Below are 55,138 nucleotides of genomic sequence, written 5' to 3'. Positions count from 1 at the left end.
CGTGTGTTCGTCCATACTCCTCGTTCGTGACCTGCATGGGTCAATCCACCGGTCCTCAGAGGTCCTTCCCACACTCGGGACAGACGCTATCCGAGGCCGCCGTCGAGTGGTGACAGCGGGGGCAGACGACGGCGTCTCCCGCCCCCGGGTCGTGATACTCGCCGGTGTTCCGGAGCGCGTAGACGACGATGGCGGCGAGGAGCAACGCTAGAAGGACACCGACGACCGGTAGCGCCCCACCCATCTGAAACGGGGTCGCGAGGGACGGCATACGTCGCCACTCGCGTTCCACGCTGTTAGTCGTTTGCCCGCCGCCACAGTTCCGTACGACATTTATACCACACCGTCGTCAGAACGTGATGCGAGCAACGCGTGCGAGGGTAGCCAAGCCAGGAAACGGCGGCGGACTCAAGATCCGCTCCCGTAGGGGTCCAAGGGTTCAAATCCCTTCCCTCGCACTGTTGGACCGATACGGTCCCTCGCACACAGTGCCGGAAGACTCGCACGGAGCGGTCTTCCCTCGCAAACTCTCTGAACCACACCCACCAGCGGCGGCGCTGGACACCGGCCGCGCCGCGACGGCTCCACCGGCCTGGTCCCGACGTATAGATTGCTCCGTGGTCGGTGCCGACGACGTGGCATTCGGTCGTCTCTACGGAAGATACTCCGTGTGTTCGTCTCTCACTAATATGGATGTGTCAGCCGATCTCTCACATATGAGTAGTTTTATACGGGGACGTGAGTTAACAACTCGCATGGCAACCGACCACTCCGACGGTTCGGGTATCCGAGTGCCACCGCTGGAGAACACGGCGTTTTTCTCCATCGAAGCGGACGACGACTACGTCCGCATCGAGCAGTCGCTCGGGAACCAGGTACTGTACACGCCCGAGGAGGCCCGGGACATCGCACAGTCCATCTTGGACGCCGTCGACGAGGCCAGCCACGAGTAGTCTCTCTTTTCCTGAAACCGAGGTGGTAAGTCCCCAGCCCTGCCAGCCCCGGGCATGCCAGATGCACATCACCGAGCGGCGCTCGCCGAACGTGCTGCCCGGGCCGGGGGCGTCGTCGCGCGGCAGGCGTTCCGTGGCGACCTCGCCGTCGAGACGAAGGCCAACAAGAACGACCTCGTGACAGAGGCCGACCGGGACGCGCAGGGACAGGTCGTCGCGACGGTCCGTGAGGAGTTCCCCAACGACGCGTTCGTTCTGGAAGAGGACGTGGTCACGTTGAGCGGGCCCGAGACCGGCGAGACCGACCCGTCCGTCCTCGACGAGGTCCCGGCGACCGGACCGGTGTGGGTCGTCGACCCGATAGACGGGACCGCGAACTTCGTCCGCGGGAACCGGACGTGGGCGACGAGCGTCACCGCAGTCGAGGACGGCGAACCGGTCGGGTCGGCCACCTACCTCCCGTCCGAGGGCGACCTCTTTGCCGCCGGACCGGAGAGCGCGACGCGGGACGGCGCGACCCTCTCCGTGAGCGAGCGCAGCGACCCCGAGACGTTCGCCGTCGCGCCGGTCGGCTGGTGGGACCGTGACGACCGAACCGAGTTCGCCGACCTGTGTGGCGCCGTCGTCGGCCGGTTCGGCGACATGCGGCGCATCGGGAGCTTTCAGGCCACGCTCGCGTACGTCGCCGACGGGGCGCTGGACGGGGCCGTCTGCACGAACCCGAACCACCCGTGGGACACGCTGGCCGGTGTCCACATGGTCCGACAGGCCGGCGGGACGGTGACCGATGCCGACGGCGAGCGCTGGCGCCACGACAGCGACAGCCTCGTCGCCTCGAACGGCGAAGCACACGCGGAACTGGTCGCGGCGGCGACGGACGCGCTGGCCTGAGTCGTTCCCGTCGGTCCGCCGTGTCGGTGTCGCAGCACCCACGCACGCGACCGGAAACCTGAAACCGACGCACGCCGGTGACTCGGCCATGAACACGTTCGAGCAGGTCGTCGACGAGTACGGGGCCGGGCGCCTCTGGGTCGCCTCGTTCGTCGCCATCCTCGTAGCCGGTTTGGGTGCGGTCCTCGCGTTCCCGCGTGCCGTCTGGGACCGGTTCCTCTGGCACTACTTCTGGGGACCAGTGTACGCCGACGCCGAAGCCGCGAGCTGTGCCGTGATGACCGACAGCGGCCCGGAACCGCTGTACGAGGGCTGTACCGCCGCGGTCCAGCAGGGCCGTATCGTGGCCGAACCCGGCTACACCGTCGTCTCCGAAATCGGGTACATGCTGATTCTGGTGTACATGCTCGTCGGCGTCTATCTCCTGTTGGATCGACTGGAGATCGCCGAGGACCCGAAACTGTACTTCGCGTTCGTACCGTTCATGCTGCTGGGCGGGGCGCTCCGAACGGTCGAAGACGCGACCGACCGAGCGATCGAAGCCGGGTTCGCACCCATCGTCGACTATCCGCTCAGTTCGCTCATCATCAGCCCGGTCATCTACGGCACGTTGTTCGTCGTGACGCTGGCGACGCTGATTCTCTGTCTCAGACTCGACCGGGAGGGGTACGTCGATAGTTACTACCGGTCGACTGCGGCGGTCGGCGGCGTCCTCGTCGCCGTGACGGTTCTCTATCTGACTGGCGTGGCGACGACCACGGAGTACTCGACGCTGTACCCGTCGGTCCTGCTCACGACCGTCGGGTTGGCGACAGTGCTGTCCTACGGCCTGTATCGCGCCTTCGAGTCGTTCGCCCCCGAGGTCAACGACGGCACCGGCTACATCGGATTGGTCGTCATCTGGGGCCACGCCATCGACGGCGTCGCGAACGTCGTGTTGGCCGACTGGCTGGACGTGCTGAACGTCCCGCTGACCTACTACCCGAAACACCCGGCCAACGCGTTCATCATCGCGACGACCGAGGCGCTCCAGCCCGCCGGCCTGACCGCCGCCATCGGTACCTCGTGGCCGTTCCTCGTCGTGAAACTCGTGGTCGCGTCGCTCGTCGTCTGGCTGTTCAACGACGAGTTCATAGACGAGAGCCCGCGCTACGCGTTGCTGTTGCTCGTCGCCGTCACCGCGGTCGGTCTCGGACCGGGGACGCGGGACATGCTGCGGGCCACGTTCGCCATCTGATTCAGAACTCTCGCAGCGCCGACTCGGGGTAGTGTCGCACCCCGCAGTTCGGACATTCCGCGACCGCCACCGGCGACCCGTCGGTCGCCGTGGTCTCTACGCGCACGAGGTCGTGTCCGCAATCGCTACACGGGAGGTCGAACTCTGTCACCATGTGTGTCCATGCGCTGTGATACCGCCTATCACACGACGGTAACTGACGACGCGGCTCGTATTAAACTAACCGGTAATCGAGTCAGGGGAACGGATGGTGGTCTCGGCCCAGTCGTGGCTCGAAGCCGAGGGCCGTCGGCACCGTCTCCGTGCGGTCGCCGAAGTAGCTCTCGTCGAAGAACAGCGGTTGGGCGGTCGGACAGAACGCCCGGACCGCCTCGAACCCCATCAGTTCGAGGTCCGGCGTCGTGAGTCGGCTTGCGAACGGGGACAGACCAGCATCCACCACCCGGTCGACGAGTTCGTCGAGTTCGGCCCCACCGGTCGGCACGGAGTCGGGACCGACGCTCGATATGGGCACGGCCGTCGCCGTCTCGGTCAGCGACGCGGCCGCTTCCGGTCGGTCCGCGTACCATCCGATTGCCCCGTCGGCGTCCGCGGCGTCCTCCGGCCCCATCCCGCGGAGTTCCATCCAGTTCTGGAGCGCTTCTTCGAGCGCCCCGACGGCCGCCTCGGCCGGGTCGAGGCGGGCCGACGACCCCAGCGCGAACTTCGGCCACGTCTCGCGTTCGAGGGCGACGGCGACGACGGGCACGTCGACGTCCTGCGTGAGCAACAGCGCCGTCACGTCGAGGTCCTCCGAGCGGGCACGTCGCCGGAGCGCGTCGAACGTCTCGTTGCCCTCGACGACGACTTCCAGCGGGTCGTAGGTGGCGTACCACGAGAGCATCGCCGCGTCGCGTTCGACCACTTCGTAGAGGCCCGAGAGGAGCGCGTCGGTCTCCGAACTTCCCAGTCCGAGTCCCGTCGTCGTCGCCGGGCGGACGGCGTGGGATGGCGGCGGGTAGACGACTACTTCTGCCGGAGCGAGGCGCTGTGTACCCGTGCCGAGGTTCTCTGCAGGGACCCACGGTACGGCCTCACCCCCGCCCCACGCGCCGCCGTCGGGGGCGACGAACTCTGCTGGGTCGAGGCGCTCTGCCACCGCCTCGCCGGTCCCCGAGACCATCTCCGCCGCTCGGTAGACGCCGGCGGCGTACCGTTCGTAGCTCTCGCCGAGCGCCTTCATGAACGCCGAGTCCCAGTCCGTCGCGACGCCGGCGGCCTGCTGTGGGGCCGTCACGTCGCTGAACCGGGCGGTGTCCGTGAGCTCCGCGAGGTAGTACGGCGCCGGGAACGACTCGGCCTCGCCCACGTTCCGGACGATACCGACTCGCTCGTCGAGGCCGGCCTCCGCGCGGGACAACGCCTCTCGGTCGTGGTCACGGTCCCCAGCGTGAGTGAGCGTCCACCGTTCCGCGTCTCGACACGCACACCCCGGGACTGGGAGGAACTGTCGCTCGGTGTGGGGCAGTTCGAGCACCGTCCCGACGACGACGCCCTCCCCGGCGAGCGCCTGTTCGATTCGTCGTCCCGCGACGGCACCGGCGAACCGTTGCGTACTGGCGGCGGGGGCCCCTGCGGGGTCGGATTGCTGGTCGGCGTTCGAGCGCACGCGTTCGGTCAGACAGTCGTAACAGCCGGTTTGTGGGCCGAATCCGGCGATTGCGGCGTCGGTGACGGGGACGCCACCGATGCCGCCGAGTTCGACGGCTACCCACGGCGTCCCGGTCGCTCTCGCACGCTCGTTCGCAGTGCCGAACAGGTCGGCCGTGACCTGCCCGACGACGACGCTCAGGTCGGCGTCGCCGGTGAGCGGGTCCTCCCGCCGAACTACCTCAGACGGCGTCTCCGCCAGCGCCGCGACCAACGACTCGACGGCGGGACCGCTCCCGACGACTTCGACAGTACTCATGTCCGGGAAAACACAGAGGGGGCGGAAAAACCTATGCGGCCAGCAGGCTCTGTGCGACCGTCGCCAGTTCGTCGGCGTCGGCGCTTTCGAGGCGCTCGTCTCCGAGCATCAGGCGGAGGCGCGGACGCCCGACGTCGATGGGGACTTTCTCTGTGTCGATGAGCCCCATGTCTTCGAGTTTGGTCTTCGTCCGGGAGAACGTCGCTTTGCTCGCCAGCCCGACGTCCTCGCCCCACTTGCTGATGTCGTACAGCAGTTCGCCGTTCCGGGCGGCCACCAGCAGACTGATCGTCACTTCGTCGAGGCCGTCGCCGTCGCCGCGCGCGGTCGTGAGCGACCCGAGGACGCTGTCGAAGTCCGCCGCGGTCGCTTCGCCGATCTCGCTCTCTAGCGTGCTACGGACGGTAGTGATTGGTGGTGTTCGGAGGGAGTACGCTTCAGCCCCCTCCCACGTGGTCTCGTAGTACTCGTATGCCCCGTCTACGAACTCGCTGTCGTCGGTCCCCAGACCGCCGACAGCGTCGCCGATGGTCACGAGCGCGAAGACGCTGTCGGCCGTGACTGCGACCGAGTGGGTCGGCACGTGCGCCAACAGTCGCATCGTCAGGTCGCCGCTCTCGACGAGGTCGGCGGCCGTACTCGCCACCAGAAAGTCGTCCATGACGTCTTTCAGGGCTCGTTCGTCCGCAAGCAGCCGCACTTCCGGAGGCTCTGTCTGTTCGTCTAACGTCGTCACGAGTGCCGAGATGGTGTCTCGGTCCGGGTTCACGACGTATATCGGGTCGTCGGCGTCGTCGAACACCGACGACAGCATCGCACCGACGTCGTCGTTCAATAGGGTTGCACTCATTGTCCCAATGTATGTATTGTGGCTTGTAACATTTAATTTCATCGGCCGATTCGAGTTGAATTCTTGAACACACCAGCCACAGGCACCTTTACGACGACTTAAATATATGTTCCGGCCCAGCTATCACAAACGAAACTCGATGGCGCTACTGGGTGTGTTCTGTGGTCGCTATCGGCGGACTAGTGACCCTCTGTGATAATCGCTGGGATATTATGCCGACGCGCGCAGCCGAGTCGCGAGGGTACGGGACCAGTGGAACCCCCCGTCGAAGATGACGGGAACCGAGACCGATTCGAGCGTGTCGACGAGCGTCTCCTCGGTGACCGTCTTCTCGGTTCGTCGTCCGTTCAGCGCGACTTCGCCGTCGAACGGGAGCGCGTACCCGTCGCCGGCGCGCGGGGTCACCACCTCACAGACGAGGTCGTACCCGTCTGCCGTCTCCTGCACCCAGACGACGACCGGGTCGGTCGGGCTCGGCAAGAGTGCGTACGTGCCGTCACCGACGACGGCGTAGTCGTGACCCATCATGATACGCCGCCGAGCCAACTGGAGGGCCCGCTGTATGCTGAACCCGTTGCTCAACAGGCGAGCGAACGCGGTGCCGACCATCGCCGCGTGTCGGTCGAGGACGTCGTTGAACGTCACCGCACCGGCTACCGCCCCGCGCTCGACGAGGTCCAGCCCCTCCTCGTAGGAGCCACAGGCGTTGAGGAAGAACGTCGGAGTCCGTGCGTGCGATAGCTCGGCTGCCGAGAGGTTGCCGTCGGGACACCGCAGTCCGTCGTCGTCGCAGTGACCGATGAAGTGAACGAAGTCGTTCTCCGCCTCGAAGACGTCGGCGAGTTCGACCGTCGTCAACGACTCACTGACCGTGACGTCCATCGGGAGATCCGCTGCGCGATAGATCTCCGTGACCGTCCCCTGCTCGTCGCTCATCTGAGTGTCGTTCAGTACGACCGAGACCTGCATACGGTCGTTGTCGCGGTCCCGGAACCGATACCGGTTCTCGTAGGCCGTCGTCGTCGTCTTGAACGCGTCGATGGGCGTTCCCGGCGCGAGCCACGCCTGCACCCGACTGTTTCCCCCGCGCGGGTCGAGGACAGACGATTGTCGAGCGCTCCCGCGGGTCGGATACGCGTCCGAGAGCGTTCGGTCGAGGAGATCGTTCCGGTCCAGTTCCGACCCCTCCGAGAGGTAGACGAGGCTCAGTTTGTCGAGCAGGAAGGGGAGACAGCGCGCCCTGTCGTGTGAGGGCCGTGCGTGCGTCGAGAGGTGCCACTCGGGGGCGGCAGCTCGGACCGTCTCCGTCGGGGTCGAGAGATACCGCTCCAGTCTGCCCGCGGGCGACAGTGTCCGCACCGACTGCCGGTCGAGCGAACACGCCTCGAGGAGTTCCGGAGCCGATTCGGGACTCATCCGACGGACGAGACAGTCGAGGTAGAACACCTGTTGTAGCAACGACGCGACTTCTTTCTGGAACGTCGGAAGCGGACTGAACTCGTGTCTGACGTCGGTTCCTGTAGCGGTCAGTATGGGCCGTTCACGGTCGTCGACGCACACCTCCGCACCGAGGTAGTACGCGAGCGGCGCCGCGACGAACAGTGACTCGACGGTCGACGGCAGACACAGTTCGATACCCGTCGTCGGCCGTTGTTCCGCGATACTGTCGGGAATCGACACTGTCTCGCCGGTCGTCAGGAGTGGCGGGTGGTCCCGCTGGTTCGGATGCGAACGCGAGGGGCTGGTGGTGTGGTGGGCCGCGCTCAGATAGGAGATGCCCGTCGCGAGGCCAGCGGCCGTTTCGGGGACCTGCACGCGGGGGAGGCCGATGGTCGTCTCTCTGGACCCGACGGTGACGGATTTCGACTCCCACAGCGAGAGGACGGTCCCGTCACAGGTCGGGCGAAGCGATGCAGGACCGTCGAACCGCACGTACAGGCGGAGGGCGTTGCTGGCCAGTGGGTCGCCCGAAGCAGCGTCCGGGGTCGTCTCGGTCGTCCCGCTCAGGAGGAACGACCCGGCCGGCAGTTCGGAGGCCGTCGCGAGCGTGTACTGTGCGTTACAGTCCAGCGCCGTCACGGTGACGTCGTCACACGGCACGAGGAGTTGTGCCGCCTCGCCGCTGTAACACTCGTCCGTCGGTCGCGGTATCGCCTCCCCGCTTTTCTGCCGTCGGTTCGTTAACTGTTCTAGCAGGGCTGTCGAGCACACTGGCTCCTCGTCGCTGACAGATGCGAGTTCAGTCCCACCAGTACTCGCATCTGTCACCCCCCAGGTGACCATGTGATACCCACTGCGTCCTTCTGGATTATATACATACTGGTAACCGAATTTACACGTCGGGAACATGGTTCGGCACGGTCTCGGAGGGGGTCTTTCCGCCCCTGTCCTGTCAGTTGGTGGCATACTCTCGGACAAAGGGTAGATTATTGACGGGCGGGTCCGGAGGATGGCACATGACCTACGACACCGTCCGCGAGACGGACCCGGCCGTCGCAGACGCCCTCGAAGGTGAGCGTGCCCGGCAGAACGACACGCTGGCGATGATAGCGAGCGAGAACCACGTCTCCGAGGCCGTCATGGAGGCCCAGAGCTCGGAACTCACGAACAAGTACGCCGAGGGCTACCCCGGCGAGCGCTACTACGGCGGCTGTGAGTACGCCGACGACGTAGAGGAACTGGCCATCGAACGGGCCGAAGAGCTATGGGGCGCAGAACACGTCAACGTCCAGCCCCACTCCGGCTCACAGGCGAACATGGGCGTCTATCTCGGCGTCCTCGAACCTGGCGACAAGATTCTCTCGCTGGATTTGACCCACGGCGGCCACCTCTCGCACGGCCACCCGGCGAACTTCGCCGGACAGGTCTACGAAGTCGAGCAGTACGAGGTCGACGAGGAGAGCGGTTACATCGACTACGAGGGCCTCCACGAACACGCCGAGGAGTACGACCCGGACATCATCGTCTCGGGCTACTCCGCGTACCCGCGCGAGGTCGACTTCGAGCGGATTCAGGAGGCCGCCGACGCCGTCGACGCCTACCACCTCGCCGACATCGCCCACATCACGGGACTAGTGGCGGCGGGCGTCCACGAGTCGCCGGTCGGCGTCGCCGACTTCGTCACCGGGAGCACGCACAAGACCATCCGCGCCGGTCGCGGCGGCATCATCATGTGCGACGAGGAGTACGCAGACGACATCGACAGCGCCGTCTTCCCGGGTTCGCAGGGCGGTCCCCTGATGCACAACGTCGCCGGCAAGGCCGTCGGCTTCGGTGAAGCGCTCGAACCCGAGTTCGAGACCTACGCCGAACAGACCGTCGACAACGCGAAGGCGCTGGGCGAACGGCTGAAAGAGCACGGCCTCGAACTCGTCTCGGGCGGCACGGACAACCACCTCGTGCTGGTCGACCTCCGCCCGTCCCACCCGGACACCACGGGCAAGGAAGTCGAGGAGAGCCTCGAAGAAGCCGGCATCGTCCTCAACGCCAACACCGTCCCCGGCGAGACGCGCTCCGCGTTCAACCCCTCGGGCATCCGCGCAGGCACGCCCGGCCTCACGACGCGTGGCTTCGACGAGGACGCCTGTCGCGAAGTCGCGGACCTCATCTACGACATCGTGGACGCCCCCCACGACGAGGACGTCGTCGCCGAGGTCAGCCAGCGAGTCGACGAACTCACCGACGAGTACACCCTCTACGACTGAGCGGCCCACACAGTTCTTTTTGTCTCCCGGCCCCCAGCGACCGGTATGGCACCCACCCGTCGGACCGTCCTCGCGGCAGGCGGGACACTCCTGACCGGGCTGGCTGGCTGTGGTCGCTCCGGCAGCGAGGCGTCGACAGACGAGCGTGTGACCGGCGGCGACGGGCCCACGACTACCGACCCCACCGCGGACCTCGACCTGCGAGAAGCGAACGTCACCGCCGTAGAACTCGCCGCCGAGAGCGATGGCCGGTACCGGTTCGACGTGACCCTCTATCACGACGACGACGGCGAGGACGGCTACGCGAACTGGTGGCAGGTCGAGACGCTCGACGGCGAGCAGTTGGGTCGCCGTGACCTCCTGCACGCCCACTCGACGGCGCCGTTTACGCGCTCCGAGACGGTCACAGTCCCCGAAGACGTGGGCTGTGTCGCCGTTCGGGGTCACGATGAGACCCACGGCTACGGCGGGCAGGCGATGCTCGTGCGCGTCCCGGGGGGCGAGACGACGCCCGTTCGACAGGGACGCGAGCGTCGACAGTTCGACACCGAAGCGTGTCCCTAACGGCGTACAGGCGTCTGTATCCAGTGTGGCATAGTGACGTTTTTGCCCTCCGAGTGTCCCTCTCCACGTGATGACAGACATAATCGACGGTGACGCGGTCGCCCAGTCGGTACGTGAGGACCTCTCGACGGCTATCGACCAACTCGCCGACGCGGGCGTCCAGCCCTCGCTTGCGACGGTCCTGATGAGCGACGACCCGGCCAGCGAGACGTACGTCTCGATGAAGCAGGACGATTGCGCCGAAGTCGGTATCGAGGCCATCGACATCGACATCGACCCCGGCGCCGACGCGAGCGAACTGTACGACACCATCGACGACCTGAACGGAGACGAGAACGTCAACGGCATCCTCGTCCAGATGCCGGTCCCGGACCACGTCTCAGACCGCGAGGTCCTGCGGGCCATCGACCCACGGAAGGACGTCGACGGCTTCCACCCGGAGAACGTCGGTCGACTGGTCGCCGGCGACGCCCGATACAAGCCCTGTACGCCCCACGGCATCCAGAAGCTCGTCGAGTCCGCAGGCGTAGATACCGAGGGCAAGGACGCCGTCGTGGTCGGTCGCTCCGACATCGTCGGGAAGCCGATGGCGAACCTCCTCATCCAGAAGGCACCGGGCGGCAACGCGACGACGACGGTCTGTCACTCCCGGACCCAGAACCTCGCGGAGAAGACCCGGAACGCCGACATCCTCGTCGCCGCCGCCGGCGTCCCCGAGATGATAGACGGCGACATGGTTGGCGAGGGCGCGACGGTCATCGACGTGGGTATCAACCGCGTCGAGGCCGATACCGAGAAGGGGTACGAACTGGTCGGCGACGTCGACTACGAGAGCGCAAAGGAGGTTGCGGGTGCCATCACGCCCGTTCCCGGCGGCGTCGGCCCGATGACGCGGGCGATGCTCCTCTACAACACGGTGAAAGCCGCGGGTCTGCAGCACGATATCGACGTCGACCTCCCCTGAATGCCCTCGCTCGCCGCCTTCGCGGACGACGGCGTCTACACCCGGCGGGTCACCCGCACAGTCGAGGCACCCGCGTTCGCGGCGTTCCAGAACCGGGTCGAGGACGGCCTCCGGTGGGGCGTCGGTGCGCTCGTCGAAGACGCCGAGGACCGACTCCTCCTCGTCTACGAGGACGAGATGTGGAAACTCCCCGGTGGCGGCGTCGAACCCGACGAGAGCCGGCAGACGGCACTGGTCCGCGAAGTACGCGAGGAGACCGGCGTCACCGTGACGCCGGACGAACTGCTTGCGGTGACCGAAGTGACACTGACCGACGGAGTACGAGAGACCGGCTTTCACTTCGGCACCTACCGAGCGACGCCGGCAGAGACGACGCTCACGACGGACCCCGGTCTCCCTGGCGAGGCCATCGAACGGGTGGACTGGCGGCAGTCGGTGCCGGAGAACTGTCTCGATTGTGAGTTGCTCCAGCGCTTTCGCTGACTCGGCCGACCGGGCTCACAGCGTCGACTCGTCCAGGCCGGTGAGCCAGTTGTCGGCGGTGACGTAGGCGCTCTCGTCGCCGTCGCCCACGAACCGGCCGAGGTCACGGACGGCGTGGAGCAGGCGGTTGGCGTCCGCGGGGTCGACGTCGCCGTCGAGCGCCTCGATTCGCTTTCGGTGGTCGCGGATACGTCCAGATAGCTGTCGTCCCTGCTCGTTGGGATGGTCGTCGAGATACTGGCGGACGTCGGACTGATAGCGCTCTACGGCGGTGGCCATCGCGAGCCCGAAGGCCGACTGAAGTTCGGTCGGCACCTCGTCGGTGTCCGGACGGTCTCCGTCGTCGGCCCCGCCCAACAGGTCGTAGAAGTACAGTTCGGCGTCGTCGCTCGGGCGCATCTCTCTGCCGATAGCGCTCGCGACGTACTGGAGTTCGACGGCGGCGACGTACGTCTCGTCTAGCGGTTTGAGCGTGCCGGTGTCGATGAACCCGCGCTTGCGAGTGTACTCGCGGCAGGTCTCGGCGGCGCTGCTCGCGACGTCGTCGAGTGACGCCTCGTCGATACGGCTCCGTATCGGTGTCAGGTCGAGCGAGACCGGCGCGTCGGTGTGTTCGGTGCGCTCGTCGACACCGACGCTATGGACGCTCCCACACTCGGGGCAGGCGATGCTCCCGGTGTCGTAGTACGACCAGCGGGCCCCACAGGACCGACACTCGCGGTCACCGCGAATCTTCATACTCGTCTCTGCGCTCGCCGTCCTCAAGTTTGTTCCGCGAGCGGTCCGTAGGCGAGGCCATGCGTTCGGAATCCGAAGTACGCGAGCAGTACGAGTTCCTCGCAGAACAGTTAGAAAGCGAAGAGATGCGTCACGAACGGATCCGGATGATGTTCACATATTACAAGCGAGCGCTGGGGTGGGTACTGGAAGAAGAGCACATCTGAGTGCGATTATTCCGGCTGAATAAGGTTCGGTAACTAACACCACTGGGCGGGTGCCGGTACTTTTAAGTTCATCACTCCCATTCTGTCAAGTGACGCTTCGCTTGGAGGGCCGAAGCGTCAGCGGGGACCAATTCAGGGCGGCAAGCGGTCGCGTTTTTCGCGACCGCTTTCCACTTACTTCGCTGGACGACGCCGGGGAGTCACTTCTGTGGGCGGGCCGTTTACTCGATGCGTAACTCGCCAGTGGTCGCGTCGTCGCCAGAAGCGTCCTCGGGCCACTCCAGTTCGACTTCGATACTCAGTTCACCGGGTCCGTCGACGGGGCCCTCACGCTCTGCTTTGACTTCGAACTCCACCTCGGTGGGCGGGTCGAGCGACACCGACCGATCACCGGAACTGAGCGTCACGTCGCCGCCGGCAGCGACGGAGTCGGCGAGCGAACGCAGGTAGTCAGCGACGGCTTCGCGCCCCATTCGCTGCTCGGTTTCGAACAGAATCTCTTCAGGCATACACTCCCTTGGGTCCGACAATAAATAATACCGCTGGCATCACCTTTGACGGTATGATGTAATCTTGACTCGAAATAGGGAAGCGGAAATTCTGTCTACAAGACGCTACATGCGGCCGATAACTCGACCTAAGCTAGAGGGGGAGAACAAAAACCTCCGATTCGACACATTTAAGCGATTCAGACAATAATGTACAACTAGACCGTATCGATGCACGACTTGACAGGCTTTCAGCGTGACCTCCTCTACGTGATCTCGGGCCGAGAAGAGCCACACGGACTCGCGATAAAGGAGGACCTCGAAGAGTACTACGAGAAAGAGATTCACCACGGCCGGCTGTATCCGAACCTCGATACGCTGGTCGATAAAGGGCTCGTCGAGAAGGGACAGCGTGACCGCCGGACGAATTTCTACACGCTGACGCGGCGCGGCCGACGCGAAATCGATGCCCGGCGAGACTGGGAAGACCAGTACGTCGACCTCTGAAGACGGCTTAGCCGACCTCTGGATCGTCGGACCCGGGGGGTGACGGTGACTCGCTGGTCGGCTCCGACGCCGTGGTCTCGTTCTCGGCATCGATCTGTGCATCCGTCTCCGGGTCGCCCACTTCCTCACCGATGAGGTTCGTCGGGTCGACCGCTCTGGGACGAACCGGTTCGCCCTCGATGAGTTCCGGGAGGACGAACCGGGCGAACTGCACGACGAAGACCAGTAGCATCGGTGCGAGGAAGATGCCGTACCACCCAAAGAGGAAGGGTCCGAGGATGTACGCGAACATTAGCGTCCCCGTGTGGAGGCCCGCGGCGGCCGTTTCCTCGGTGTCGCGCGCGCCGAACCGGCCGATAGAGAACGACTTGCCGCTGGAGACGTAGGGGCGGACGAGGAGGTCGGGAATCGTGTCGACGACGACGAACGCGACGCCCGTAAAGAGGGCGACGAACCACCACTCGCCGCCACCGAGCGCCGCCTGTATCCCGAGATACGCGGCCATCGGCACGTAGACGATTTTCATCCCGATGATGGGGATGAGGCTCGCGGCCCCGGCGAGAAGCCCGATCAACGCGGGATACGGCACCGACGCCCCGGCCGGCGCGACCACGTCGACGAGGCTGAACGAAATCGCACCGATAGCGCCGGTGACGATGGCGTTGAGGATGTTCCCGTAGAATACCTTGTGGAAACTCCGGTCGACCTCGTGGAAGTACCGGTCTAAGACGCCGCGGTGGTCTAGGAAGTTCTTCGCCCACTCGGCCAGTCGCGGGCCGTCACGGAGGAGGTAGAACGCGACGGCGAACATGACGAAGCCGTGGACCAACCCGGTCCCGACGAACCCGAGGTAGTTGACGAACTGGCCGAGCGTATCGACGATCGCACCGGGACCGGCGGCGTCAGAGAGCAACGCCTGTGGGTTCTGAACGTGGTCTGAGACGTCGAGGTACGGTTCCACGAAGGAGGCGTACGGACCGATGTCAGCGGTGTCTGCGAACCGGTCGAACTCCTGTAACGCGATGGCGATAGTGTAGTACAGCAGGATGATGACGGGAAAGGCAAGGAGGAACAGCGAGAGCATCGCCGCGATCGTTCGCTGGCGCACCCGACGGTAGACGCGCCGGTAGAGCGGGCGCGTCGCGTAGTAGAGGAAGATACCGAACACGAACGTCCCGATGAAGGTGTAGAGGACGAACAGGAGCGTGGCTGCGAGAATCACGCCGAATCCGATCCAGAACGCACGTGGCCAGTCTACGTCCACGTCGTACTGTGCCATTACTCCCGGTTTCACCCCGCCCGGCAAAAAGGTGTGCTGTCGCTGACCCGAATACTTTACCCTCCGGCCGAGTAGCGGTTGTGTGAGCGTTCCGATACAGTTGTCGTCGTTTCCGGTCGATACGGCCGTTCTTCGCATCCTCTTAGCGGGCGCGCTGGGTATGTTTCTCGGGCTGGAGCGGGAGTGGTCACAGAAGACGGCGGGCATCCGCACGTTCGCGCTCATCAGTCTCCTCGCGGCGGTGTTCACCATCGTCGGCAGCGAGGTTCTCCTCGTCGTCGGTGGTGTCCTCGTCATCGTTCAGGGCGTGTTACTGGCCGTACAGGGACTCTTACAGGAGGACGACCGACTCTCGCTGACGACGTCGGTGTCGATGCTGGTCGCCTACGGCGTGGGCGCGCTCATCGCGAGCGGCTACACGCTCGAAGGCGTCACCGTCGCCGTACTCTCGTCGCTGTTGCTCGTCCTCAAACGCGAACTGCACAGTTTCGCGTGGGGGCTCTCGCGACAGGAGTTGCGGGCCGCGACGGAGTTCGCCATCATCGCGTTCGTCGTCTATCCGCTGCTCCCCGCCGACCCGGTGGCGGTGCCCGGCGGGTTGCTCGACATCACCGTCGAACTCCGGGTTATCTGGTTGATGGTCGTGTTCGTCGCGGGCATCGGCATCGTCAACTACGCCGTCGTCCAGAGCTACGGCGGCCGCGGTATCGCCATCACCGGCTTCTTCGGCGGCCTCGCCTCCTCGACGGCCGTCGTCGGGACGATGCTCGATCACGTCCGACAGCGGCCAGAGGCGACGTCGTACGCCGTCGCGGCAATCCTGCTCGCCGACGCCGCGATGGCGCTTCGGAACCTCCTCATCGCCGTCGTGTTCTCGTTCGAACACGGCCTGTTGCTGGCTGCCGTCGTCCCGCTCTCGGCGGTCATCGTCGGGAGTGTCGTGGTCGCCGCCCACACGGCGGACTGGGGCGAGACGGTCGACATGGAACTCGACAGTCCGTTCTCCCTGCAGAATGCGCTCGCTTTTGGCGGCGTGTTCCTGCTGGTCGTCGTCGTCGGGGGCGTCGCCAGCGCGCGGTTCGGCACGGCCGGACTCTACGTCACCTCGGCGCTGAGCGGCCTCGTCTCCAGTGCGGGCGCGACCACCTCCGCGGTCCTCCTGTACCGCGGCGGGGCTATCGGTGAGCAGACGGCGATGGTCGCGATTCTCGTGGCCACGGCGGCCAGTATCGTCGTCAAGGCGGCGCTGACGGCACCCGGGCCCAACCGGAAGTTCGCCTCCCGCGTCGCGCTCTGGAGTTCAGTCGTCCTCGGTGGCGCGAGTCTGACGGTCGTCGCGATGCTGGCCTAGGCCGTTCAGAACTGATAGCGCCGGTCGTCGTTGTCCTCTGCCTGCGGGAACTGGTTCCCGCCGGTCATCTCGTCGAAGGTCATCCCCGAGAGGTACTCGTCGTACGTGGCGTCGTAGCTAGAGCGGAGGTGAAAGTCCAACTGCCCGCGATCGACCATCGACTGGAACAGCATGTGAACCGCCCGATGGACGAGTTCGTCGGCGTCCTCGGGGTCGAGTGCGACCGACAGCATCGCGAGTTCGTTGCGCGTCTCGCCGTCGAGCGAGACGGAGAGGTCCTCGCCGAACTCGGCGTATCGCTTCTCGACGTCGTCCTGAAGGTCTTCGAGAGTCATGTCCGGTCGAAGGCGAACCGCGCGGAAACGCTTTGCGACTCGACGGGGCGAGAGCCACCGTTAGTATCGGTCCTAGAAAACCAAATCTTATACGTGATAGGGGATGTGAAACCACGTAACGCTCGGGTCGGGGGCCCGGTGTGTGCGAGTTCGCATGACAGGACGCGACGACGGCGGTCGCCGGATAGGCGGCCAGAACGGGGATTCGGGGGACGTAGACGACCGGTCGAGCGACAGCGCTGACGCCCGTCTCGGAGACGGCTGCAGTCTCGCGATTATCAGCCGTCGATACGGCGGCACCGTCGCCGTCGCGTTCGGTGTCGTGGTCCTCCTCGTCGCCGCGACCGGCGTCGCAAGCTACGGGATCGCCCACCAGACCACGGAGTCCGAGAGGATCGGCGACTTGCGGACGACGGCGACGGTTCAGGCCGAAGCGGTCGGCGGGTGGCACGACGCGCTCCGCGTGCGGACCCGAACCCTCTCGAACGCGGCAGCGCTCCAGTCGGACAACGAGACACGAATACGTCGGTTTCTCCGCAACGGTCCTACGACGGATAGCGACAGCGTGACAGCGGTCCACTACGTCGAGACGGCAGGCGTGCGGGGCACCGTCGCCGTCAGTACGAACGAGTCCGTAGAGGGTGGGTTGCTCGCCAGAACCGGGCCGGCGTGGCGGCCGGTCGTGGCAGCGGCGAACGGCGACGACGGCGACGACGGCGTCGTCCACTCTGAACGGGCCTACGACAGTTCGGATGGTCCGGCGCTCGCGTTCGCGAGTCCCGTTCCCGGCCGCGATGCCGTCCTCGTCGTGGTCGGGACGGTGGACGAGCGACGGTTGAGCGGCGGGTCGACGCCGCTGACCGTCTTCGGCGAGGCGGGCGAGGCGGTGTTCGCGAGCGACTCGGATATCGTCCCCGAGACGGCCCCGGAATCGAGGATGGACGCGGTCACCAACGGGACAGCGGTGACCGCGACGCGCGGTGACGCCGTGGTGGCGTACGCGCCGGTGGACGGTACACAGTGGGTCGTCGCGACGGCCGCCGAGCGAGACGTCTTCGCCCGGCCGACGCGAGTCGTCGGGCTGACCGCGGCGGCGATACTCGCGGTGACGGTCCTGTCGCTCGGTGCCGTCGGTCTGTTCCTCACTCGGTGGACGGTCGGGCCGCTCACGAGGTTGACCCGGCGAGTCAGAGCGATGGAGCAGGGTGACCTCGACGCCGACCTCTCGACGGCCCGACGAGACGAGGTGGGCAGGCTCTACGCCGCCGTCGAGGGGATGCGTGACAGGACACGCGAGCAGCTGCGCCAGGCCCACGAGGCGCGGGAGGCCACAGAGCGGTCGAGACGCGAACTCCAACGTCAGAACGACCGCCTCGACCAGTTCGCCTCGACGCTGTCACACGACCTGCGGAACCCGCTGACGGTCGCTCGTGGCCACGCCAATCTGCTCTCGGCGCAGTTCGACACGCTGGCCGCGGACGGCGTCGAGACGGACGCCCTCCAGCGTCACGTACACAAACTGGAGGGGGCACACGACCGCATCGAGTCCATCATCGAGGACGTCCTCACGCTCACCCGCGAGGGCGCGAGCGTCGAGGAGACAGAGCGCGTCCACCTCGGCGACGTCGCCCGCGACGCGTGGGCGAACGTCGACAGCAAGGACGCCAGCATCGTGGTGGCGGAGAGTCGCCCCATCGAGGCCGACCGGTCCCGCCTCCTGCGGGCCTTCGAGAACCTGTTCCGAAACGCCATCGACCACGTCGGGGAGGAAGCGACCGTCGAACTGGGGACGCTGAGCGACGGTTTCTACGTCGCCGACGATGGGCCCGGCATCCCGGAGGACGCGGTCGACGACATCTTCGAGTACGGCCACACCGACAGCGAGGGCGGCACCGGTCTGGGCCTGTCCATCGTCAAGACGATCGCCGAGGCACACGGGTGGCGGCTCTACGTCGACACCACCTACGAGGACGGCGCGATGTTCGTCTTCGCGGACGTGTTCGACCGCGACGACCACGGGTGGGAGGCGTCGGCCTTCGAGTGGGCGACGACCGACGACGACTGACCGTAACCACCACACACAAACCGGGACGGGACGAACGAGTGGGCAATGAGCGAGCAGTCGGCGACGGACGTGCCGGGTGAGGTGCCCGCGGACCTCGAAGCGATCCAGCGGGCGCTCGTCGAGTGGTACGAGACCGACCACCGCGAGTACCCGTGGCGACAGACCGAGGACCCCTACGAGATTCTCGTCTCCGAGGTGATGAGCCAGCAGACCCAACTCGACCGCGTCGTCGACGCGTGGCGGGACTTTCTGGACCGCTGGCCGACCGCAGAGGCTCTCGCGGCGGCCGACCGGGGCGACGTGGTCGGCTTCTGGACCAGTCACTCGCTGGGGTACAACAACCGAGCGAAGTACCTCCACGAGGCCGCTCGACAGGTCGTGGAGGGCGAAGCCGGTCCGTCGGACCGCCCTCGAAACGGCGGTGAAACCACCGCTGACGGCGAGTGGCCACGGGACCCGGACGGCCTCTCGGAGTTGATGGGCGTCGGTCCCTACACCGCCAACGCAGTCGCCTCCTTCGCGTTCAACAACGGGGACGCAGTCGTCGACACGAACGTCAAGCGCGTGCTATACCGCGCCTTCGGCGTCCCGGACGACGACGATGCCTTCGAGACGGTCGCCCAGCGACTCATGCCCGAGGGCGAGTCTCGCGTCTGGAACAACGCCGTCATGGAACTCGGCGGCGTCGCCTGCGAGAAGACGCCCGACTGCGACGGCGCGCAGTGTCCGTGGCGCGAGTGGTGTCACGCCTACCAGACCGGCGACTTCACCGCACCCGACGTCCCCACACAGCCGAGCTTCGAGGGGAGCCGTCGGCAGTTCCGCGGGCGCGTGATCAACGTCCTCAACGAGTACGACGAACTGACCCTCGACGACCTCGGTCCCCGCGTCCGCGTCGACTACGCACCCGACGGCGAGTACGGGCGCGAGTGGCTTCGGGACCTCGTCGGTGACCTCGCCGAGGACGGCCTCGTCTCTGTCGGCGAGACAGACGGGACGACTGTCGTCGCGCTGGACCGCTGACGACCGGCTGAAACCGGCAGACTGTCGTGCTCCGTCGAGCTCGGGATCCTCGTGACGCCGACGACCAGCAGACCACCTCTCCTGGCCGCGTCACCGATGGCGAGGGCGTCGGCAATCTGTCAGACTCATCGACCAGTACCGTTCCGCTATCCCTTTACTCGACGCGCGACTCGCCCTATACATGTCCCGACCCCACGTCGTCGGTGTCGCCGGCAGCCTCCGTGACGATAGCTACACGCGCGTCGGCGTCGAACGCGCACTCGACGCGGCGCGAGAGGCGGGCGCGACGACCGAACTGCTCGACCTCCGCGAGTTCGACCTCCCCGTCTTCGACGCAGACGACGGAAAAGCGGGTGACGCTCCCGAACTCACCGACGCAGTACGCGAAGCCGACGCTATCCTCCTCGGGACGCCGGTGTATCACGGGTCGTACTCCGCACCGCTGAAGAACGCGCTCGACTACTGCGGATTCGACGAGTTCGAGAACAAGACGGTGGGCCTGCTCGCCGTCGCCGGCGGGAGCTTTCCCATCACCGCGCTCGAACACCTCCGGTCGGTGTGTCGGGCGCTGAACTGCTGGGTCATCCCGCATCAGGCCGCCATCCCACAGGCCAGAAACAGCGTCGAGAACGGCGAAATCGTCGACGCCGACGTCGAGGACCGCGTCGCGACGCTCGGCGAGGAAGCGGTCCAGTACGCCAACATCGAACCCGACCCGCCGTGCCTCGAGAGCACGGAGAACGTCGGGGCAGACGATTAACTGACCGGAGTGCAACCGCGCCGACGACCCTGACTCGCAACCGTCTTACTCGCTCAGTCGCTACGTTGGCTCGTGACACAGTGGGTCGAGAACCCGACGGGCGGGCGCGACAGGGGGCCGAGTGCGCTGTTGCGCGCGTGGGCCGAGATTCTGATCCGGCCGCGGCGGTTCTTCCGGACCGGCGTCGCGCCCGGTGATCAGGCGCCGGGGCTGGTGTTCGCGGCGATGGTCGTCCTCGTCGAGGAGGCGAGTCGGTTCCTCGTCGTCGACCTCGCGCGGCGCGGCCTCGTCTCCACGGGGCCGTTCCTCTACCCCGCCATCGGCGATTTCACGCCCGGCATCGCGGTACTGGCACTGCTCGCCGTCATCGTCTTCGTCACGCCAGCGACGGTCCACCTGACGGCGGCACTCCAGACGCTCCTGTTGCTGCCCGTCGCGCCGGACCGCGGCGGCGTCAGCGAGACGGTACAGGTCATGTGCTACGCGATGGCGCCGTGCCTGCTGGCCGGCCTTCCGTCGCCGGAACTCCGGGTGCTCGTGACGGCGTGGGGCGCGGCCCTCTACGTCGTCGGGACCTCGGTCATCCACGACCTGCGGATCGGCATCGCCGCCGCGGTCGCGGCCCTGCCCGCTGCCATCGTCTTTGGCTACGGGTTTCGCGGGTTCGACGCGGCGCTTTGGCTCCTCGGTAGTGCGGGGTTTTAGGCGTCTGCACCGCGCAGTGTCGGCATGCTCAGTCTCGACATCGAGCAGTTCATGCTCGAACTGAAAGACGGCGCGTTCAAGAACGTCGGCCCGTCGAACAAGCAGGCGACGATCAAGATGTACGACGTCGAGGGCGTCGACGTTCGCGAGTACGGTGACAAGCGCGTGAAACTCGCCTTCGAGGACGAACAGGGCAGCGAGATAGAGGTCGCGCTGTTCCCCGAACAGGCCAGAGCGGTCGCTGAGGGGCTCGAACTGCTCGAATCCGAGAGCGAGCTGTTCGACTGAGAGTCGGCCTCACCCTCGCGCGTAATTCGACAACAGTTTTAGGCCCGAAGCGCTTCGTCCGGGCAATGGGTTCGTGTATCATTTGCGGCACGTCCGTCGACGGACGCATCTGTGACCTCCACGAGGAGGATGCCGTATTCGAGTTCAGAGGCACCAGTCCCGACCAGCTATCGGTCGGTCGATACTACCGCGGCAGCGTCGACGGCTTCGCCGAGTTCGGCGTCTTCGTCGACATCGGTGACAGCGTCACCGGCCTCCTCCACCGGAGCGAACTGGACCGCCGCCTCGACTCCCTCGACTGGGACTCGGGCGACGAAGTGTTCGTGCAGGTCAAGAACGTCCGTGACAACGGCAACGTGGACCTCGGCTGGTCCATCCGCCAGTCCGAGCGCGAGTTCCGCGGCGTCCTCGTCGACGACCCCGACGTGGGGCACTCGACGCTCCTCGAAGACGAAGACGAGGAGACGACCGAAGCCCCAGAGCAGTCGGGAAACGCTGACGGGGACGAGGAGTCGCCTCAGTCCCCCGAAGCGACCTCCGAAGACGTCGACGAGCCCGCCGATGATTCGGCTGAAGCGGCTGTCGATGCTGACGAGACGTCTGCCGGTGCTGTCAGTCAGACCGGCGACGCCGACCGCGTGAACGGTGCGGGCGGTACGGTCGGACAGGGGAGCGACGACGCAACGAGCGACGAGACGAGCGCCGCGTCGACCGGCGGGGCCACCGCCGTCGTCGAGGCCGACGAACAGGACGCCACAGCGGCCGCCGAGGAAGCAGCAACCGAGGCCCTGTCGGTCGTCGCCGTCGGCACCCTCGACGACCACGTCGGTGACGACGTCCGACTGGAGGGCGAAGTCGTCGGCATCCGCCAGACGTCCGGACCGACCGTCTTCGAACTGCAGGACGAGACCGGCACGGTCGACTGTGCGGCCTTCGTCGAGGCGGGCGTCCGCGCCTACCCCGACGTCGAGGAGGGCGACGTGGCCCGATTCGAGGGCGAGGTTCGCCGCCGACGCGGGGAGATTCAGGTCGAGACGGCAGCCCTCACCGTCCTCGAAGCGGACGAGCGCGACGCCGTCGAGCAGCGACTCGCAGACGCGCTGGACGACGAGGCCCGACCCGAGGCTGTCGACCCCCTGACGGACGACTCGACGGTCGATGCCCTCTCCGAAGACCTCGTCGAGGTGGCGACCCACATCCGGAAGGCCGTCCTCACCGACCGCCCGGTCATCGTCCGCCACGCGAACACGGCCGACGGCTACCTCGCCGGGAGCGCGCTCGAACGCGCGGCCCTCCCGCTGGTCACCGACCAGCACCGACGGTCCGACGCCCAGTACCACTACTTCGACCGCCGGCCGCTCGAAGGCGGCGTCTACGACATGGACGACGCGACGAAAGACACCACGACGATGCTCGACAACCGGGCTCGTCACGACGAGACGCTGCCGCTGTTCGTCTTCGTCGCCGCCGGCGGCACCCGCGAGAGCCTCGACGGCTTCGAACTGCTGAACGTCTACGGTGCGCCGACCGTCGTCATCGACGACATCGACGTCGACGGTGCCGTGACCGACGCCGTGGACGCGGTCGTCTCACCGAGTCTTGCCGACGCGCCCGAGACGACTGCGACGGCGCTGGCCGCGAACGTCGCCGCACACGTCAACGACGACGTGCGCGACGACCTGCGCCACCTGCCCGCCGTGAGCGTCTGGGAGGACACGCCGCAGTCCTACCTCGACGCCGCCAGCGAGGCCGGCTACGACGAGACGGCGGTCACGCAACTGCGCGAGGCCGTCGCGCTGGAGGCGTACTACCAGTCCTACGAGGACAAGCGCGAACTCATCACGGACCTCGTGTTCGGTGACGACGAGGACGACGTGGGCGGCCTCGCCGGCCACGTCGCCGAGCAGTTCCGCGAGAAGGTCGACACGGAAGTCTCGACGGCCCGCGCGAACATCGACGTCCAGACCGTCGCGGACAGCGAGATAGCCGTCCTCGACACCGACGCCTTCTCGCATCAGTACGAGTTCCCGCCGGAGACGCTCCTGCTCGACGAACTCCACCGCGAGATCCGCGCCGAGGTCGACGCCGTCGTGGGCGTCGCGACGGACACGCTGTACGTCCGTACCGACGCCGACGTGGACCTCCACGAACTGGCCGACGCCGTCGCGGAGGCGGTGCCGGAAGGCGGCGTCGCGACTCGGAGTGTCCGCGAGGGCTCCATCCGGTATCTGGCCGGCGAGCAGTCTGCCGTCCTCGACGCGACGCTGTCGACGCTCAGCGACGACCTGTAACGACGCCAACTTTTTATCGGGGCGATACGAGGTGACGATATGTCTCTTGGCCCCGTCAACGTCGACGACATCGACTGGACTGATTACGACCACGGGAAGCGAGCGTTCAGACGCAAGCAACTCGCGCCCCCGGCCGGGGGCGAGGACATCGGCGCGAGTCTGTACGACGTCGCCCCCGGCAAACGGCTGTGGCTTCGTCACTATCACGAGGGCAACGAAGAGGCGATGTTCGTACGGGAGGGGTCGGGGACGTTGTGGCTCGGTCCCGACGCGGAGGCACACGCCCTCGAACCCGGCGATTACGTCGCGCTCCCGGCCGGCGAAGAGTCAGCGCACGAAATCGAGGCTGGTGACGAAGGACTCCGTCTGTTGATGGTCTCGACGATGGCGGAACCGGACATCACCGTCTATCCCGACAAGGACATGGTGGGGCTGTACGCCGGCGCGGCCCCCGGCGGCGACAGCGACGAACGGAGCATCTCGACGTATCTGGACCTGCACGCCGAGATGGCCTACTGGGAGGAGTGACCGGAAACCGCTCCGACGGCTTTCTTCGCTCCGTAGTAGGCCCACTCGGCGGAGTAACAGAACACACAGCCGCGGAACGTCGGTCGCTCGGCGCTCTCGGACTCTGTGGCCTCCGTGGTCATACCACCAGTGTACGGTTTCGGGCTGCTTCAAACCCACGTGGACGTGCGCGGACCGCCCACGTCCGAGCGACACGCTTATTCGCGCGAGACGACGAAAACGGACAACAGCGATGAGCACCGAGACGCCGGACCCCGAGGAGACAGAGGCCTTCCAGCAGGTGTGTGCGGAGCTGGTCGACCGCATCCTCGCCGGCGAGGTCGAACGCGACGAGGTCGAGTCGGCGAAGATAGACGTCTGCCGGGAGTTCTCGGCCCCGAAAGTACCGCAGAACTCCGAACTGCTGGACTACGCACCACAGGAACACCGCGAGGTTCTAGAGGAGGTGCTCCAGCGCAAACCGGTCCGCACCGCATCGGGCGTCTCGCCTATCGCCATCATGACCTCGCCCGAGCGGTGTCCCCACGGGAAGTGTCTCTACTGTCCCGGCGGCCCGGACTCGGAGTTCTCCTCGGCCCAGTCCTACACCGGCCACGAACCGGCCGCCGCTCGCGGCGAGCAGAACGACTACGACCCGTACGGACAGGTCACCCTGCGCCTGAACCAACTTCGCGAAATCGGCCACCCGGTCGATAAGGCCGAACTCATCATCATGGGCGGGACGATGACCGCCCGGAGCCACGACTACCAGGAGTGGTTCGTCAAGCGGGCCTTAGAGGCGATGAACGACTTCGACGTCGACGCCGACCCCCAGCCAGCCGAGGACGTGAGCTTCGCCGAGGACGACTACGAGTTCAGCTATCTGGAGGACGTCATCGCCGAGAACGAGACCGCCGACGTGCGCAACGTCGCCACCACCTTCGAGACCAAGCCCGACTGGTGTGATCCCGAACAGATAGACCGGATGCTTCGCCTCGGCGGGACGAAAGTCGAGGTGGGCGTCCAGACCACGTTCGAGCGCATCAACCGCGAGATGCACCGCGGCCACGGCGTGCAGGCGAGCATCGACGCGAACCGCCGCCTCCGGGACTCGGCGTTCAAGGTCGGCTTCCACATGATGCCCGGCCAGCCCGGAATGAGCAAGGAGATGTGTCTGGAGGATTTCCGGCGTATCTTCTCGGAGTCGCGCTGGAAGCCCGACTACCTCAAGATCTACCCGACGCTGGTCGTCCCCGGGACGGTCACCTACGACTGGTGGCAGAAAGAGGAGTTCGACCCGCTGGACAACGAGGAGGCCGCCGAACTCGTCGCCGAAATCAAGGACATGATTCCGCGCTACACCCGCCTCCAACGGGTCCAGCGCGACATCCCGGCGGACTTCATCGAAGGCGGCGTCTGGAAGTCGAACCTCCGCCAGTTGGCCTGGAAAGAGATGGAGAACCACGACTGGACCTGCGAGTGCATCCGCTGTCGGGAGGCCGGTCACAGCGACGAGGTGGCCGAAAACGTGGAACTCGACGTCATGACCTACGAGGCCTGTGGCGGCACGGAACACTTCGTCTCCTTCGAGGACTTCGAGAACGACGTCCTCGTGGGCTTCTGTCGCCTGCGGTTTCCCTCCCACGCGGACGGCCGCTCGTCGCCGTCCGCGGCGGCGGACCCAGTACGCCGCGAGCTAGAGGACGCCGCGCTCGTCCGGGAACTCCACGTCTACGGAAACGCCGTCGGCCTCGGGCAGTCGGCGGGCGACGACGACCACCAGCACAAGGGCTACGGCAAGCGACTCCTCCGCAAGGCCGAGGAACTGGCCCGCGACGCCGGCTTCTCGAAGATAGCCGTCATCTCGGGTATCGGCGTCCGGGAGTACTACCGGGACAAACTCGACTACGTGCAAGACGGCCCCTACGTCTCGAAGCGGTTGGAGTGAGGACGGGGCGAGCGGCGCGCGGTCGCTCGCGACCGCGGCAGACGAACGGCGTGAAGCGCCGTGAGTCAGCGAGTGACGAAGACGTCTATCCGATACGAAGGGGTGCTGTATTCGTAACTAAAAGCTAACCAGGATTCCACACGTCTCTCTTTGATAGTGAATCTACTGGATACTGATTTTATTTGCTAACTGCATCCGTTGTATCGTCTACACTCTTCGTCCAGGCAGCTGTCCGAGATTCATAATACTGATCACCGAAACCGCTTAGATATGGATGAAACACTATATTATATTCACCCGCAGTAATGCCAGCTGGGATTTCAATCATCGCAACATCCTCCACTCTTTCACTTGCTTCAATTTTAGTGCCATGCATAGTCCAGCGTCCTAGCAAATCTGAGAATCCTTTAATGTCGTAGGATGAGACTGGATCGGCGATATCCGGTGAATTTATTGTCTGATCTTCAATATACTTCTTCCCATCAGTCGTCAAGGCAACGTTCGGAGCAGAAATTCGAACATCCTGATTCGTGTTCGTGTTATGGAACTGGATCGGGACTAGTACAACAGCACGGCCCTCCGGTAATTTAATCCGTTGAAATGTTGTTTCTTTCTCAGTAACTGAATCTGTAGATGAGCTTTCAACCGATTTTGAGTTATGTGCTGTCGGGGTTCGTTTTTTTGACGGGCCTCTCTCCTTGATCTCTACGGATGTTCTGATATCAGGTTCTCCAACCGTGATTTCCAGACCTCCGTTGTTAAAAGAATCACCGTACTCGAACGTTATTGTTGGATCTAAGAGATCTAGTTCGGATGCCTGCGACTTCGTGTTTGATTCAGATCCATCTCTGTAGGACTTTTGTTCGTTCCCGTTACTAGTTGTAGTATGAGACGGTTGCGTATTGCCATTCTCCCTAGTAATACAACCACTAACGAGCGCCAAACTGCTGGCAATGGCATGTCTTCGGGTAATAATAGTCATGTCATCTTATCCTTCAATGTGGGGGTGTAAAAATCTCGTTCTGCTCTTGCATGTTCGCTTTCCCATTACCGGCTTTGTGTCTCGCTCATGTGTAGCACATCGTTTATTTCACAGCGTCGCCCGAACAGCGCGTTTGAGAGCATCTCGGCCCGGATTTCGATATAACTCTCGCCGTAGTTGAAACGCTCTGAGAGACGGTGTTAGCTTGTCTTTGGAGACGCCTCGGTGAGGCGAGAGCCACCATCGCGTCAGCGACGTGTGGCGCTCGCAAGTGTTGACGTGCACCTCGTCGTCGGCGTATTCGCCGTCACTGTGGACGACGTATTCGCGTGCGAAACCGTTGATCCGGCAATCCGGCAAACAAATATGTCGCTCCCAATTTTAAAACATCTTTTCAGTGAATAGATGCAACTCTCCCCTCAAAATTGGGCCACGGACTCTTGTACAATACACTAATATATCTCCTTCGTTTATAATACACGCTTTTTGAGTGTGTATGTAGAAATCACGAAGGTTATTGTGATAATCACTACAATTATGTTATAAAGACTTGTTAAAATTGGATCAATTGGAACGATAACTGGATAAATAATTGCTGAAAGGAGGAGAACGGTTAATCCAACAGTCACCTCTGTGCCGTATTTCATTCTGTATTCATTAAAACGCCCAGCGTATAAGAAGTTCATATTTAGGATAAATATTTGAAATTATATTTTATTGGCACTGTCTAGTTCTGCACCCCTCGACTGGCACGCTTCCATCGAGAGCTTGATGCGGTCTCTGATAGTTGTAGTAATGCGCGAACTGTTCGAGACATCCTCGGACGCTCGCCCGACTGCCCACCCACGAATTATGGAAGGAGTCGATACGCATTTTGAGGGCGTGAAACCACTTTTCGATGAGGTTTTCGGTCGGTATAGTTGACCCGACCGTTCAGTCCGAGTCGTGAGAGGGCAGTCCGATAGTCGAGCTGATCGACGAGAAACTCAGCTTCGGAGAGATCGTGTTTCTCGCGGAGTCCATGCAGCAACGCTGCCGCCGGATTGGTGCCATGCCGACCGAACAACGCGACGTCGAGAATCGATTTTGTGTCGATGTCTCTTGCAGCGTACAACCAAGACCACTCTCCGTTGATCTTGACAGTGGTTTCGTCGACGGCGACCCGCTTCGGCTGCGCCGCAGGCGGATCGCACCCGCTGTCGGCCAGCCGATGCACCCAGTTCCAAACAGCTCCATGTGAACGTTCAACGCCTAATTCAGCGAGAATCGTTGTTGTTTCTCTGAGTGAACAACCGTCCGCTCGCTCTCCCAAAGATCTTCTAAATCTGCCGCATAGCTCTCTTGAGCAGGTCTGCGAGCATTCTAGTCCAACTCACTCAACGACCTGCTTACTTCTCAACTCAAACTGGCTCAACTGGCTCTGTTGAAACCCTCAAAAACTGATAGAACCGTCCTGCGAGATGCAGAAAATGTATTCAGTAATCATTCGATTCTCTGCTACTCAGGTTGGTGGACAGGCTACGATGAACCGGGTTCTGCTTACGGTAGCGCCGTCCGAAGATCCTCGCAGAGGTCATCGGCGTCTTCGAGGCCAACAGATACCCGGACCAACGTCTCGGGAATTTCCGCTGAAGCCTCACTACGACTGAACTCGTCGGGGATCATTAGTGACGGCACCTCAACAAGGCTCTCGACCCCACCGAGACTCGCGCCCGGCGTGAATACCTCAAGTCCCTCGACGAACGCCTCGAGTTCGATGAGTGTCCCATCGAACTCGAAGGACAGCATCCCGCTGTATCCCGACATCTGCTCACTCGCGAGCTCGTGTTGCGGGTGGCTCTCAAGACCCGGGTAGTGAACACTAGCGACCCGCTCGTGGCGTTCGAGGAACCGGGCGACTTCCATCGCGTTCTTTTCATGATGTTCCATCCGCGCGGGCAGCGTCTTGATACCTCGCGCAACGAGGTAGCAGTCGAACGGCGAAAGCATATTCCCAAGCCCAACCCGCTGCGCGAACGCCAATTGCTCGGAAACCTCACTGTCGTCGGTGATAACGGCACCGCCGATCGAGTCTGAGTGCCCGTTGAGATACTTGGTGGTGCTGTGAACGACGACGTCAGCACCCAGTTCGAGTGGGGCTTGGTAGTACGGACTCGCAAAGGTACTGTCCACGCCGAACGGGGTATCGTGGTCATCGGCGATGTCGGCTATCGCCTGGATATCACACAACCTGATCAAGGGGTTCGACGGTGTTTCTGCCCAGATCAAGTCCGTTCCTGCAGTGACGGCATCGGCGACGTTGTCGGGGTCGCGGGCGTCAACGAAGTCGATGTCAACGTCGAGATGTCCGGCCATGTGATCCGTGAGCAGTTTTTCGGTTCCGCTATAGATGGTGTCCGAAGAGACGACGTGGCCTTCCGGGGGGACTAGCGACAGCATCGTCGTCGATGTGGCAGCCATTCCGGAGGCGAACGCCAATCCGTGCTCACCGCCTTCAAGGCGGGCTAACTGCGCTTCGAGGGCTGCCCGCGTCGGATTGCTTTCGCGTGAGTAGTCGTGTTCATTGCCGTCCTCTCCGCTGGCCCACTCGAACGTGGTCGAGAGGTGGATCGGCGGGACGACGTCGTTCGTTCCATCTCTGTGCGGATGCGTCTCGGTGTCAGCTGCGCCGACTGCGATGGTTCCGAACCGATCCCTGTCGGACTGGTCATTGTGTCTTGTCATCGGATGCTCACCACGGGACCTACTCGGACCCGGTTTAGAGGGGTGTTCATTGGAACGTTCTCAGTTGCGAAGGATAGGCGTGAAGTTCCCGGCGAGGGTGGCCAGAATCCAAACCTCGCCTCGGCGAGAACCAGCTGGTTGTTGATCGCTAACCGGGGTAGGCTTTGAGGAGAAGCGTCTTGTTCGTGAGGGTGGGTGAGTGATTCAGATGTATTTAGTAACGTTCCGTCTTATTCCGGGTGCGTACGATACGGAGTTTCATGAGTTGAATGACGCGATACAAGCGGCTGCCGAGGACACAGAGGGATATCTGGGCAAGCAGACGTGGCATGCACCAGATAGTGAGGCGGTTCTTGTCGTCTATTACTGGGAGTCGTTGGACGCGCTAGAGTCGTTTGGAGTGGATGCGGACCACAAACGCGCGAAACAGCGGTGGACGGAGTGGTACGATGCGTATGAGGTCACCATTACGGAAGTCATAGAGACGTATGGGTGTGGGTTCGGTGACGATGCTAGCCCGTTAGCGTAAGGATTGTCGGCTGGTTTTGATTAGTGAAGTCGGCAAGCGGATAACGGGGACCTCCCTGTATCGCTCAACGCAGAGACTCCCAATCGACATCTCCTGTTCCTGTAAGATACGCGACTTCTATTCAGCACGGCTGCTGAACCCGATCATCGCTTGAGGCTTTCAACAAGGCCGCTCAATTAGACCGTGTCGCATTCGCTCATGTGTAGCACATCGTTGATTTCACAGCGTCGCCCGAACAGCGCGCTTGAGAGCATCTCGGTCCGGTTTTCGATATAACTCTCGCCGTAGTTGAAACGCTCTGAGAGACGGTGTTAGCTTGTCTTTGGAGACGCCCGTCGACGGCGGGACCGTGATGACCGGCGACGTGACGTTTACGATGCCGCTTCCCCTTCGGCCGTCTCGGGGCGCCGGTCGCTCGCTGGCGACTCGAACGGCTCGTCGACTACCACGCCGAGGCGCTGAAAGAACTGGCCGAGGGCGGGGACTGGCGGCAGTTCCTCGACGGCTGAGTCACGAGTCTCGTCGTCGGGACCGTTCTGCGACGGTGCTGTTCAGTAGTTCCTCGGCCAGCACGTCGACGCCGAGTTCGTCCTCGCCGGGAGTGGCCGACGTCTCGAACCCCGCCGGTTCCGCGGGCGGACCGCCGCGACTCCCCTGCGGCGGCGGACCGTGGGCGTAGACGCCGTTCGGGTTCGGGAGCGTCCAGACGTGCATCATACAGGGCGTCCGGCAGGGCAGTCGGAGGCCCGTCTCGGCCCCGTCGCCCCACACCTGCTGGTACTTCCACCACGCGTATCGCCCCGGGAGGCCGACGTGGTGGTGCCACGGCGAACAGCGCGCGTCGGCGTCCTCGTCGGCCCCGCCGTAGACAGACGGCGGGTCGTCGAGTTGCTCACCGTCTCGCGTCGCCACGAACATCACCCCGAGGGGGCGCCACCACTTGTTGTCGACCATGATAGCGGCCGGCCGACCGGCGTCGAGTATCGACTCGTCACCGATGTAGCGTGGGTTCAGCCAGTGTGACCAGCCACCGGAATCGCCGTCGGTCAGCAGGTCGAAGTACGGGACGAAGCCGTCTTCGAGCAGCGCGCCGACTGTCGAGAAGTCGCGCTCTAGCGCCCTCGTGGCCTCGTCTCGAAGTTCCTTCGTCCGCGGGTGCTCGTCCGCACACCCGGCCGTGGTCGCGTCCTCGCAGTCACGCATCGCTGGCCGCGTCGTGGCGTCGGGACAGTCGGGCCTAAACGAGATGGCTGGGCCGGCGCTCGTGCCGCCCCCCGAGAGACCGAACACACCTCCCGAGGCCCGCAGGACGTCGCGCCGGGAGAGCGACCCGGCCGTGAGTTCGTCGGGCATGTGGTGTGCGGTCACAAACCACGGTCCAATAAACAATCAGCGGCTATCGTTGGCACGCTGCCGATAAGGCGGCCTTATCGGACGTCACTGGGACCCGGTCGACGCCGAGTACGGGGGGCTGGGTGGCGCTGCTACCGACCCTCTCGGTAGGCACACACTCACACGATTCCGCACCGTTTTGCCGGTTCGGACCCTGTCTACCTCATGGTTCGTCGTCTCAGTGAGGGCGTGTGGCTGCTGGAACTCGGGCTGTTTCCGCCGCTCGCTTCGAACGCCTATCTCGTCGACGAGAGTGCCTTCGACGGCGAGAGTGACGCCCTCACGCTGGTCGATACGGGCCTGTGGTGGAACGAACCAACCATCGTGGACGAACTGGCGGCAGTCGGCTACGGCCCTGCGGACCTCGACCGGGTCCTGTTGACCCACTACGACCTCGACCACGTCGGCGGTCTGAACCGACTCGTCCCCGAGTTCGACGGGCCGGTGTCGGTCGGAACTGACGACCTCGCACTGCTCGAAGGCCACGTCGACCCCGAACTGCTCCACCACAAGGGACTGTTCCACCGGGCCAGCAGACGACTCTTTCCCCTGCCGGACCTCGTGTTGGAACCGGTAGCCGACGGTGACGCCATCGGCGGGTTCACCGCGTACCACACGCCGGGTCACAACCCGGGCCACGTCGTCTATCACCACGCGGACGCCTCGGCGGCGTTTCTCGGCGATCTCGTCTGGGAGGACGACGGCGACCTGACGACCCCGTTCTGGGGCGACTCCTACGACATGGATCGTCTCCGGCGGAGCATCGCCGACCTCTCGGCGCGAATCCCCCCGTTCGAAATCGTGGCGATGGGTCACGGCGACCCGCTGACAGTCGGTGGCGACGACGCGCTCCGGACGCTCGCCAGTCAGGTCTAACCCCGCGACGACGAACACCTGACCTGTGTGGGGATGGTTATTTACTCGCGTCGGCCCTCCGTCCGAGTATGATAGCGCGGTTGGCTGTCGTCGGTGCCGGAGCGGCCGGGGCCGCGGCGACCTACGCACTCCGGGACGCGCCGGTGGACGTGACCGTCTTCGAGAAGAGTCGCGGCGTCTGTGGTCGGGCGGCCACCCGGCGGAAGGACGACTGCACCTACGAGTACGGGGCGAACTACCTCAAGGACGCCGACGACCGCGTCACCGAACTGGTGACCGAGACGCTCCCGTCCGACGGTCTCGTCGACGTCGAGGCACCGATTTACACTTTCGAGCGAACCGGCGGCATCGACGAGGGTCGGGAGGCAGACGAACGCAAGTGGACCTACGAGGCCGGCATCACGCAACTCGCGAAGCGCCTGTTCGCCGAGACGGACGCGACCGTCCACAACGGCGTCCGCGTCGAGACGCTCGACCGAGCGGACGACGGGTGGCGAATCGTCGACGACGAGGAGACAGACCGTGGTGAGTTCGACGCCGTCCTCCTCACCCCGCCGGCCCCGCAGACGGCAGACCTGCTCGGACAGGCACGGTGGGACCACGACGACTGCCGGGACTTCCGACAGGCCATCGCGTCGGTGCCGTACCGCACCGTCGTCACGGGGGTCTTCCACTACCCGTTCGAACTCGACGTCCCGTGGTACGGCGCGGTCAACACCGACAAGGACCACGACGTCGGGTGGGTCGCCCGCGAGGAGTGCAAGGACGGTCACGTCCCCGACGGCGAGTCGCTGCTGGTGGTCCAGATGAACGAGCCGTGGTCGGTCGCCAACTACGACGAGCGTCCCGACCAGATGCTCTCGGCCATCGCCGAGCGTACCGCGCACCTGCTGGACGACGACCGACTCACCGACCCCGACTGGACGGACTATCAGCACTGGCGGTACGCCCAACCGGAGGCCACCGTCGACCACGAGGCGCTGCGGGGAGCCACCGATCACGACCTCTACTTCGCCGGCGACTGGGTAGCCGACGAACCGCGCCTCCACGCGGCAGTACGGAACGGACTGGAAACTGGCGAGGCAATCGCCGAGGACACCGCGTAGCGACGCGTGTCGTTTTCACTCGCTAGTGTTCGTCTCACCCCGGATACGTATCTCGAACCCGGTGTCACGCATCGTGACCGGGCCGAGAACGGGGTTCGGATACGCCGGGTGCCGGCGGGTGTGGAGGACGACTTCTTCGACGGCTGGATCGTACGCGGCGAGGAGGTTGCGAACCGGGGGGTTCGTGACCGCCTCCTCGGGGAGCATCTGCCGGGCATCGGCCGCTCGTCGTGTGCACGAGAGGACGTAGGTCACCGGGTCGCCGAGACCGGGGTCGGCGTCGACCGTGACGGTAGCCCCGCTATGGTCCACTCGTTCGACGGCCTCGGTGTGTGAGAGCGCGAGCGGCGGGCCGCGGAGGCGGAACCGTGCCCCGACGGCTATCGGTCGGCGCGCCTCTCCCTCGTCTGCCCACCCGGCGACGACGAAGGCGTAGACGCCGCCGCCGAGACCGGCGACGGGAACACGAGTGACCGAGCCGTCGAGTCGGACGCCGCCGGTATCGGCTCTGGGGTCCAGCCGCGCCGTGACGTCGTTGTCCACGGTGAGTCGCCACGTGCGCTGGCTACGGCCGCCGGTCGCGAGGAACCCGTCTTCCGTGCGGATGGTCGTCGTCTGACCGTGTGCCACCGTCCGTCGACGTACTTTTGGAGTGACCACGGTGGCTTCAGGCCCGAGAGCGTCGTCTGCTGGTCCCTGAAGAATCGAAACGTGAGCGCGGCACGCGGCAGACTGGGGATTCCGGAGTCGTCGGTCGGATTCGTGACGATACCGAACCCGGAGTCCGTCCCGCTGGGCGGTCCACAGACACGGCTCACGTCCCCCTGCAACTCCGGGACGCCCGGACAGCCCACGCCGTCGAGCGAGAGGTTCCGACCGCGGCTCGTCCATATCCGGCCATCGACTGGGTGGCTGTGATCGGTTTCGGACGCTCGCCGTCTGTCGGCCAGATTGTCACAGGTCCCCGTCGTCCGCCGGTCCCGACAGGCCTTTGCGTCGCCGCCGACAGCCACCGACATGGACACGAAGCGGGAACTGACGAGCGTCGACCTCGCGGCCCTCGAGGGCGAACTCGCCGACTACGAGGGCGCGAAACTCGACAAGGCGTATCTCTACGCCGAGGACGACCTTGTCAGACTGAAGATGCGGGACTTCGACCGCGGGCGGGTGGAGTTCATCATCGAAGTCGGTGACGTCAAACGCGCCCACGTCGCGGCGGCCGAACACGTTCCGGACGCCCCGGGCCGGCCGCCGGACTTCGCGATGATGCTCCGGAACCGCCTCTCCGGGGCGGACCTCGTCCGCGTCGAGCAGTTCGAGTTCGACCGCATCGTCGAACTGGAGTTCGACCGCGAGGACGGGTCGACGACCATCGTCGCGGAACTGTTCGGCGACGGCAACGTCGCGGTGTTAGACGAGTACGGCGAGGTCATCGACTGTCTGGAGACGGTACGCCTGAAGTCACGCACCGTCGCGCCCGGGACGCCCTACGAGTTCCCGTCGGCGCGGTTCAACCCCCTGACCGTCGACTACGAGGGGTTCGTCGCCCGGATCCGGGAGTCCGACTCGGACATCGTTCGGACGCTGGCGACGCAACTCAACTTCGGCGGCCTCTACGGCGAGGAACTGTGTACGCGGGCGAACATCGATTACAACGTCCCCGTCGATGAGGTGACCGACGAGCAACTCGAACGCCTCTACGAAATCGTCACGGACCTCGGCGAGCGACTGCGGACCGGTGACCTCGATCCTCGGGTGTACTACGACACGCCCGACGGTGCCGAGGACACAGAGGAGAGCGTTGCTCCAGCGGAGCAACGAAACGGCGGCGGTGAAACCGCCAACGAGAACCGCCAGCGCGTCGACGTCACGCCCATCCCGCTCGAAGAGTACGACCACCGGTACAGCGAGCCGTTCGACTCGTTCAACGACGCGCTGGACGACTACTTCTTCAACTTCCAGCGGGAGCAAGAGGTCGAGGGCGGCGAGACCCAGCGCCCCGATTTCGAGGCGGAGATTTCGAAGTACGAGCACATCATCCAGCAACAGCAGGGCGCTATCGAGGACTTCGAGGCCGACGCCGAGGCCGAACGCGATAAGGCCGAACTGCTGTACGCCCGCTACGACCTCGTCGACGAGGTCATCTCGACGGCCCAGCAGGCCCGCGAGGACGACGTGCCGTGGGACGAAATCGAGGCCACGTTCGAGGAGGGAGCGGAACGCGGTATCGCGGCGGCGGAAGCCGTCGTCGGCGTCGACGGGAGCGAGGGGACCGTCACGCTCGACGTCGACGGCACCCGCGTCACCGTCGACGCCAGTCAGGGCGTCGAGAAGAACGCGGACGAACTGTATCAGGAGGCCAAGCGCATCGAGGGCAAGAAGGAGGGCGCGATGGCGGCCATCGAGGACACGCGCGAGGACCTCGAAGCCGTGAAACAGCGCCGCGAGGAGTGGGAGGCCGAGGACACCGACGCGGCCCCGGAACCGGACGAGGAGGACGACGACGAACCCACCGACTGGCTCTCGGAACCCTCTATCCCCATCCGCAACAACGAGCAGTGGTACGAGCAGTTCCGCTGGTTCCACACCTCCGACGGCTACCTCGTCATCGGCGGCCGGGACGCCGACGACAACGAGGAACTCGTCCAGAAGTACTGCGAGCGGGGTGACAAGTTCTTCCACGCACAGGCCCACGGTGGCCCGGTCACGGTGCTGAAGGCGACGGGGCCGAGCGAACCCGCTCAAGAGGTCGACTTCCCCGAATCCTCGCTCGAGGAAGCGGCGCAGTTCGCCGTCTCGTACTCCTCGGTCTGGAAGGACGGGAAGTTCGCGGGCGACGTGTACATGGTCGACCCAGAACAGGTGTCGAAGACCCCCGAGAGCGGCGAGTATCTGGAGAAGGGCGGGTTCGCCGTCCGCGGTGACCGGACCTACTTCGAGGACACGCCGGTCGGCGTCGCCGTCGGCATCACCTGTGAGGACCAAACACAGGTCATCGGCGGCCCGCCCGCCGCAATCCGACCGAACGCGGCGACGAGCATCACCGTCGAACCCGGACAGTACGCCCAGAACGACATCGCCAAGCGCCTCTACCGGGAGTTCAAGGACCGCTTCGCCGACGAGACGTTCGTCCGGAAAGTCGCCAGCCCGGACAAGATTCAGGAGTTCCTCCCGCCGGGCGGGAGTCGGATGGTCGACGAGTAGCACGGCTCACGCAGGCTTATATACTTGTTGGTCGTATTATACGTAGATACAGACAGAGGCCACGATCGGCGGTCCTCGGCCGTGTATCTGGAGCCACAATGTTTCAAGAAGCCCTAAACTACCCACGAAACAGCGACAGCGCGGTCAAGAACATCGCCATCGGCGGGCTACTACTGTTCGTCAGTTTCCTCGTGGTCCCCACCTTCCTGGTGCTGGGATACGTCGTCCGGACGCTCCGGCAGGTACTCGGCGGCGTAGAGGAACCCCCGGAGTTCGACGACTGGGGTGAGATGCTCGTAGACGGACTGAAGGCGTTCGCTATCGGGTTCGTCTACGCGCTGCTGCCCACGGTCATCGCGATCGTGGCGCTGTTCGCCACCGGCGTCACCGCCGGCATCGGCGGGAGCAACGGCGGGACGGGGCTGGCGATCGGTCTCATCGCCGTCGTGACGGCGCTCCTCGTGGCCGCCGTCTCGTTGCTCGTCGCATACGTGATTCCGGCGGCCGTCGTCGCGTGGGTCCGCACCGACCGTCTCGGCGCGGCGTTCTCGCCCGCCGAACTCCGCCCGATGGCCTTCAGCCGAACCTACGCCACCGGGTGGCTCGTCGCCGTCGGTATCGGTCTCCTGAGCGGCATCGTCATCGGCCTGTTGAACGTCGTGGTCATCGGTGCCATCCTCGCCCCCTTCATCACGTTCTACGCGAACGTCGCGGGGGCCCACGCGATCGGCTCGGCGGTCCGGGAGATGCCCGCCGTCGAGGAGGGGCCCGACGCCCCGGCCAGCCAACCCGCAGCCTGAGCGGTCGAGGCGCGGTAGAACGGATTTTCTGTGACAGTCAGTGTCCAAGTGACGACCAGTAGCTATCGAGCGTGTCCGAATCTGGCAGGCTACTCGTAGTGTCTTTTCAGCCCGTCTTTATCCCTTCGGCAGGCGTACTTCCGTTCGTTACTGCCACGCCGGGCCGACGACGAGCGTTCTCGTTCGCGCCGCTGACGGAGGCGGTGACGGTGATACCCATGTTCGAAGACGCACTCAGATTTCCGTGGAACGGCGAGAAGAAAGTCGAGACGCTACTCGTCGGGGGCGTGTTGAGTCTGCTGGGGTTCCTGTTCGTCCCGCTCCTGTTCGTGTACGGCTACCTCGTCCGCGTCGTTCGACAGGTGGCGGCGGGCAACACCGAGGCCCCACCCGTGTTCGACGAGTGGGGCGACCTCCTCGTAGACGGTGTCGTCGCTTTCGTCATCTCGCTCGTGTACCTGCTGGTCCCCGTGATTGCCATCGCCGTCGCGGCGTTCCTGTTCCTCGTTCCCGTCACCATCGTCGAGGGCGGGACCGGGCCACGAACCGGACTGCTCGCCGCCGGGGGCGTTCTGGTCGCGTTGCTGGTGCTGTCCGTGACGCTGGTGCTGTTGCTCGCCGCACTGTACCTCCTTCCGGCGGGCGTCGCCGCCTACGCCCGGACGGGTCGGTTCGGCGCGGCGTTCTCGCCCGGTGACCTCCGGTCCGTCGCGGGCGACCGGCGCTACGCGATCGGATGGCTCGTCTTCGTCGCCATCGGCGTCCTCGCACAGCTACTCGCTGGCGCCATCGCGGCCACCGGCGTCGGCGCACTACTGGTACCGTTCGTCGTGTTCTATGGCAACGTCGCCAGTGCTTACGCCATCGGGGCCGGCGTCGCCGACGTCGACATCGCGAGCGAGACGGACGAGGACGCGACTACCGGCCAGCCCGCAGTGTGAATAGCAGGGCACTTGTGGACGGGCGGCCCACCACTCGGTATGCAGATCAAAAGCCGGCAGGCCACCGGCGAGGGTCGCGAACGCGTCGAGGTGGTCCCCGAGACGCTCGACGACCTCTGGCACCTCTCGCACGTCGTCGAACCCGGCGACCACGTCTCCGGTGACACCACGCGGCGCATCCAGCGCAACGACGACACCCTCCGTGACAAGGGCGGGGAGCGCGAACCGATGTGGTTGAAAATCGAGGTCACCGACGTCGAGTTCGCGAAGTTCGCGAACCGCCTCCGAATCGGCGGCGAAATCGTCGACTGTTCCCGGGAGGACCAACTGGGCTTTCACCATACGCTGAACGTCGAGGAACACACCGAACTGACCGTCGAGAAGCGTTGGAAACCGGACCAGAACGACCGACTGGAGGAAGCCGTCGAAGCCACCGAGAACCCCGACGTGGCTATCGCCACCGTCGAGGAAGGCGAGGCCCACGTCCACACCGTCGCACAGTACGGCACCGAAGAGCGAGCGTCTATCACGTCGACGACGGGGAAAGGCGACTACGCCCGGCCCCGCGACGAACTGTTCGCCGAACTCGCCGCCGTCCTCAAACGGCAGGACGTGGACGCCTACATCCTCGCCGGCCCCGGGTTCACGAAACAGGACGCGCTGGACTACTTCGAGGAGGAGATTCCGGACATCGCAGCGCAGATTACCGTCGTCGACACCGCCGCTGTCGGTGACCGTGGCGTCCACGAAGTCCTGAAACGTGGCGCCGTCGAGGACGTCCAGCAACAGACCCGAATCGCCGAGGAGGCCGACCTCATCGACGAACTCATGGCCCGCATCGGTGAGGGAAGTGAGGTGGCCTACGGCCCCGACGAAGTGGCCAAAGCCGCCGACTTCGGCGCCATCGAGACGCTGTTGGTACTCGACGACCGACTGCGCGAAGAACGGTCGGGCGAGGGCGACTGGGACGTCGACGTCGACCACATCATCGAGACCACCGAGCAGAAAGGCGGGTCGGTGACCGTCTTCTCCGCGGAGTTCGCACCCGGACAGCAACTGTCGAACCTCGGCGGTATCGCCGCACTCCTTCGCTACCGCCTCGACTGACACTGTGTCGTGAATGCGGGTCGGTCAGACACCGACCCGGAGTATCGTATCTTGTAATCGCCCGAAACGGTTTTTCCCTGTCCTACCTTGTAACGGGTATACACTCCGCGGGAGTGGCTTGGATGGTATTCGAAGAACAACCGGACTTCGCGCGACAGGTGGCCGACTTGAACAAGTACGGTCAGGCGCTCAATCGGTGTGAGACCGTCGAAGAGGTGGTCTCGCTGACACTGGAAGCGATGTCGCTGCTCTTTCAGTTCTCTTACTCGACCTTCGTCGAGGTTCGTGACGGTGACCCGCGCGTGGTCCACAGCACGAACCCCCGGTTGGCGGCGGGCGATCAGCCGAGCGCCGTCGCGGTCCGAGCGCTGGAGGCCGGCGAGACTGTCATCGCCACCGGTGACGAGGCTGGCATGACCACCGACTCCGACGTGACCGCCACGCTCGCCGTCCCGACGCAGGTCGGCGGGGAAGTGACGGCGATACTGGTGACTCGCTCTACGTCCGTCGAGTCCTTCGGCGAAGAACAGAGTCGCCCGCTGGAGATTCTGGCCTCTCACGCCGGGACGGCCATCAGCAACATTCGCTCCCGAGAACATCTCGAACGCGCACGGCAGGACCTAGAGACGCGAAAGGAGATGATAGAGATGTACGACCGCCTCCTGCGCCACGACCTCGGTAACGACTTGCAGGTCATCGCGGGATTCGCAGACGCCGTCGCGGCGGACGTCGACGGGCAGACCGAGGAGTACGTCGAGAAGATACAGCGGGCAGCCCGGAGTTCCGCGGACCTCATCGAACGCGTCGGGAGCCTCGTCTCGACGCTCGAAGCACAGGACGAACCGGAACCGCGTGACCTCGGAGCGTTACTCGGGACGACGGTCACCGAAGTTGCGGGGAACTACGAGAATCTGTCGGTCGACTTCGACTCGGAGGCGTTCGACTACCGAGTGTACGGCGGGGAACTGCTCGACTCGGTGTTTGCGAATCTCGTCTCGAATGCTGCCGTCCACAACGATGGTGACGTGCGGATGCGCGTCTACGAAGAGGAACTCGGGACCGAGCAAGTCGTCGTCGGGTTCGCGGACGACGGCAGCGGCGTCCCGGAGGACATCCGCGAGCGCATCTTCGAGATGGGGGCGAAGGGGCCGGACAGTTCCGGGAGCGGGTTCGGTCTCGGCTTCGTCCGCGCGCTGACCGAGTCCTACGGGGGGAGCGTACGCGTCGGCGAGAGCGAGATGGGCGGGGCGGACTTCCGGGTCACGCTCCAGCGCGTCTGAGTCACCGCTCGTCGACCGTTATCGAGAGGCCGTCCTCCGCGAACCGCACGTCGCCGTCGTACGCCTCGCCGAGCGACGACAGCATCTCCTCGTGTCGTCCCTCCGTATGCGGATAGAGGTGCGTGAGATAGACGCGGCCGATGTCGGCGTCTGCTCCGGCGAGTGCATCGCCGAGTGCGGCCGGGGTCGGGTGGTTCGAGACGTCGACGTCGTCGGGAAACGAGCAGTCGTGGACGAACACGGCCGCGCCGTCGGCGAACTCGACGAGGTCGATGAACGCCTCCGAGTCGCCGCTGAACGCTATGGTCGGGCCGTCAGCGGTGGGCGTCACCCGATAGGCGAAACACTGCATCGAGTGCCTCGTCTCGAAGTGGTCGAGGTCGAACCCGGCGAGCGAGACGGGGCCGTCGACGTCCCGGAGCGTCAAATCGAGGCGGTCCTGCATGTACTCGTGGACCGAGAGGAGGTCCTCGACGAGCGACCGGGTCCCGGGCGGGCCGGCTATCGTCAGGTCGGTCTCGCCGGCCAGCCACCGGGCTTTCAGCAGGACGTCGAGGTCCGAGACGTGGTCTAGGTGGTGGTGAGTGAGCAGGACGGTGTCGACGCCCTCGTACCCACGGTCCGTGCGGGCGAGCGCATTGAGGACGCCGCTACCGCAGTCGATCAACAGAGCGTCGCCGTCGCTCTCGACGAGATAGCCAGACTGGGCGCGGTGACCGGTCGGCATAGCGCTGCCGGTGCCGAGAAACGTCAGTCGCATACGCGGGACCACCGCTCGGAGAAGCAAAGGTATTGGTGTCGTCAGCGGGGTGGGCGGACTGCGATTGAGTGGGGGAGGGTATGGGGGACCGCTCAGGGCCGCGTCAGCGGAGGGGTGGGCAGCGGATGGCCGCCAACGGGGACCGGTGGGGCGGTGACAGGGGAGCGTGCCACCGGATCAGGGCGGAATCGGGTGAACCGGGTCGCCCCGCGACGGCGCAATTTAGGCTTGTACCGGGTATATAAAAAGTCCATCTGAGGCTCAAAACGAGTTTTGAGCGACCGGAATCCGGTCAGTAGTCGGCGTAGGCGAGCGTCACCGCGACGATAGCGACGACGAGGAGGCCGCCGAGAAAGAACGCCAGCCCCGGTTCGATCTCGAACCCGCCGCCGGCCGCCGTCGTCGCCACCTCCGTCGCCATATCGAGGGAAGCCGGTTCCTCTGTCGCCACCTCGGTAGGGGCCGGAGTCGGCGTCTCCGTCGCTTCGGCGATGCTGATACCGCCGCCGTCGCCGCCAGCGGTCGTCTCGACCTCCGTCTCTGTCGAGACAGCCGTCGGCGTCTCGGTCGCGTTCCCGCCCTGTGAGGACACCGAGTACCCGCCGTCCGCCCCGCTTGACTCGGCACCGTCCCCCGAGGCGCCCATCCCGAACGGGAACGGGACGTTGCCGAGCAGTATCTGGAGGACGAGACTGGCGGCGGTCAGGATACCGACGGCGGGCATCAGGCGCTTGACGAGCGACTTGAGCGACCGCTTCCGGTCCCGCGTGCCGACGAACAGCACGAGGGGGTCCTCGGGCGGTTCGTACACCTTCATCTCTTGGCCCTTCTCGGAGTACTGGGTCCCGGCGACGGCGATGAGTTCCTCGTTTTCGAGCTTTTCGAGGTGGTAGGAGACCTTCTGGATAGACATCCCCAGTCGGTCGGCGAGTTCGGAGGGCGTTCCCGGGTCGTCGTAGACGGCGTTGAGTATCTCGCGGGCCGTCTCAGAAGAGAGCGCGTCCAGGACAGCGGAGACGTCGTCGTCGACACCGACGATCTGGAGTTCCCCGTCCTGTGACGCGCTCGCGTCGGGACCACGCGAGGGCAGCAGGGACATGTACGACTCACTGAATCCCAGCGTAATGAATCTCGTGGAGACTCCGGTGTGGATTTGACTGTTCGGCCGGCGGGACTAATCCGATCTTAACCCCAGTGCCTAGCTATCGTGGCGGAACCCACTTCCCCCCGCAGTCCTACCGAATCACCAGAGCCGACAATGGGTGGACGAGAGCGCCTCGCGGCGACCGACCCCGACTTCGACCCGGGTGCGGTCGCCATCGACGACGCGGACGTACTGGACTGTCTCGCGCCCGTCGTACAGGACTGGTGGGTCGAGCAGTTCGGCGAGTTCGTCCCCGGTAACGGCGGCTTCTTCACGCCGCCACAGAAGGAGGCTATCCCGCTCATCCACGGCGGCGAGAACGCCCTCATCTGTGCGCCGACGGGGTCGGGTAAGACGCTCGCCTCCTTTACGGGCATCATCAACGAACTGTTCGCGAAGGCCCGCGAGGACGAACTGGACAACTCCGTCTACTGTCTGTACGTCTCACCGCTGAAGTCACTGGCCAACGACATCCACCGGAATCTGGAGGTGCCGCTAGCGGGCATCACCGAGAAACTCGACGAGAAGGGCGAGGACGTGGAGATCCGCCACGCCATCCGGCACGGCGATACGAGCGACAGCGAGCGACAGGCGATGCTTTCGACGACGCCCCACATCCTCAACACGACGCCGGAGACGCTCGCCATCCTGCTCAACTCCCCGAAGTTCAAGGCGAAACTGGAGACGGTCGAGTACGTCGTCGTCGACGAGATTCACAGCCTCGCCGAGAACAAGCGGGGGACCCACCTCTCCGTGTCGCTGGAACGACTCGAAGCGATGGCCGAGGGGTCGCCGACCCGAATCGGCTGTTCGGCGACGGTCGAACCGCTGGACACCGTCGCGGAGTTCCTCGTCGGCCGCGAGGAACCGGGCGGTGAGCCACGGCCCTACGAAATCGTCGACACCCGGTTCGCGCGGGACTTCGACGTGGAACTGACGACGCCGACGGACGACCTCATCGACACGCCCGGCGACGTCGTCACCGAGCGCTTCTACCGCGAACTCCACGAGCAGATCCAGGACCACACGAACACGCTCGTCTTCACGAACACGCGCTCGGGGGCCGAACGCGTCCTCCAGAACCTCCGGGAGAACTTCGGCGACTACGACGAGGACAACTCCGGGTGTCACCACGGGTCCCTGTCGAAGGAGAAACGACAGGCCATCGAGCAGGCGCTGAAAGACGGCGAACTGGACGTGGTGACCACCTCGACGAGTCTGGAACTGGGCATCGACATGCCGTACATCGACCTCGTCGTACAGGTAGGCTCACCCAAATCGGTGGCCTCGCTCCTCCAGCGAGTCGGCCGCGCGGGCCACCAACTCGGACAGACAGTCGAGGGCCGCGTGGTCGCGCTGGACCGGGACGAACTCGTCGAGTGTGCGGTGATGCTACAGAAAGCCGAGGACGGCTTCGTCGACCGGGTGTTCATCCCCGAGAACGCACAGGACGTGGCGACACAGCACGTCTACGGGATGGCAATCAATCAGGTTCGCCCGGAACAGGACCTCAAAGATACGCTCCGGCGGGCCTACCCCTACCGAAACTACACGGACGAGTCGTGGGAACAGCTCTGTCGCTATCTCACTGCGGACTACCCCGGGATGGCGGACCGGAACGTCTATGCGAAGATTTGGCGGGACACGAACGACCCGCCGGACGGGGAGTACCACTACGAGGAATACGCCGTGGGCGAACCGCTCGTCGGCAAGCGCGGCCGTCTCGCCCGAGTCATCTACATGACCAACATCGGGACCATCCCCGATTCGTTCACCTGTGACGTCTTCGTCCGGGGCGGCGACGAGTGGGTGGGTCAGTTAGACGAGGCGTATCTGGACACACTGGAGCAAGGCGACGTGTTCGTCCTCGGCGGGTCGAACTACGAGTACCGCTATCGCCGGGGGTCGAAGGTGTACGTCGACCCGACGAGCGCGCGGCCGACGGTGCCTTCGTGGTTCTCCGAGCGCCTGCCGCTGTCGTACGACCTCGGCGGTGAGATACTCACCTTCCAGCGGGAGTTGCTCGGCAAACTCGAACGCGGCGGGATGTCCGAGGTGCGAAACTGGCTCCGGGACTTCCCCCTCGACGAGAACAGCGTCCGCGCCATCGCGCGGATGTTTCGCGAGCAGGTGGCCTACGCCGGGGCAGAGAGCGTCGCCACGGACGAGCGGCTGGTGATAGAGGAGGCGATGGACCACGACGAGTACGAACGGCGCTACTACGTCCACTCGAACTACGGGCGGCGGTTCAACGACGGGCTCTCGCGCCTGCTCGCCTACCGCGTGGCACAAGCGGCCAACGCCAACGTGCAGGTGGCCGTCGCCGACAACGGCTTCACCCTCTCGATGCCGCTGAACCGCAAGGTCGACATCCAGCGCGTCCTCGAAGGTATCGACCCCGACGACGTGCGCGAGGACCTGCGAGCGAGCCTCGAGGGGACCGACCTGCTACAGCGGTACTTCCGCATCAACGCCACGCGCTCGCTGATGATTCTGAAGCGGTACAAGGGCTACGAGAAGTCCGCCAGCGAACAGCAGGTGTCCTCGGAGATGCTCCTCGGGTTCGCCGAAGACCTCGGCGACTTCGCCGTCGTCGAGGAGACCTACCGGGAGATTCTGGCGGACAAACTCAACGTCGCGGGCATCGAGGACGTATTGACAGACGTCGAACGCGGTGCCGTCGACGTGGTCTCGACGCGGGTCGATTCGCCGTCGCCCCGCGCGTTCGGACTCGCGACGCTGATGGCCAGCGACGTCGTCCTCGCCGAAGACGAGTCAGCCGTCCTCGAAGAGTTCCATCGGCGCGTCCTCGAAGAGATAGAGGGCGACGACGCCGACCGGTCTGTCGCGACGGACGACTGATACTGGTGGCTGTAAGTTCGTAAAGATATTCGCCACCTCGGGGTGGCGAATTACTTCAGTTTGTTACAGCCACCAGTATGAGCGTCGTAGATGCCGGTACTAGTTGCCCAAATGATAAGACGGGTGGCGTCAGCTATCGTAGTGCTGACTAATGCCACATCACACACACGGCGAGGACCGAGCGGAACCGGAACCCGGACACGTCCACGAGTCCGTCGACGCCGACGTCGACGCCCGCGACGACTGGGCGCGGCGTCGACGGAAAGGCATCCCGACGGACAAGCAACTGCTCGTCGTCGCCTGCATGGACGAGCGAATCCCGGTCGAGGAGGCCCTCGGACTCTCGCTCGGGGACGCACAGATATATCGGAACGCCGGCGGGAAGGTGACGGACGACGTCGTCCGGTCGGCGGCGCTGACGACGCAGTTCTTCGAGACGACCGAGATTATCGTCGTCAACCACACCGACTGCGGGATGATGAGCGCCAGCGACGAGGACGTGGTCGCGGGACTAGAGGCCGCCGCAGGCGGGGATCTAGACGACGTCGACATAGACCCGTCGCTCCCCGACCTGAACCTCGGCGACCACTCGGTGGCGGAGTGGGTACGCATGACTGACGACATCGACGAAGCCTGTGCGGCACAGATCGAGTACCTGCGGAACCACGAGTTGATTCCCGACGACGTGACGGTGACGGGGTACGTCTACGAGGTGGAGAGCGGTCACCTGCGTCGCCCCGGTGAGCGGGTCGCCGAAGACGTCAACGAACGGGTGTGAGACGGGTCGGCCCCTCCGATAGAGGTGGCGTCGGTAGCCGACTGCGACTCACTCGTCCGCGCCGTCGAACTCGGTGAACGCCTCGATAGAGACGTACAGGTCGTCGCGACCTCCCGGTTGCATGACGTAGGTTGTCGGGTAGACATCCGCGACGGGGTACACTTCCGGTGTCTTCATCTGAACGACCTGCTCTTCGTCGAGACCGTCGATGAACTCTGTCGTCACCATCGGTTCGACGAAGGTCAACTGCCCGGTGCCGTCGCCGTCCGTGTCGTACGCGCCGTAGATGTTCGTGTGTGTGAACGACCCGTCGGGCCGGAACTCGGCCCCAGTCGTGTCGACGAGGTGTTCGCCCATCTCGCCCTCGACGAGCGGCGTGTCGGGTTCGCCGTCGCCATCGGCATCTATCACCGGCAGGCGCTGGTAGTCCGTCGGCATCTGTGCGTCCGGAATGTCGAACGTCGCCGGGCCGGTGACGATGGTCTCGACCATCTCTTCTGGAACCGTGTAGAAATGAAAGTCGTAGTGAGGGACGGTGTAGACGTCCGGCGGTGGATGACCTTCCGGATTGTAGTGGAAGCCCACGAACGTGAACTGATGTGTCTCCACCGACGCGGGGAGCGCAAGATGTGCGTCCAGTGCGTCCTCGTCGAACGCCGCCAGTGCGTCGGCGTCCATGTAGACACCGAGCGACGAGAGGTTCCCCTGTGGGTTCGTCGTCGCGTACGTTTGGACCACCCCATCGAGAAAGTCGATATCGTCGCCCCACACCATCTCGTGGTTCTGTGGTTTCGGATGCGCTGCCGTCCGCGCTGAGAAGGCCCGCCCCCCGGCGATGACCCCTCCCGCGAGTACGGCACTCGTCGCTACGCCCCGCTTGAGCGCATCGCGCCGTGTCAATCCTGTCTCTGGCTGTTGGTCGGGCATCTGAATCTGGGCGACGCGTGTCGCCCGAACGTGAAGACACGACGCTGTCACATAGTTATAGGTCTCGAAGGTATCGGTAGCAACGAGTACTCTCAGGCCCTGCAGACGGTGTCGCGGTAATTGTCGAATACGTAGCATGGTCGTCACCGGTAGCGCTCCGGTGACTGGCGGGTGTTCTATCGCCCCGGTGAGACGTCGACGCCGTTCTGTAGCGAGGTGTCAGCCGTGGTATATCGCGGGTGCCGTCGTCTCCCAGACCTCAGCAGGTCGGTCCCTGCGTGGCCCCACACTTAATCCACGTCTCGCCCTACGGTGGCAGTATGGAGTCGTTGCACCCGCGAGTCAGACTGCTGTGGGCTGGCCGGACAGTCGTCTCCGCGTCCGTACTGCTGGGACTCGTGGTACTGGTAGACCGGTTGTTCTTCTCGTTACCGCTGGAACTGGCGGCCGTCGGATGGGCGCTACTGGTCGTTCTCGGCACCGTACACGCGGCGTTCGCACATCGAATCTGGCGCTTCGGGTTGCAGGACGACGCGCTGTTTCTCGTTCGCGGCGTGTTGACCCGCAGGGATACGTCGGTCCCCTACGTCAGGGTCCAGCACGTCGACACGACCCGCGGTCCGATAGAGCGGACGGCGGGCCTCGCCAGCGTCGTCGTCTACACCGCCGGGTCGCGCGGCGCGGACATCACCATCCCCGGCCTCCGCCCGGAGCGAGCGACGGAACTACGAGAGCGTCTCCGTGACCTCGCCAGCGAGAGCGAGGCCACCGACGCAGTATGAGACGACTGCATCCCAGAAGTGCGGTCCGGCGCGTCGGCCGTGCGGTGGTACAGGGCGCCGTCTTCGGCTTCTTCGTCGGGACGGCGCTGGCCGGGACGATCGGCCTGCCGTCGTGGGTCGGCCCCGCGCTCGCTCCACTCGGCGCGACGGTCACGGGCGGGTTCGCGCTGGTTCGGTACTACCGGTTCCGCTATGCGATTACCGGCGGCACGCTGGCCGTCGAGTCGGGCGTGTTCGCCCGCCAGTCGCGCGAGATACCGCTCGGGCGGATTCAGAACGTCGACCTCCGGCAGGGCGTCGTGAATCGATTGCTGGGGCTGACCGTCGTCGACTTCGAGACGGCCGGCGGGAGCACCACCGAGGCCTCGCTGGACGCCGTCGCCCCCGAGGAGGCCGACCGACTCCGCCGCCTCGTCCAGCGCTACGGCCGCGATAGCGACGAGCGAGACGCGGCGACGACCGAGACGTCGACGGACGAGCCCGCCGGTTCGGGGCCGACCGAGCACGACGAGGTGACAGACCTGTTTGCCTTCTCGTGGCGCGACCTGCTGACCTACGCCGTCGTCTCTGTCCGACCGGCCGCGCCGGTGCTGACGCTCGCCGGCCTGCCGCTGGGCGGTGACCTCGTCGCCGCCGTTGTCCGGTTCAACCTCACGCTGGTCGGTGCCGAACCGGCGCTGACGCCGTCGGTGCTGGACACGTTCGGGCCGCCGAGACTGGTCGCCCTCGCCCTGCTGACGCTCGTTCAGTTCCTGCTGACGGCGCTGCTGGTCAGCGTCGTGCTCACGGTCGTCGAGTACTACGACTTCCGCCTGTTCCGGGAGGGCGACGACTTGCGGTATCAGCGTGGTCTGGTTCGGCGGTACAGCGGCACCATCCCGCTGTCGAAGGTCCAGACGGTGACGGTCAAGGAGAACGTCCTGATGCGCCGGTTCGGACTGGCCACCCTCGTCGTCGAGACGGCGGGCTACAGCGGCGGGAACCAGCAGTCCGCACAGGGCGTCGCCGTGCCGATGGCCCCCCGCGAGGAGGTGTACGAACTCGCACGCGACATCGAGCCGTTCGGGACCTTCGAGTTCGAGCGACCGCCGACCCGCGCCCGTCGGCGGTACGCGTTCCGCTTCGCGTTCGTCGCCACCGTCCTCACCGGCGTCGGCTACGCCGTCGACACGTTCGGTCTGGGGACTGGCTTCTGGTGGGTCTTGCTCGGTCTGTTCGTCCTCGTCCCCCCGGCGGCCCACTTCCGGTGGCGCCATCGTGGGTTCGTGCTGGACGACGACGTTCTGGCCACGCGCTCGGGGTTCTGGTCACAGACGACGCGGATCGTGCCGTACTACCGTGTCCAGACGGTGTTCGTCGGTCGGTCGCCGTTCCAGCGTCGTCGTGACCTCGCGACGGTCACCGCGGATACCGCCAGCACGGCGAGCATCTTCGGCGGGTCCGCGACCGTCTACGACGTCGACGAGGCGACGGCAAGCGACCTCCGGGCCGAACTCCGGAGACGACTGTACACGGACTTGCTGGCCCGAAAGCGCGCTCGTCTCACTGCCAGCGACAACGAGTAGGGGTCACGGAAACCGGCCGTCTCCGTGCCGCCGTACGGCTACGACCGGCCGACCGCCCCGAACGCCGGCCTCACTCGATGTGTCGCGTGCCACACTGCTTACAGGAGAACAGCGTCCCATCGGATAGGTCTTGTTCGGCCGCCAGCGGGAAGCCACAGTCGGGGCAGTCCGTCATACGTTATATTCACGGCCGACGGGGTTTAAAACACGGCGCTACCTATGCAAGGTCGCACTAGCTCTCCGCCCACTCGACGAGTCGCCCGTACACCTCGTCCGTCCCGAGAGCGTCGGCGTCGCCCACGAGCACGAGGGCCTTTTTCGCCCGCGTCATCGCGACGTTGATGCGTCGGTAGTCCTCGAATATCGGCCCCTCCAGCGTCTCCGTCGCGACGAAGGAGACGACGATGACCTCTTTGCTCGACCCCTGGAAGCGGTCGACGGTGTCGACGGCCACGTCGGGCAGTCGGCGGTCGAGTTCGGCGACCTGCGCCCGGAACGGCGCGATGACGCCGACGTCCGCTGCAGGGACGCCGGCCTCGCGATACGCCGCTACCACCTCGGCGACGGCGTCGGCCTCGACGGGGTTGGTGTTACCCGTCTGGGTCCCGCCGGGATCGACGAACGAGACTCTGTCTCGGAGGTGCTCGGGCAGGGCGTCCATCGAGACGCCCGGGAGGTCGTCGATTCGCTGGCCCGCGACCTCGCCGGTCGCCGGGCGCAACTGGCCGTCGTAGAACTCTCTAGAGGCGAAGGCCTGAATGTGCTGGGCCATCCGGTACTGCCGGTCCAGCATCACCCCGGCGTCGGGATGCGTCTCGATGAGGCGCTGGAACAGCGACGTCGAGAGGGTGGCGTCCTCGGACTGGACGACGGGCGGGAGTTGCTGGTGGTCCCCGACGAGGGCGAACCGGTCGGCGAGCGTCGTCGCCGCCAGCGTCCCGGGTTCGGTCAACTGTCCGGCCTCGTCGACGACGGCCACGTCGAACGACTGGCTCTGCATGGCCGTCCCACCGCAGGTGGCCGTCGTCGCCGCGACCACCTGCGCGTTCTGGAGTGTCGCCGCACACTCGCCCGGGTCGCCGGACTGCTCTAGCCGGTAGTTCTGCATGTCCTCGCGCACGCCGCTCTCGGTACCGACGCGGACGATATCGGTGAATCCCTGCTCTTCGAGTGCCTCGATGGCGTTGTCGACGGCGCGGTTGGTAAAGGCCGACAGCAGGACCCGGTCGCCACGGTCGACCAGTGCCCGGACCATCCGCGCGAGCGTGTAGGTCTTCCCGGTTCCCGGCGGGCCGTGGACCAGCGCGAAGTCCTCGGCACCGACCGCCAACTGGACGGCCTCGTTCTGGGCCTCGTTGTTGTCGATGAACGTCTCCGCGACCGTCTCGAACTCGGGGTCCCGTCGTCCGAACAGCACGTCCTTCTGCTCGGGCGGTTGCGTGAGCAGGGCGTCGTGGAGTGCGTTCTGGAGGCGGTCGGTGGTCAGTTCCGAAGGGTAGATGTCGAGACGGCGCAGGTCCAGCGGTTCGTCGGCGGTGACGACTATCTCCTCGCCGCTGCTCACGGTTTCCCCGTTCGCGTCTTCCGAGGCGCTCCGCGCCTCGCCAATCCGTTCGACCCGCGCCAGTTCCGCGTCCCCGGTCACCGGGTCGCCGTCGCTGGCCATCACGAGGTCGCCTTCCCGAATCTTCGAGACGGCCCCGGTACCCCTCGCTCGGAGTTCCCAGCGACCGCTGTCGAGTTCCGTCCGTCCCACCGGTTCGAGGTCGACGAGCGCCCGGTCGTCAGCGGCGCGTTCCTCGGCGGTCTGCTCCCAGAGTTTCGCGTACTCGCGGTGGACCGCCCGTCGCTCGGCCTCGATGGCCGTATAGAACCGCTCGAAGTAGTCCCGCTCTGCTTCGGGGATGGCGACGCCGACCTGTCCGGCCTTCGATTCTTGGTCGAGACGGCCGGAGACGGCCATACAGGTGTCCTGCTCGAAGCAGTACTCGCACTTGGTGTTGGCCTCGTAGCCCGTCGGCACGCCGGTGTCGTGTTCCATCGCCGCGATGGCGTTGCGGGTCCGAATCACGTAGTTCAGCAGACCTGACCCGATGGAGAACTCCTTGGCCGGCGAGAGGTCGCCGCTCTCCTCGCTCCGGTCGACGGCGGCGTTTTTCGTATACAGCAGCGTCCCGGTGTCGGGGGCGGCTTCGATAGGCGTCGTCGTCCCGCCGTCACCGGCCATCACGGCGCTCGCGTCCAGCGAGTTCGCCGCCCGTTCGCCGAGCATCAGCGCGTACGCCGTCGCCTGAATCTTGTCCTGAAAGCGTGGCTCTCGCTTCGTGTTCTTCCCGGTCTTGAGTTCGACCGGCATCCCGCGGCGGACGGCGTCGGCCCGCCCTTTCATCCCGTAGCGCTCGGAGATGAGCGTCATCTCGGAGCGCCAGTCGCTCTCCGCGGGACTGAAGTCCCGCTCAGAGCTGTCAGCGGCTGTCGCCGCGCTGTCCTCGTCCGTCAGCGTCCCTTGCTGGAGCCACCCCTCGATGGCCTTCGCGTGGTCGCGCACGTCGCCGGCCACCTCGTCGGCCTCTCGGCCGAGCAAGCCGATGTCCAGCCCGGCGGCTTCGATTTGGTCGTCGATGGCCGCTTCGACGTCCCGGCCCCGGAGCAGGTCACCGAACACCTCGTGGACGACGGTCCCTTTCACGAGCGGATACGCGAGGTCGGCCCCGTCCAGTTTTCGGAGGTAGTACATCCGTGGACACTGCACCCAGGCCCGGACGTCCGTCACGTCGACGAGGAAGTCCGGTTCGACGACGACGGTGGCGTCGCTGCCCACCGAGTACTGCGTCTCGCCCTGATACTGTCGTTCGTCGGGGTCGTAGACGGCCAGTTCCATCCCCGGTTCGAGGACGTCGGCCGTCTCGGTCCACTTCCCCCAGAGCGTGACCGTCGTCGGGACGCCGGCCCCGCGGTCCGGGCGGAGCGTCACCTCACAGAGGTCGCTCTCGCCGTACTGCGTGTTCACGGTCTTCGGGTCGCTCACCTCGACGACGGGGCCGCGAAGTTGCACGGCCTGAGTCAGGGCGGGGCCCGGAAAAACGCTGTCGGTCACTCCGCCTTGCGACGACGGCGACCCGAGCGCTGACTCGTGGGTGTCGGGCACGGTCCCCGCCGTCTCTCAACCGAACCGACGATACTGTCGTGCAGAGTGAATTTTTCATTCTGGCGTAGATGACGGCAAGAAGTGGGCACTATCTGCGACAGCTCCACTCGAATGTCTTCTTATCAATGTAGTTTCGCTACATTCATTTATTCGGAGAGGGAACGATCAGATATGAGCGCAGAAACCGAGTCGGTCGAGAGTCGTCCGGTCGATACGCCACAGGTCGTCGCCGCCGTCGACGAGACGGACGGCCAGCGTCGCCTCGTCGTCGCAGACGTCACGACCGACGAGGCGTGGCTGTCGGTTCCGACGAGCGCCGCCGCGTCGCTCTCCGAGTGGCGATAGCTCGCGTTTCAGACCTCCGTCTCGTTCTCGTGACTGTAACGCCGCAGCGTCTCCAGTGAGACGTCTTCGAGGACGTCTTCGCTCGTGGCCGCCAGCACGACCGGCGGCGCGTAGCCGTCCTCGTGGGCCTCGATCCAGCGCGGGACGCAGACACACCATCGGTCGCCCGGTTCGAGGCCCGGGAAGTTCAGTTCGGGGCGCGGCGTGACGAGGTCGTTGCCGGCCGCCTTGCTGTACTCCAAAAACGCCTCGGTCATCACCGCACAGATCTCGTGTCGACCGGGGTCACGTTGCAGCGGGTAGCAGTAGCCGTCCCGCATGAACCCGGTCACCGGGTCCTGCGAACAGCTCTCGAGGTCGCCACCTAGGACGTTCGACTCGCTCTCCATACTGCTAGCTCCGGGCGTCCGCCTAAAGGGGTTCGGCTCTCTCTCGTCGGGTCGTGACCGGCGGCGTATCGCGGAGACCGATGCCTTCATTCTGACGCGGGACCAACCACCGACCGACAATGCGCGTTCGTGACTGGCAGGACATCATCGAGGACGTGATGGACAGCAACGCCGACCCCGGCGGGTGGCGCGCCGTCGGCGGCGACCGCGCGAACGGTATCGGCGAGGACCTGTACATCGGCCACCCCTCCTCCGGGGTCTACCAGCTAAAGACGTACGCGAAGAACCCCTTCGAGGTGCAGGGCGTCGGGACGCGGGTAGCCCGCCGTATCGACGAGGACATCGACCCCCTCTTCCCCGAGGACGGGACCGGGCTGTTCGGCGTCCAGCAAGCCCCCGAGGACGAGGACGACGCCGAGGAGAAGGCGAAGAACCTCGAAACCGTCCTCGAGACGCACGCCGACGCGCCGACGACGCCGCGCGCCATGCTCGAAGACGTCCTCGACGCCGTCGACTCGCCGGCCTACGGCCCGATGGAGTTCGACCAGTACGACCGCCCGGAGCGGATGGACTCGCTGACCGATACCTTCGAGGAGGCCGAGGAACTGCTCGATACGGAGTTCGAGGACGTCATCGAGGAAGACGTCGAACGAGGATTCTACTGATGACACACCGAGACGAAAGCGACAGGAAACGGGGCCGCTGATGGTCGGTCCTTCGATTACCAGAACGGACCGCGAGAAGTTCCTCAAGCGACTGAAAATCGGCTTCGCGGTGCTGGTGGGCGGGTCGATGGCGCTGGTCACGCTCTGGGGTGGTGCGGAACTGCCGCTCGTCGTCGGCGTCGCTGTCGGCACGACCGCCGTCGGGCGCCTCCTCGCGGAGTTCACGTTCCCCGACAGCATCGCCGAGACTCCCTACGAGGATACGACCGACCGCGGGCCGAAACCCGGCGTCCGAACGCAGCGGCGGCGCTCCGAATCGGACGAAGACGGCCTCACGCGGGCGACGGACGGCGACGGACGGCGCTCGAATCGCGAGTAGCGACGTCATCCCACGTGTTTGAGGTACAGTGAACGACCGGCGGCGAAGACATCCCAGACGGGACTGACGCCGCGTTCCCAGACGAGCGTCGGAATCGCCTGTCCGCCGAACCCCTCCTTGTACCGGAACACGCCGTTCTCGTAGTCTGGTTTCGTCGTCCCGAGGTCGTAGGTGTCGTACCCGTTCGCGATGCCCCATCGGATGACGTAATCGTAGAGGCGCTCGGACGTGTGGTGCTCGAAGTACCGCTCCGGAACGGCAGAGAGGTAGCCGTGGACCGACGACTGTTCCTCGTCCACTATCTCCAGCAGTCCGCCCGCGTACTTCCCGTCGACGCGTGCGGTCACGAGGAGCAACCGGTCGTCCAT

General features: G+C 65.1%; 54 protein-coding genes, 1 tRNA gene and 3 pseudogenes (2 of these 58 cut by a window edge). 34 read left to right on the top strand and 24 right to left on the bottom strand.

What is annotated here, in order from left to right:
• Both IEY28_RS05765 and IEY28_RS05760 read right to left on the bottom strand, forming a co-directional pair.
• A protein-coding gene (locus IEY28_RS05765; protein WP_188995371.1) for a DUF309 domain-containing protein crosses the window boundary here: on the bottom strand, nucleotides 1-15 show its start. 465 nt of this gene lie to the left of the window's left edge; only the first 15 of its 480 coding nucleotides appear in the window; it begins with the start codon at nucleotides 13-15; its stop codon lies beyond the left edge, outside the window.
• 40 nt (nucleotides 16-55) lie between these two features.
• Nucleotides 56-271, bottom strand: a complete 216-nt coding sequence (locus IEY28_RS05760) for a hypothetical protein (protein WP_188995369.1) — start codon at nucleotides 269-271, stop codon at nucleotides 56-58.
• Between the two features lie 103 nt (nucleotides 272-374).
• On the opposite strand from IEY28_RS05760, the gene IEY28_RS05755 reads away from it, so the two are divergent.
• The 4 genes from IEY28_RS05755 (at nucleotide 375) to IEY28_RS05740 (ending at nucleotide 3,081) form a co-directional block, all read left to right on the top strand.
• Nucleotides 375-458, top strand: a tRNA-Leu gene (locus IEY28_RS05755).
• 297 nt (nucleotides 459-755) lie between these two features.
• The gene (locus tag IEY28_RS05750; RefSeq protein ID WP_188995367.1) at nucleotides 756-953 is read left to right on the top strand and encodes a hypothetical protein; all 198 of its coding nucleotides are present in this window, start codon (nucleotides 756-758) and stop codon (nucleotides 951-953) included.
• A gap of 54 nt (nucleotides 954-1,007) precedes the next feature.
• Nucleotides 1,008-1,844, top strand: a complete 837-nt coding sequence (locus IEY28_RS05745) for an inositol monophosphatase family protein (RefSeq protein WP_188995365.1) — start codon at nucleotides 1,008-1,010, stop codon at nucleotides 1,842-1,844.
• A gap of 88 nt (nucleotides 1,845-1,932) precedes the next feature.
• Entirely contained in the window at nucleotides 1,933-3,081 is a 1,149-nt protein-coding gene (locus tag IEY28_RS05740; RefSeq protein WP_188995363.1) for a DUF63 family protein, read from the top strand.
• Between the two features lies 1 nt (nucleotide 3,082).
• Here IEY28_RS05740 and IEY28_RS05735 read toward each other — a convergent pair whose 3' ends face one another.
• The 4 genes from IEY28_RS05735 to IEY28_RS05720 all read right to left on the bottom strand — a co-directional run bounded on the left by IEY28_RS05735 (nucleotide 3,083) and on the right by IEY28_RS05720 (nucleotide 8,162).
• The gene (locus IEY28_RS05735; RefSeq protein WP_188995362.1) at nucleotides 3,083-3,235 is read right to left on the bottom strand and encodes a hypothetical protein; all 153 of its coding nucleotides are present in this window, start codon (nucleotides 3,233-3,235) and stop codon (nucleotides 3,083-3,085) included.
• A gap of 81 nt (nucleotides 3,236-3,316) precedes the next feature.
• Complete coding sequence (locus tag IEY28_RS05730; RefSeq protein ID WP_188995360.1) at nucleotides 3,317-5,029, bottom strand: YcaO-like family protein; 1,713 nt, start codon at nucleotides 5,027-5,029, stop codon at nucleotides 3,317-3,319.
• 31 nt (nucleotides 5,030-5,060) lie between these two features.
• Entirely contained in the window at nucleotides 5,061-5,879 is an 819-nt protein-coding gene (gene tbsP, locus IEY28_RS05725; protein WP_188995358.1) for a transcriptional regulator TbsP, read from the bottom strand.
• 210 nt (nucleotides 5,880-6,089) lie between these two features.
• Complete coding sequence (locus tag IEY28_RS05720) at nucleotides 6,090-8,162, bottom strand: hypothetical protein (RefSeq protein ID WP_188995356.1); 2,073 nt, start codon at nucleotides 8,160-8,162, stop codon at nucleotides 6,090-6,092.
• A gap of 173 nt (nucleotides 8,163-8,335) precedes the next feature.
• Here IEY28_RS05720 and glyA point away from each other — a divergent pair, with 173 nt between their 5' ends.
• The 4 genes from glyA (at nucleotide 8,336) to IEY28_RS05700 (ending at nucleotide 11,594) form a co-directional block, all read left to right on the top strand.
• Nucleotides 8,336-9,583, top strand: a complete 1,248-nt coding sequence (gene glyA / locus IEY28_RS05715) for a serine hydroxymethyltransferase (protein WP_188995354.1) — start codon at nucleotides 8,336-8,338, stop codon at nucleotides 9,581-9,583.
• Between the two features lie 45 nt (nucleotides 9,584-9,628).
• Nucleotides 9,629-10,147: a hypothetical protein gene (locus IEY28_RS05710; protein WP_188995352.1), complete on the top strand. Its 519-nt coding sequence runs from the start codon at nucleotides 9,629-9,631 to the stop codon at nucleotides 10,145-10,147.
• Between the two features lie 70 nt (nucleotides 10,148-10,217).
• The gene (locus IEY28_RS05705) at nucleotides 10,218-11,111 is read left to right on the top strand and encodes a bifunctional methylenetetrahydrofolate dehydrogenase/methenyltetrahydrofolate cyclohydrolase (RefSeq protein ID WP_188995350.1); all 894 of its coding nucleotides are present in this window, start codon (nucleotides 10,218-10,220) and stop codon (nucleotides 11,109-11,111) included.
• Nucleotides 11,112-11,594 (top strand): NUDIX hydrolase, encoded by a 483-nt coding sequence (locus IEY28_RS05700; RefSeq protein WP_188995348.1) that lies wholly within the window; start codon nucleotides 11,112-11,114, stop codon nucleotides 11,592-11,594.
• Nucleotides 11,595-11,609: 15 nt separating this feature from the next.
• Here the strand turns inward: IEY28_RS05700 and IEY28_RS05695 are convergent, their stop codons facing one another.
• Nucleotides 11,610-12,332 carry a DUF7117 family protein gene (locus tag IEY28_RS05695; RefSeq protein WP_188995346.1) on the bottom strand — a complete coding sequence of 241 codons (723 nt, stop codon included), beginning with the start codon at nucleotides 12,330-12,332 and terminating at the stop codon, nucleotides 11,610-11,612.
• 59 nt (nucleotides 12,333-12,391) lie between these two features.
• On the opposite strand from IEY28_RS05695, the gene IEY28_RS05690 reads away from it, so the two are divergent.
• Nucleotides 12,392-12,538: a hypothetical protein gene (locus tag IEY28_RS05690; RefSeq protein WP_188995345.1), complete on the top strand. Its 147-nt coding sequence runs from the start codon at nucleotides 12,392-12,394 to the stop codon at nucleotides 12,536-12,538.
• 221 nt (nucleotides 12,539-12,759) lie between these two features.
• Here the strand turns inward: IEY28_RS05690 and IEY28_RS05685 are convergent, their stop codons facing one another.
• Nucleotides 12,760-13,047 (bottom strand): amphi-Trp domain-containing protein, encoded by a 288-nt coding sequence (locus IEY28_RS05685; protein ID WP_188995343.1) that lies wholly within the window; start codon nucleotides 13,045-13,047, stop codon nucleotides 12,760-12,762.
• A 210-nt stretch (nucleotides 13,048-13,257) separates the two neighbouring features.
• Here IEY28_RS05685 and IEY28_RS05680 point away from each other — a divergent pair, with 210 nt between their 5' ends.
• On the top strand, nucleotides 13,258-13,533 hold the full coding sequence (locus IEY28_RS05680) for a PadR family transcriptional regulator (RefSeq protein WP_166970575.1): 276 nt from the start codon (nucleotides 13,258-13,260) through the stop codon (nucleotides 13,531-13,533).
• A gap of 7 nt (nucleotides 13,534-13,540) precedes the next feature.
• Here the strand turns inward: IEY28_RS05680 and IEY28_RS05675 are convergent, their stop codons facing one another.
• Entirely contained in the window at nucleotides 13,541-14,812 is a 1,272-nt protein-coding gene (locus IEY28_RS05675) for an AI-2E family transporter (protein WP_188995341.1), read from the bottom strand.
• Between the two features lie 82 nt (nucleotides 14,813-14,894).
• Here IEY28_RS05675 and IEY28_RS05670 point away from each other — a divergent pair, with 82 nt between their 5' ends.
• On the top strand, nucleotides 14,895-16,163 hold the full coding sequence (locus IEY28_RS05670; protein WP_188995339.1) for an MgtC/SapB family protein: 1,269 nt from the start codon (nucleotides 14,895-14,897) through the stop codon (nucleotides 16,161-16,163).
• Nucleotides 16,164-16,168: 5 nt separating this feature from the next.
• Here IEY28_RS05670 and IEY28_RS05665 read toward each other — a convergent pair whose 3' ends face one another.
• Nucleotides 16,169-16,498: a ribbon-helix-helix protein gene (locus tag IEY28_RS05665; RefSeq protein WP_188995337.1), complete on the bottom strand. Its 330-nt coding sequence runs from the start codon at nucleotides 16,496-16,498 to the stop codon at nucleotides 16,169-16,171.
• 154 nt (nucleotides 16,499-16,652) lie between these two features.
• Between IEY28_RS05665 and IEY28_RS05660 the strand changes: the two genes are divergently transcribed.
• The 7 genes from IEY28_RS05660 (at nucleotide 16,653) to IEY28_RS05630 (ending at nucleotide 24,158) form a co-directional block, all read left to right on the top strand.
• Complete coding sequence (locus tag IEY28_RS05660; protein ID WP_188995335.1) at nucleotides 16,653-18,563, top strand: sensor histidine kinase; 1,911 nt, start codon at nucleotides 16,653-16,655, stop codon at nucleotides 18,561-18,563.
• A gap of 45 nt (nucleotides 18,564-18,608) precedes the next feature.
• Entirely contained in the window at nucleotides 18,609-19,586 is a 978-nt protein-coding gene (locus IEY28_RS05655) for an HhH-GPD family protein (protein WP_188995333.1), read from the top strand.
• A 181-nt stretch (nucleotides 19,587-19,767) separates the two neighbouring features.
• Nucleotides 19,768-20,346 carry an NADPH-dependent FMN reductase gene (locus IEY28_RS05650; RefSeq protein WP_188995331.1) on the top strand — a complete coding sequence of 193 codons (579 nt, stop codon included), beginning with the start codon at nucleotides 19,768-19,770 and terminating at the stop codon, nucleotides 20,344-20,346.
• A 72-nt stretch (nucleotides 20,347-20,418) separates the two neighbouring features.
• Entirely contained in the window at nucleotides 20,419-21,051 is a 633-nt protein-coding gene (locus IEY28_RS05645; protein WP_188995329.1) for a YIP1 family protein, read from the top strand.
• Nucleotides 21,052-21,075: 24 nt separating this feature from the next.
• On the top strand, nucleotides 21,076-21,339 hold the full coding sequence (locus tag IEY28_RS05640; protein ID WP_188995327.1) for a hypothetical protein: 264 nt from the start codon (nucleotides 21,076-21,078) through the stop codon (nucleotides 21,337-21,339).
• Nucleotides 21,340-21,404: 65 nt separating this feature from the next.
• A complete protein-coding gene (locus IEY28_RS05635; protein ID WP_188995325.1) occupies nucleotides 21,405-23,630 on the top strand; it encodes an OB-fold nucleic acid binding domain-containing protein in 2,226 nt (741 codons plus the stop codon).
• A 39-nt stretch (nucleotides 23,631-23,669) separates the two neighbouring features.
• Nucleotides 23,670-24,158, top strand: a complete 489-nt coding sequence (locus IEY28_RS05630; RefSeq protein WP_166970553.1) for a cupin domain-containing protein — start codon at nucleotides 23,670-23,672, stop codon at nucleotides 24,156-24,158.
• On the opposite strand, the gene IEY28_RS05625 is transcribed toward IEY28_RS05630, so the two are convergent.
• Complete coding sequence (locus tag IEY28_RS05625; RefSeq protein WP_166970551.1) at nucleotides 24,143-24,280, bottom strand: hypothetical protein; 138 nt, start codon at nucleotides 24,278-24,280, stop codon at nucleotides 24,143-24,145. The two genes, IEY28_RS05630 and IEY28_RS05625, sit on opposite strands and share 16 nt — an antisense overlap.
• Nucleotides 24,281-24,390: 110 nt before the next feature.
• Between IEY28_RS05625 and IEY28_RS05620 the strand changes: the two genes are divergently transcribed.
• A complete protein-coding gene (locus IEY28_RS05620; protein WP_188995323.1) occupies nucleotides 24,391-26,085 on the top strand; it encodes a tRNA uridine(34) 5-carboxymethylaminomethyl modification radical SAM/GNAT enzyme Elp3 in 1,695 nt (564 codons plus the stop codon).
• Nucleotides 26,086-26,263: 178 nt separating this feature from the next.
• On the opposite strand, the gene IEY28_RS05615 is transcribed toward IEY28_RS05620, so the two are convergent.
• From IEY28_RS05615 to IEY28_RS05600, 4 genes and pseudogenes are all read right to left on the bottom strand, one after another.
• Complete coding sequence (locus tag IEY28_RS05615; protein ID WP_188995321.1) at nucleotides 26,264-27,067, bottom strand: hypothetical protein; 804 nt, start codon at nucleotides 27,065-27,067, stop codon at nucleotides 26,264-26,266.
• Nucleotides 27,068-27,175: 108 nt separating this feature from the next.
• A pseudogene (locus IEY28_RS05610) lies at nucleotides 27,176-27,409 on the bottom strand (IS1595 family transposase); the annotation flags it as partial.
• A gap of 372 nt (nucleotides 27,410-27,781) precedes the next feature.
• Nucleotides 27,782-28,367 (bottom strand): annotated as a pseudogene (locus IEY28_RS05605) (IS6 family transposase); the annotation flags it as partial.
• 239 nt (nucleotides 28,368-28,606) lie between these two features.
• Complete coding sequence (locus IEY28_RS05600) at nucleotides 28,607-29,791, bottom strand: trans-sulfuration enzyme family protein (RefSeq protein WP_188995319.1); 1,185 nt, start codon at nucleotides 29,789-29,791, stop codon at nucleotides 28,607-28,609.
• A 208-nt stretch (nucleotides 29,792-29,999) separates the two neighbouring features.
• Here IEY28_RS05600 and IEY28_RS20905 point away from each other — a divergent pair, with 208 nt between their 5' ends.
• On the top strand, nucleotides 30,000-30,320 hold the full coding sequence (locus IEY28_RS20905; RefSeq protein ID WP_188995317.1) for an antibiotic biosynthesis monooxygenase family protein: 321 nt from the start codon (nucleotides 30,000-30,002) through the stop codon (nucleotides 30,318-30,320).
• 219 nt (nucleotides 30,321-30,539) lie between these two features.
• Here the strand turns inward: IEY28_RS20905 and IEY28_RS05590 are convergent.
• Together IEY28_RS05590 and IEY28_RS05585 are read right to left on the bottom strand one after the other, a co-directional pair.
• Nucleotides 30,540-30,662 (bottom strand): annotated as a pseudogene (locus IEY28_RS05590) (IS1595 family transposase); the annotation flags it as partial.
• 168 nt (nucleotides 30,663-30,830) lie between these two features.
• Nucleotides 30,831-31,673 (bottom strand): hypothetical protein, encoded by an 843-nt coding sequence (locus tag IEY28_RS05585; RefSeq protein ID WP_188995315.1) that lies wholly within the window; start codon nucleotides 31,671-31,673, stop codon nucleotides 30,831-30,833.
• 204 nt (nucleotides 31,674-31,877) lie between these two features.
• Here IEY28_RS05585 and IEY28_RS05580 point away from each other — a divergent pair, with 204 nt between their 5' ends.
• Nucleotides 31,878-32,588 carry an MBL fold metallo-hydrolase gene (locus tag IEY28_RS05580; RefSeq protein WP_188995313.1) on the top strand — a complete coding sequence of 237 codons (711 nt, stop codon included), beginning with the start codon at nucleotides 31,878-31,880 and terminating at the stop codon, nucleotides 32,586-32,588.
• A gap of 68 nt (nucleotides 32,589-32,656) precedes the next feature.
• Nucleotides 32,657-33,694 (top strand): NAD(P)/FAD-dependent oxidoreductase, encoded by a 1,038-nt coding sequence (locus tag IEY28_RS05575; RefSeq protein ID WP_188995311.1) that lies wholly within the window; start codon nucleotides 32,657-32,659, stop codon nucleotides 33,692-33,694.
• Nucleotides 33,695-33,709: 15 nt separating this feature from the next.
• Here the strand turns inward: IEY28_RS05575 and IEY28_RS05570 are convergent, their stop codons facing one another.
• A complete protein-coding gene (locus IEY28_RS05570; RefSeq protein ID WP_188995309.1) occupies nucleotides 33,710-34,324 on the bottom strand; it encodes a hypothetical protein in 615 nt (204 codons plus the stop codon).
• Between the two features lie 387 nt (nucleotides 34,325-34,711).
• On the opposite strand from IEY28_RS05570, the gene rqcH reads away from it, so the two are divergent.
• From rqcH to IEY28_RS05545, 5 genes are all read left to right on the top strand, one after another.
• Complete coding sequence (rqcH, locus tag IEY28_RS05565) at nucleotides 34,712-36,898, top strand: ribosome rescue protein RqcH (protein ID WP_188995307.1); 2,187 nt, start codon at nucleotides 34,712-34,714, stop codon at nucleotides 36,896-36,898.
• 98 nt (nucleotides 36,899-36,996) lie between these two features.
• A complete protein-coding gene (locus IEY28_RS05560) occupies nucleotides 36,997-37,698 on the top strand; it encodes a DUF4013 domain-containing protein (protein WP_188995305.1) in 702 nt (233 codons plus the stop codon).
• A gap of 218 nt (nucleotides 37,699-37,916) precedes the next feature.
• Entirely contained in the window at nucleotides 37,917-38,639 is a 723-nt protein-coding gene (locus IEY28_RS05555) for a DUF4013 domain-containing protein (protein ID WP_188995706.1), read from the top strand.
• Nucleotides 38,640-38,678: 39 nt separating this feature from the next.
• Nucleotides 38,679-39,746, top strand: coding sequence for an mRNA surveillance protein pelota (locus tag IEY28_RS05550; protein ID WP_188995303.1), 1,068 nt, complete (start codon nucleotides 38,679-38,681; stop codon nucleotides 39,744-39,746).
• Between the two features lie 122 nt (nucleotides 39,747-39,868).
• Nucleotides 39,869-41,026, top strand: a complete 1,158-nt coding sequence (locus tag IEY28_RS05545; protein WP_188995301.1) for a sensor histidine kinase — start codon at nucleotides 39,869-39,871, stop codon at nucleotides 41,024-41,026.
• Between the two features lies 1 nt (nucleotide 41,027).
• On the opposite strand, the gene IEY28_RS05540 is transcribed toward IEY28_RS05545, so the two are convergent.
• Nucleotides 41,028-41,786, bottom strand: a complete 759-nt coding sequence (locus tag IEY28_RS05540; protein ID WP_188995300.1) for an MBL fold metallo-hydrolase — start codon at nucleotides 41,784-41,786, stop codon at nucleotides 41,028-41,030.
• Nucleotides 41,787-42,078: 292 nt separating this feature from the next.
• Nucleotides 42,079-42,885, bottom strand: coding sequence for a helix-turn-helix domain-containing protein (locus tag IEY28_RS05535; protein WP_188995298.1), 807 nt, complete (start codon nucleotides 42,883-42,885; stop codon nucleotides 42,079-42,081).
• Nucleotides 42,886-43,044: 159 nt separating this feature from the next.
• On the opposite strand from IEY28_RS05535, the gene IEY28_RS05530 reads away from it, so the two are divergent.
• Complete coding sequence (locus IEY28_RS05530) at nucleotides 43,045-45,792, top strand: ATP-dependent helicase (protein ID WP_188995296.1); 2,748 nt, start codon at nucleotides 43,045-43,047, stop codon at nucleotides 45,790-45,792.
• Nucleotides 45,793-45,943: 151 nt separating this feature from the next.
• A complete protein-coding gene (locus IEY28_RS05525) occupies nucleotides 45,944-46,570 on the top strand; it encodes a beta-class carbonic anhydrase (protein ID WP_188995294.1) in 627 nt (208 codons plus the stop codon).
• A 48-nt stretch (nucleotides 46,571-46,618) separates the two neighbouring features.
• Here IEY28_RS05525 and IEY28_RS05520 read toward each other — a convergent pair whose 3' ends face one another.
• Entirely contained in the window at nucleotides 46,619-47,497 is an 879-nt protein-coding gene (locus IEY28_RS05520; RefSeq protein ID WP_188995292.1) for a hypothetical protein, read from the bottom strand.
• Nucleotides 47,498-47,817: 320 nt separating this feature from the next.
• Between IEY28_RS05520 and IEY28_RS05515 the strand changes: the two genes are divergently transcribed.
• Both IEY28_RS05515 and IEY28_RS05510 read left to right on the top strand, forming a co-directional pair.
• Nucleotides 47,818-48,279 carry a PH domain-containing protein gene (locus IEY28_RS05515; RefSeq protein WP_188995290.1) on the top strand — a complete coding sequence of 154 codons (462 nt, stop codon included), beginning with the start codon at nucleotides 47,818-47,820 and terminating at the stop codon, nucleotides 48,277-48,279.
• The gene (locus tag IEY28_RS05510) at nucleotides 48,276-49,844 is read left to right on the top strand and encodes a PH domain-containing protein (RefSeq protein WP_188995288.1); all 1,569 of its coding nucleotides are present in this window, start codon (nucleotides 48,276-48,278) and stop codon (nucleotides 49,842-49,844) included. Before IEY28_RS05515 ends, IEY28_RS05510 begins: the two co-directional genes overlap by 4 nt.
• 232 nt (nucleotides 49,845-50,076) lie before the next feature.
• On the opposite strand, the gene IEY28_RS05505 is transcribed toward IEY28_RS05510, so the two are convergent.
• The gene (locus tag IEY28_RS05505; RefSeq protein ID WP_188995281.1) at nucleotides 50,077-52,899 is read right to left on the bottom strand and encodes an AAA domain-containing protein; all 2,823 of its coding nucleotides are present in this window, start codon (nucleotides 52,897-52,899) and stop codon (nucleotides 50,077-50,079) included.
• A 264-nt stretch (nucleotides 52,900-53,163) separates the two neighbouring features.
• On the opposite strand from IEY28_RS05505, the gene IEY28_RS05500 reads away from it, so the two are divergent.
• The gene (locus IEY28_RS05500) at nucleotides 53,164-53,337 is read left to right on the top strand and encodes a DUF7556 family protein (protein ID WP_188995279.1); all 174 of its coding nucleotides are present in this window, start codon (nucleotides 53,164-53,166) and stop codon (nucleotides 53,335-53,337) included.
• A gap of 8 nt (nucleotides 53,338-53,345) precedes the next feature.
• Here IEY28_RS05500 and IEY28_RS05495 read toward each other — a convergent pair whose 3' ends face one another.
• Nucleotides 53,346-53,726 carry a DUF2237 family protein gene (locus IEY28_RS05495; RefSeq protein ID WP_188995278.1) on the bottom strand — a complete coding sequence of 127 codons (381 nt, stop codon included), beginning with the start codon at nucleotides 53,724-53,726 and terminating at the stop codon, nucleotides 53,346-53,348.
• Between the two features lie 119 nt (nucleotides 53,727-53,845).
• Between IEY28_RS05495 and IEY28_RS05490 the strand changes: the two genes are divergently transcribed.
• Together IEY28_RS05490 and IEY28_RS05485 are read left to right on the top strand one after the other, a co-directional pair.
• Complete coding sequence (locus IEY28_RS05490; protein WP_188995276.1) at nucleotides 53,846-54,391, top strand: hypothetical protein; 546 nt, start codon at nucleotides 53,846-53,848, stop codon at nucleotides 54,389-54,391.
• A 40-nt stretch (nucleotides 54,392-54,431) separates the two neighbouring features.
• Nucleotides 54,432-54,770 carry a hypothetical protein gene (locus IEY28_RS05485; RefSeq protein ID WP_188995274.1) on the top strand — a complete coding sequence of 113 codons (339 nt, stop codon included), beginning with the start codon at nucleotides 54,432-54,434 and terminating at the stop codon, nucleotides 54,768-54,770.
• 5 nt (nucleotides 54,771-54,775) lie between these two features.
• Here IEY28_RS05485 and IEY28_RS05480 read toward each other — a convergent pair whose 3' ends face one another.
• Nucleotides 54,776-55,138, bottom strand: the 3' end of a protein-coding gene (locus IEY28_RS05480) for a GNAT family N-acetyltransferase (protein WP_188995272.1). 732 nt of this gene lie beyond the right edge of the window; the window shows 363 of its 1,095 coding nt (coding positions 733-1,095); the start codon falls outside the window, past its right edge — the gene reads right to left on this strand; the stop codon is at nucleotides 54,776-54,778.

Source organism: Haloarcula pellucida, assembly GCF_014647235.1.
GTDB classification, from domain to species: Archaea; Halobacteriota; Halobacteria; order Halobacteriales; family Haloarculaceae; genus Haloarcula; species Haloarcula pellucida.
Note: the sequence above shows the minus strand (reverse complement) of the source record. Positions and strands in the feature narration are given on the sequence as shown.

What these genes read in the sequence shown, in the direction of transcription:
- IEY28_RS05575 (WP_188995311.1), top strand. Translation starts at nt 32,657, where the DNA reads ATGATAGCGCGGTTGGCTGTCGTCGGTGCCGGAGCGGCCGGGGCCGCG.
- IEY28_RS05760 (WP_188995369.1), bottom strand. Translation starts at nt 271, where the DNA reads ATGCCGTCCCTCGCGACCCCGTTTCAGATGGGTGGGGCGCTACCGGTC.
- IEY28_RS05580 (WP_188995313.1), top strand. Translation starts at nt 31,878, where the DNA reads ATGGTTCGTCGTCTCAGTGAGGGCGTGTGGCTGCTGGAACTCGGGCTG.
- IEY28_RS05550 (WP_188995303.1), top strand. Translation starts at nt 38,679, where the DNA reads ATGCAGATCAAAAGCCGGCAGGCCACCGGCGAGGGTCGCGAACGCGTC.
- IEY28_RS05720 (WP_188995356.1), bottom strand. Translation starts at nt 8,162, where the DNA reads ATGGTCACCTGGGGGGTGACAGATGCGAGTACTGGTGGGACTGAACTC.
- IEY28_RS05615 (WP_188995321.1), bottom strand. Translation starts at nt 27,067, where the DNA reads ATGACTATTATTACCCGAAGACATGCCATTGCCAGCAGTTTGGCGCTC.
- IEY28_RS05525 (WP_188995294.1), top strand. Translation starts at nt 45,944, where the DNA reads ATGCCACATCACACACACGGCGAGGACCGAGCGGAACCGGAACCCGGA.
- IEY28_RS05600 (WP_188995319.1), bottom strand. Translation starts at nt 29,791, where the DNA reads ATGACAAGACACAATGACCAGTCCGACAGGGATCGGTTCGGAACCATC.
- IEY28_RS05740 (WP_188995363.1), top strand. Translation starts at nt 1,933, where the DNA reads ATGAACACGTTCGAGCAGGTCGTCGACGAGTACGGGGCCGGGCGCCTC.
- IEY28_RS05660 (WP_188995335.1), top strand. Translation starts at nt 16,653, where the DNA reads ATGACAGGACGCGACGACGGCGGTCGCCGGATAGGCGGCCAGAACGGG.
- IEY28_RS05495 (WP_188995278.1), bottom strand. Translation starts at nt 53,726, where the DNA reads ATGGAGAGCGAGTCGAACGTCCTAGGTGGCGACCTCGAGAGCTGTTCG.
- IEY28_RS05585 (WP_188995315.1), bottom strand. Translation starts at nt 31,673, where the DNA reads ATGCCCGACGAACTCACGGCCGGGTCGCTCTCCCGGCGCGACGTCCTG.
- IEY28_RS05560 (WP_188995305.1), top strand. Translation starts at nt 36,997, where the DNA reads ATGTTTCAAGAAGCCCTAAACTACCCACGAAACAGCGACAGCGCGGTC.
- IEY28_RS05700 (WP_188995348.1), top strand. Translation starts at nt 11,112, where the DNA reads ATGCCCTCGCTCGCCGCCTTCGCGGACGACGGCGTCTACACCCGGCGG.
- IEY28_RS05655 (WP_188995333.1), top strand. Translation starts at nt 18,609, where the DNA reads ATGAGCGAGCAGTCGGCGACGGACGTGCCGGGTGAGGTGCCCGCGGAC.
- glyA (WP_188995354.1), top strand. Translation starts at nt 8,336, where the DNA reads ATGACCTACGACACCGTCCGCGAGACGGACCCGGCCGTCGCAGACGCC.
- IEY28_RS05490 (WP_188995276.1), top strand. Translation starts at nt 53,846, where the DNA reads ATGCGCGTTCGTGACTGGCAGGACATCATCGAGGACGTGATGGACAGC.
- IEY28_RS05520 (WP_188995292.1), bottom strand. Translation starts at nt 47,497, where the DNA reads ATGCCCGACCAACAGCCAGAGACAGGATTGACACGGCGCGATGCGCTC.
- IEY28_RS05620 (WP_188995323.1), top strand. Translation starts at nt 24,391, where the DNA reads ATGAGCACCGAGACGCCGGACCCCGAGGAGACAGAGGCCTTCCAGCAG.
- IEY28_RS05535 (WP_188995298.1), bottom strand. Translation starts at nt 42,885, where the DNA reads ATGTCCCTGCTGCCCTCGCGTGGTCCCGACGCGAGCGCGTCACAGGAC.
- IEY28_RS05545 (WP_188995301.1), top strand. Translation starts at nt 39,869, where the DNA reads ATGGTATTCGAAGAACAACCGGACTTCGCGCGACAGGTGGCCGACTTG.
- IEY28_RS05745 (WP_188995365.1), top strand. Translation starts at nt 1,008, where the DNA reads ATGCCAGATGCACATCACCGAGCGGCGCTCGCCGAACGTGCTGCCCGG.
- IEY28_RS05650 (WP_188995331.1), top strand. Translation starts at nt 19,768, where the DNA reads ATGTCCCGACCCCACGTCGTCGGTGTCGCCGGCAGCCTCCGTGACGAT.
- IEY28_RS05730 (WP_188995360.1), bottom strand. Translation starts at nt 5,029, where the DNA reads ATGAGTACTGTCGAAGTCGTCGGGAGCGGTCCCGCCGTCGAGTCGTTG.
- IEY28_RS05735 (WP_188995362.1), bottom strand. Translation starts at nt 3,235, where the DNA reads ATGGTGACAGAGTTCGACCTCCCGTGTAGCGATTGCGGACACGACCTC.
- rqcH (WP_188995307.1), top strand. Translation starts at nt 34,712, where the DNA reads ATGGACACGAAGCGGGAACTGACGAGCGTCGACCTCGCGGCCCTCGAG.
- IEY28_RS05630 (WP_166970553.1), top strand. Translation starts at nt 23,670, where the DNA reads ATGTCTCTTGGCCCCGTCAACGTCGACGACATCGACTGGACTGATTAC.
- IEY28_RS05555 (WP_188995706.1), top strand. Translation starts at nt 37,917, where the DNA reads ATGTTCGAAGACGCACTCAGATTTCCGTGGAACGGCGAGAAGAAAGTC.
- IEY28_RS05515 (WP_188995290.1), top strand. Translation starts at nt 47,818, where the DNA reads ATGGAGTCGTTGCACCCGCGAGTCAGACTGCTGTGGGCTGGCCGGACA.
- IEY28_RS05635 (WP_188995325.1), top strand. Translation starts at nt 21,405, where the DNA reads ATGGGTTCGTGTATCATTTGCGGCACGTCCGTCGACGGACGCATCTGT.
- IEY28_RS05665 (WP_188995337.1), bottom strand. Translation starts at nt 16,498, where the DNA reads ATGACTCTCGAAGACCTTCAGGACGACGTCGAGAAGCGATACGCCGAG.
- IEY28_RS05705 (WP_188995350.1), top strand. Translation starts at nt 10,218, where the DNA reads ATGACAGACATAATCGACGGTGACGCGGTCGCCCAGTCGGTACGTGAG.
- IEY28_RS05640 (WP_188995327.1), top strand. Translation starts at nt 21,076, where the DNA reads ATGCTCAGTCTCGACATCGAGCAGTTCATGCTCGAACTGAAAGACGGC.
- IEY28_RS05530 (WP_188995296.1), top strand. Translation starts at nt 43,045, where the DNA reads ATGGGTGGACGAGAGCGCCTCGCGGCGACCGACCCCGACTTCGACCCG.
- IEY28_RS05750 (WP_188995367.1), top strand. Translation starts at nt 756, where the DNA reads ATGGCAACCGACCACTCCGACGGTTCGGGTATCCGAGTGCCACCGCTG.
- IEY28_RS05485 (WP_188995274.1), top strand. Translation starts at nt 54,432, where the DNA reads ATGGTCGGTCCTTCGATTACCAGAACGGACCGCGAGAAGTTCCTCAAG.
- IEY28_RS05625 (WP_166970551.1), bottom strand. Translation starts at nt 24,280, where the DNA reads ATGACCACGGAGGCCACAGAGTCCGAGAGCGCCGAGCGACCGACGTTC.
- tbsP (WP_188995358.1), bottom strand. Translation starts at nt 5,879, where the DNA reads ATGAGTGCAACCCTATTGAACGACGACGTCGGTGCGATGCTGTCGTCG.
- IEY28_RS05510 (WP_188995288.1), top strand. Translation starts at nt 48,276, where the DNA reads ATGAGACGACTGCATCCCAGAAGTGCGGTCCGGCGCGTCGGCCGTGCG.
- IEY28_RS05540 (WP_188995300.1), bottom strand. Translation starts at nt 41,786, where the DNA reads ATGCGACTGACGTTTCTCGGCACCGGCAGCGCTATGCCGACCGGTCAC.
- IEY28_RS05685 (WP_188995343.1), bottom strand. Translation starts at nt 13,047, where the DNA reads ATGCCTGAAGAGATTCTGTTCGAAACCGAGCAGCGAATGGGGCGCGAA.
- IEY28_RS05710 (WP_188995352.1), top strand. Translation starts at nt 9,629, where the DNA reads ATGGCACCCACCCGTCGGACCGTCCTCGCGGCAGGCGGGACACTCCTG.
- IEY28_RS05500 (WP_188995279.1), top strand. Translation starts at nt 53,164, where the DNA reads ATGAGCGCAGAAACCGAGTCGGTCGAGAGTCGTCCGGTCGATACGCCA.
- IEY28_RS05695 (WP_188995346.1), bottom strand. Translation starts at nt 12,332, where the DNA reads ATGAAGATTCGCGGTGACCGCGAGTGTCGGTCCTGTGGGGCCCGCTGG.
- IEY28_RS05690 (WP_188995345.1), top strand. Translation starts at nt 12,392, where the DNA reads ATGCGTTCGGAATCCGAAGTACGCGAGCAGTACGAGTTCCTCGCAGAA.
- IEY28_RS05675 (WP_188995341.1), bottom strand. Translation starts at nt 14,812, where the DNA reads ATGGCACAGTACGACGTGGACGTAGACTGGCCACGTGCGTTCTGGATC.
- IEY28_RS20905 (WP_188995317.1), top strand. Translation starts at nt 30,000, where the DNA reads ATGTATTTAGTAACGTTCCGTCTTATTCCGGGTGCGTACGATACGGAG.
- IEY28_RS05680 (WP_166970575.1), top strand. Translation starts at nt 13,258, where the DNA reads ATGCACGACTTGACAGGCTTTCAGCGTGACCTCCTCTACGTGATCTCG.